Origin of the sequence: Paraburkholderia sp., from assembly GCF_026225065.1 — a bacterium.
In the GTDB taxonomy this organism is placed as follows: domain Bacteria; phylum Pseudomonadota; class Gammaproteobacteria; order Burkholderiales; family Burkholderiaceae; genus Paraburkholderia.
Genome location: NZ_JAMFSB010000384.1, coordinates 1 through 42,331, shown reverse-complemented (window position 1 = coordinate 42,331; position 42,331 = coordinate 1). Strand labels below are relative to the sequence as shown.

Below are 42,331 nucleotides of genomic sequence, written 5' to 3'. Positions count from 1 at the left end.
TGGTCGGCTTCGGCGACAAACCCGTTGACCTGATTCAGGAGGGCGTGGACTGCGTGATCCGCATTGGCACCCTGCAGGACTCGAGCCTCGTCGCACGGCGTATTGGGGTGTTTCAGCGGGTGACCGTGGCGAGCCCGCTTTATCTCGAACAACACGGTACGCCGCGGACGATCGAAGATCTGCAGGACCATGTCGCCGTGAACTATTTCCTCGGCCGCACAGGGCGCGTGATAGATCTGACCTTTGGCGTCGACGGGCAAACCGTCGATGTGAAGATGCGCGGCAACATCGCCGTGAACGACGCCGAAGCGTATGTCGCGAGCGGCCTGAAAGGGGTGGGTCTCCTGCAGGCGCCGCGCTTTATGGCGTTGCCTCATCTGCGTTCCGGCGAACTCGTCGAGGTGTTGGCGCAATGGCAACCGTCGCCGCTGCCGATCTCGGCGGTCTATCCGCATAACCGGCATCTGTCGCCTACGGTGCGCGTTTTCGTCGACTGGGTGGCGGAGCTGTTTGGCCGATGCCCGCTATTTTCGGGTCAGGAAGACGCTGAACAGCGTTGCCTGCCGACTGTCGCGGCGGAACCGGCCATCCGGCGTAGTGCCCCGGTTGAGGCTGCGGATGATCTGGAATTGGCGGTCTGAGCTGACGAGCACGGCTTGTCCAGCCGGGCCCAACTATGCGGTAATCTCCTGACGCTCATTTGAGCAAGTTGGCGGCGTGGGCCTGCGGACCCACGCCGCCAACTGCTATTCGTCGAGCCCACCACGAGGTGCCTTATGGATTATCTGGAGAGTCTGCGAGTCTTCCGCGCCGTCGTCGAATCCAGGAGCTTTACGCGCGCTGCGGACATGCTCGGCCTGACCACGCCGATCGTGTCGCGTTCCATTTCCGGACTCGAGCGCCGTCTCGGCAGCCGTCTGTTCAACCGGACCACGCGACAGGTTTCGCTGACCGAAGCAGCGGAACACTTCTACGAAGGTTGCGCGCGGATTCTCGACGATCTCGAAGCGCTCGAAGCCGACGCCTCGGCGCAGACTCGCGAACCGAGCGGCGTGCTGCGCCTCGTCGCGCATACCACCGCCACCGTGAACCGGCTGGTGCCGTTGATCTCCAGCTTCAAGCTCAAGCATCCCAAGGTAAGCCTTGACGTGACGCTCACGGAGCGGCCCATCGACCTGGTCGCAGACGGCTTCGACCTCGGCCTCGTGCTGCCGTTTATGCTGAACTCCGACACGGTCGTGACCCGCTTGCTTGAGCGCATGCCATTCGCCATCCTCGCGGCGCCGGACTATCTGAAGCAGCATTCGCGACCAACGCATCCGTCGGAGCTGACTGAGCACATGTTTATCGTGCTCTCGCCGGCGTTTCGCAAGCCCCAGTTGACCTTCCGGCTTGGCGCGGAGGATTTGTCGGTACCGCTCAGGTACGACATTGCCTCGAATAATGCGGTATTCAATCGTGAGATGGTGCTGCAAGGGCTTGGAATTGGCGTCTTGCCCGCAGCGTTGGCCCAGACTGAGCTGTCCAGCGGACGGCTCGTGGTCATTCTCGAAGAATTCGAGCTCATCGACGCCGTGGTCGATCTGCGGCTCGCGTACAACACGCGCACATTGTTGCCGGCCAAGGTCAAGGCGTTTGTCGAACACGCGGCGGAGTTCTTTGCCGATGTGTTGGCCGTCGAGGCAGCATCGGATCTGAACAGCAGGTCATAGGCCGGACGATTTGACCGTTGGCCGATCGGCCTGGCGCCGACGCGCCCAGCCAGCCCAAGCCGCTTGCTGACCGGATTCTTGTCGCAATCACAACAATCAGATGCGTCCAGGAGATTGCTCCGGCAAGGCCGTATCTCTAATCTGTGCACATGCACACATCACCCGAAAACGACGACTGCTTCGCGATCCGGCAAGCCGCCCGCCATATTTCCCAGCTTTACGAGCGGCATTTGTCTGAAGCAGAGGTCACCCCGACGCAGTTCAGCATCCTCACCGCGCTGCGAGACGGCGCGAACCTGACGATGCTCGAACTCGCGCAGGCGATGGTGATGGATCGAACCACGCTGGTGCGCGCGCTTAGGCCTTTGCTGCGAAACGGCCTGATCGCCAATGAACCGGATGGGCAGGGCGCGCGGCGTCTGCAACTGGTGCTGACCGCATGCGGTCACGCGAGGCTGGATGAAGCGATGGTGCATTGGCTGGCCGCTCAGAACGAGTTTGAGCGCAAGTTTGGACCGCAGCAGGCCGCCATGCTCCGACGCGAACTGTTCCGTCTGACCCGCGACGTTTCGAGGGCTTAAAGAAAGATTGGGCCGTTGGCCCAGACAGTAAAGGCAATTTTCCATTCAATTTAGTGCATATACACAGGTGAAATCATGTCGAGTCCTTCAACACCCGTTCCTGTTGTTCCTGCGGCGTCTGCGGAAGCTGTGAAGGGGAGGCGCATTCCATGGATGCGCCTCGCCTATGGTCTCGTGGCGGTGGTGCTAGCTGCGGCGGCGGGCTATTGGTTCTTTGTCCTGCGCTTCGAGCAATCTACTGACGATGCCTACGTCGGCGGCAACGTGACGGTGATGGCGCCGAAGGTCAACGGCTTCGTCACGGACATCCTCGTGCAGGACAACCAGCACGTCAGCGCGAATCAGGTGCTGATCCGACTGGACGCGCGAGACTACGACGCGAAGCTTGCGCAGGCCACAGCCGAAGTGGATAGCGCCCGTGCCGCAGTATCGGAACTGCAGGCGAAACGGGTCTTGCAGGCGGCGGTGATCAACCAGCACCAGGCGGACGCGCGGGCCTCTTCGGCTGAACTGACGCGCAGCGCCGAAGACCAGACGCGTTATCGCGAACTGGTCAAGGACGATGCCGTGTCCAACCAGATTGTCGAGCGTGCCGACGCCGATTTCTCCAAGGCGCAGGCCGCGGTGCAAAGCAGTGGAGCAGCGGTGCTTGCTGCTCAACGCGAACTGGATGTGCTGGGCGCGCAGATTGCCGACGCGCAGGCGCGCGTCAATACGGCGCTGGCTGCGCAACGGGTCGCACAACTGAACGTCGAATACACGACGATCCGCTCGCCTGTGGACGGTTATATCGGCAACCGCACCGCGCGGGTTGGCATGTTAGCCAATATCGGCGCACCTCTCCTGACGGTGGTGCCGTCCACCGACCTCTGGGTCGACGCGAACTTCAAGGAAGACCAGCTCAGGAAGATGCAGATCGGCGACAAGGCCGACGTCGCGCTCGACGCATCGAGCATCCCCGTGCACGGCTATGTCGAAAGCCTGGCGCCCGCTACTGGCGCCACCTTCAGCGTGCTGCCGCCCGAAAACGCAACCGGCAACTTCACCAAGATCGTGCAGCGCGTGCCGGTGCGGATTCGCCTGAACGTGCCGCGCGGCATGGATAACGTGTTGCGCCCCGGCCTGTCGGCAACGGTCGAAGTGCACCTTGCGGACGGTTCGCAAGCATCGAGCGCTCATTGAGCTGACAAGGCCAATATCATGACAAGCGCTCATCTCCTCGATCCGGCGTCCCAGCCGATGCGGCAACGTGTGTTTGCATTCGCGCTCATGTGTCTGGGATTTTTTATGGCAACCCTGGATATCCAGATCGTCGCGTCCTCGTTGAGGGACATCGGCGGCGGGCTTTCCGCGAGTCAGGATGAGTTGTCATGGGTCCAGACGGCTTATCTGATCGCGGAAATTCTCGTGATTCCGATGTCGGGCTGGCTCTCCAAAGTGTTTTCGACACGTTGGCTGTTCGTTGCTTCTGCGGTGGGTTTTACCGTTACCAGCATGCTGTGTGGCATCGCCTGGGACATCAACTCGATGATCCTGTTTCGCGGTTTGCAGGGCGCCATGGGCGCCGCGATGATCCCGACGGTATTCACCACGGCTTTCGTGCTGTTTCCGGGCAAGCAGCGCCTGGTTGCGTCCACCACGATCGGTGCTCTGGCTTCGCTTGCGCCGGCGATCGGCCCGGTGATCGGCGGCTGGATCACCGATCAGTGGTCGTGGCACTGGTTGTTCTATCTGAACGTCGTGCCGGGTGTGGCAGTGGCCGCGTTGGTGCCGAAGTATGTGAATGTCGATAAGCCCGATCTGTCGTTGCTGAAGAAGGGCGATTACCTGGGAATCCTGCTGATGAGCGGATTTCTCGGCTGCCTCGAGTATGTGCTGGAAGAAGGCCCGCGCAAGAACTGGTTCGGCGATCACATCATCATCGCATGTACGTGGATTTCGGCGATCTGCGGTTTTCTCTTTTTCGTCCATGCGCTGACCACCGACGACCCCATCGTCGATCTGCGCGCTCTGGTGGTGCGGAATTTCGGCATCGGCAGCTTGCTGTCGTTCATCACGGGGATCGGGATCTTTGTCGCGGTGTTTCTCACGCCTGAGTTTCTCGGCCAGGTCCGTGGCTTCAGTTCGCTGCAGATTGGTATCGCGTTGCTTTCGGTCGGCGTATTCCAGTTGCTTGCACTCGGGGTCTACGCGATGGTGGCCCGGTTTGTCGATATGCGCCTGTTGCTGCTGTTCGGGTTGATCTGCTTCGGCCTCGGTTGTTACCTGTATGTCCCGCTGACTCACGATTGGGGCTGGCAGCAACTGCTATTGCCACAGGCCTTGCGTGGCATCGGTCAGCAGTTCGCAGTGCCGCCGATTGTCACGATGGCACTCGGATCGCTGCCCCAGTCGCGGCTGAAGTCAGCCAGTGGATTGTTCAATCTGATGCGTAACCTGGGTGGTGCGATCGGCATTGCGGTCAGCGCGACCATGCTTAACGACCGTCTCAACTTCCACTATCTGCGGCTCAACGAAAGCGTCACGACTGGCAGTCCCGAAGTGGAATCTTTACTGACCCAGCAAACCGCGCATTGGTCGTCTGTGGCAGGCGACGTGCTCAATACGACCCAGTCCGGGCTCGCCAATCTTCACGCGCTGGTGTTGCGCGAAGCCTTGGTGCTGACGTACTCGGACACCTTCTATGTGCTGTCGCTGTGCTTCATCGTTGCGATAGCAAGTGTGCTGTTTTCCAAACCTTTCTCTAACAGTGCGCCGCCGCCTGACGCACATTGAGGCCAATCATGAAAAAGCTTCTGATAGAAATTCTGGCTTGTCTTTCGCTGGCCGCGTGTGCGGTTCAGCCGGCCACTCACGCGAATCTGCCGGCCACGGTAAAAACCGTCGCACCGGCTAGCTGGAGCGTAGAGGCCCCGAAGGATGCCGTCGACGCAAAGACCTGGTGGTCGCAATTCGGCGACCCGGTACTCGACGAACTGGTGGACTCGGTGCTGACCGGCAACCTGGATCTGCAGGGCGCCGCGGAGCGTGTCAAGCAGGCGCAAGCGATCACCACGCAGAAGCATGCGGTGCTGCTGCCGGAACTCGACGCTACCGCTACCGCTGCGGACACCCGCATCAACACGCCGCCGCCGCTCGGGTATGTGCGAGAAGGTGGCGCCGGCCTCGCGCTGAACTGGTCGCCCGATGTATTCGGTGGAGAACGGCTCGATCTGCTCGCAGCCCAGGCGCAACTGGTCGGGCAACAGCATGCCGAGGATGCATTGCGGCTCGCGCTCGCGGCCAACACCGCATCGGCCTATGTCGATCTGCGTTGGGCGCAATCTGAACTGCAGATTCTGCAGGATAACCAGGTAATCCGGCAGCATGCGTTGCAATTGACTCAGGAGCGTCTCAAGTACGGCTTGTCGACGCAACTCGACGTGGCCCGCGCCCAGAATCAACTGGATGAACTGCAGGCGCGGATACCGCGTGCTCAATCGACGATTGAACATGAACTGAGCCTGATTGCCGTGTATTCGGGCCGCACGCCGGAATCTGTGGACAAGCTGGTGCTGGCTACGCCTGGTCCGATCCCCAATCCGGAAGGCGCCGCGCCTACGACGTTGCCGTCCGAAGCATTGCTGCGCCGGCCCGATGTGCTGGTGGCCTATGCCACCGTCGAGCAGCGCGCGGCGGAAGTGGGGGTGTCGAGAGCGGAGCGTTACCCGAAATTCCAGCTGAATCTGAGCGATGGATTGCTGGCCGCTTCATACATTGGTTTGCCGACGTTGACCGATAACCTGTTTAGCGCGGCGGTGAACGCCAGCAGTCCGATTTTCAACGCGGGACGGATCACGGCGGACATCCAGCAGAGCGAAAGCAAAATGCGTGAATCGCAACTGAATCTGCAGCAGACGATGCTGCAGGCGCTCAGGGAAGTGGAGGATACCCGCAGCGATCTGGTCAGCACGACAGCCTCGACACAAAAACTGACCGATGCGCTGGGCGCGTCGGACCAGTCGCTCAAGCTGGCAAACCAGTTGTACAAAGGCGGCGCGACGGACTTCCTCGATGTACTGTCGGCGCAGCAGACGTATCTGCAGGATTCCGATTCGCTGAATCAGGCGAAGCGCGAGCATGCGTTGGCTGCGGTGGCGTTGTATCGCTCGCTTGGCGGCGGATGGAGTCAGGCTGCTGGAACTGCGCTCGCTTCCAGCGACCATGCCACTGGCGAATGAGAATGGCGCTGGAAAAACAACGGTTGTCGAACGCTTTGCGCTTTCGCTTTGCTAGCCGATGAATTAGATTGAACTAGGTCAGCGCGACGCATGCCGGTTCAATCGGCAATTTGTCAGCCGTTGCGGCGGACGAATGACGCTGGTCAACGATTGGCAAAGACAGGAGAAGAACATGAAGACAGTCGGAATCTTGAGCGCGTTATGTCTAACAGTAGCAATTGCGGTGCCCGTTGCCGCTTATGCGCAAGCTAGTGATGCGATGGCCGCACCAGACGCCAGTTCGGCGACGAGCTCCAAAAAAGCTGTCTCGAAGGCCGACCGCGCGCTTGCACGGGCTGTGCGCCGCGCGTTATCGAAGGCCCAGGGGTTTAACGTCTCGAATGTTTATGTTCGGGCGCGCAGCGGTGCAGTGACGCTGTCCGGTAGCGTCGATACCGGGGATCAGATTACTCAGGCTGAAACGGTCGCGAAGACGGTGTCTGGGGTGAATTCGGTGTCGAATAAGCTGACGCTGTTTCATGGGGGGAATGGTTAGGCATGGATTTCGAACCCGGTTGCATAGCTACTGGGTTCGCTACCGTCCCACACGCGGCCATCTATTAGCCGCTGCGAGACGCTCTCAGCCGGAATCGCAATACCCATTCTTTTCGCCGCATCGCGATACAACTTGGTCTGGTTAATCGCTACTGCGATCTCGCGATAGTCATCGCGGCGCGCGATCATCCCCCAGCGCTCATATTGGGTCAGAAACCATACACCGTCATCTGGTCGCGGATAGTTCACCGTGCCGTTTTCGAAAAACCGCACCGGTAAACGACCACGCGCCATCGATCCACTATCGCGCGCTAGCCTCTTTGCTATCAACGGTTCATCGATACCGATAAACTCCGGCCGCACCAGCCAGCGCGCAATCTCGTTGCGATGTCCGTCGCCGTCGAGCCAGCGGCACGCTTCGAGCATGGTCTGCACCAGCGCTCTGGCGGTATGGGGATGCTGGTCCACAAAATCGCGCCGGCAGGCGAGCACTTTCTCCGGATGGTCGGGCCAGATCTCGCTGCTATAGGCGATTGTGCGGCCGATGCCGCGCGCTTCGGCGGCGGCATTCCACGGTTCACCGACACACAATCCATCAAGCCTGTCTTCGGCCAGCGCAGAAACCATATCAGGCGGCGGAATCACAACGCTTTCGATATCGCGCAACGGATGTACGCCCTGCGACGCCAGCCAATAGTAGAGCCACATCGCATGCGTACCCGTCGGGAAAGTCTGCGCAAACACCGGTTTGCGGCCGAGCGTCGCCAATGCCCGCGGCAACGTTTGATATTCGGTCAACGCATCGGCGAGGCGGTTCGAAAGCGTAATGGCCTGGCCGTTACGGTTGAGCACCATCAGGACGGCCATATCCGTTTGCGGACCACCCAGGCCGAGCTGCACACCATACGCGAGACCGTACAGCGCATGAGCGGCATCCAGTTCGCCAGCCAGCAGTTTGTCGCGCAGCGCGGCCCATGACGGTTGACGCGATAACTCCAGGGTCAGGCCATGCGCATGCCCGAATTCGAGCAGCTTTGCCGCGACGAGCGGCGCCGCGTCCGCGAGCGAGACAAAGCCGAGCCGCAGATGCGTTTTCTCGAGCTGCATAGGTGCGGAGGGTTGGCTAATGGGAGCAGGTTGGTTCATGAGCCACGCTTTATTTGGGCAAGTCAGCGGCCGCGGCGATCTGGCGCGCGACCTCGACGAGCTTGACGCCCTGGTCCATGGCACGCTTGCGCAGGCTTGCATACGCGGCGTGTTCGGTCATTTTCTGCTGATCCATCAGCAGACGTTTGGCGCGGTCGATCAGCTTGCGCTCGGCCAGCTCGTTTTCGGCCTGAGCGAGCCGTTCGCGTAGCTGGCTTTCCTGGGCAAAGCGGGCGAGCGCTACTTCGAGGATCGGCGCGAGTTTTTCCGTCGCGAGACCCTCGACGAGATAGGCGGTGACGCCGGCGCCCACGGCGTCGCGAATCAGTTGCTGGTTGGTGTCGTTGCTGAACATTAGCACGGGGCGAGGTGCGGTCGCGTTCATCACTGCCAGCTGTTCGAGCGTGTCGCGTGACGGCGATTCGGTGTCGATGATGATCACATCTGGCCGTTCGTTTTCCACTCTCCTGTGCAGCGCCTGCGAGGCCGCCGTGCCGGCCAGCATGTCGTAGCCGAGCCGCGCGAGGGCTTCGCGCAGATCGCCAATCGGCTTGTCGGTGTCGGTTACGAGCAGTACACGCAGCATGGGTCGGCGGGGGCGGCGGCTTTGGGCGGGTGGCGAGAGGCTTTGTGGGTTCACGCAGCGGGTGCGATGGATGGTGAGTACTTTAAGCAGGTTTCATACCACCGGCGAACGTTGCCGATCTCAATGCTTTCGCCGGACCGCCAGCTTAAGGGGTGGTGAATGCACACCAGTGGTGCGGGGCGATGCGGCCCTGCACAGAACTGGCGCTGGGGATTCGACGCCGCGTTTGTCGATCGCTCTCGTGGGACTGCCTTGTCTGATAAGCATTTGCGGATGGTCGTGGCGAATCTGTTGGTCGATCTTTCAAAAACACGGACGTGGCATTACACACTCGGGAGACAGGGGGTCTCTGGCCTAGGATGACCTCGACAAACCCGGGGTAACCCCTATTCCCACCTCCCAATCCCGAGGACCACAATCCGCTTCATCAAATTATAGAACGTCGTTCTATTAGACAGAACGTCAACCAGAAACCCAGAAAAGGCTCGTGATGGTTTCCCTCCCGCTTTCCGGCATTCGCGTGCTGGATCTGTCCAACGTCCTCTCGGGACCGTTCTGCACCTACCAGCTTGCGCTGCTCGGCGCCGATGTCATGAAGATCGAGAATCCCGCCGGCGGCGATCTGGCGCGCCGTCTAGGCGCCGACCCGCAAGCCTCGGCACGCAATATGGGCGCGTCGTTCGTGGCCGTGAATGCCGGCAAGGAGTCGCTGACGCTCAATCTGAAGCACGAGGCGGGCAAAGAGATCCTGCGCAAGCTCGTGGCCGAGTCCGACGTGCTGGTCGAAAATTTTCGCCCGGGCGTAATGGACCGCCTGGGCGTGGGCGCGCAAACGCTGCTCGACGTGAACCCGCGGCTCGTCTACTGCGCGATCTCGGGTTTCGGCAATGACGGCCCGTTGGCGCATCGTCCCGCTTATGACCAGATCATCCAGGGCATGTCGGGCGCAATGAGCGTCACGGGCGATGCCGAAAGCGCACCGTTGCGCGTCGGTTACCCGGTGTCGGACACCGTCGGAGGCATGAGCGCAGCGCTGGCGATCTGCGCGGCTGTGGTGGCAGCTCAGCGCACCGGCGAGGGCAGGGTGATCGACGTCTCGATGTTAGAGGCGACACTCTCCAGCATGGGCTGGGTGGTCTCCAACTATCTGAATGCCGGTGTGACGCCCACGCCGATGGGCAATGAAAACTTCACGGCCGCACCGTCCGGGACCTTCGTCTGCGGCGAGGGCATGCTGAATATCGCCGCTAACGAGAACAAGCAGTTTATTGCGTTATGCGAACTGATTGGCCGGCCAGATCTGCCGCAAGACGAACGCTTTAACGAGCGCAATTCACGCAAGCAATATCGCGTCGAGCTAAAGCGCGAGATCGAAGCTGCGCTCGCCGTCGACACCGCCAGCAACTGGGAGCAACGCATGACCGCGGCTGGTGTGCCGGCAGGGCTCGTGCTGAGCGTGCCGGAAGCGATCGGCCAGCCGCAACTGGTCGAACGTTCTTTCGTCCACGAGTTACAGGACGGCGAGACCGTCCAGCGTGTGACGCGCGCGGGCTTTCGTTTTATCGACGCCAAAGGCGAAGTTTCGAGCGGCGCGCCCACCTCGCGCGCGCCGCATTTGTCCGAGCACACGGACGCGCATTTGCAGCGTCTGGGCTTCGACGCCAGCGCCATTGCGCAACTGCGAAAAGACGGCGTCATTTAAGCCCGGGTCCCAAAGAGACCTGAATGGGGAAATTCATGAGACAAGCATCAGACACGGTTGCCCGCAGCGCCTTCGCGGATGCCGTGGAGCACGGCGTCGATCAGGAGAGCCAGGCACGCGGCATTGTCGCGCGCCTCGACCGGTTGCCTGCCACGCGACATATCTGGACCATTGTGTTCCTGCTGTCGCTCGGCGGCTGCTTCGAGTTCTACGATCTGTTTATGACCGGCTATATCGCGCCGGGGCTGATTGTGAGTGGCCTGTTCGTCAAGACCTCGACATCGATCTTTGCGATGAACAGTATCGCTGCGTTTGTGGCGTCGACGTTTCTCGGGCTCTTTATTGGAACCATGGGACTCGGCTTTCTTGCGGACCGTTTCGGACGCCGACGTATCTTCGTGGTGGCATTGCTGGGCTATACGGCAGCGAGCCTCATGATGGCGTTTCAGCAAAGTGCCCTCGGCGTGAATATGTTTCGCCTGCTTGCGGGAATCGGACTCGGCGTCGAGATGGTGACCATCAATACCTACGTCGCGGAGTTGATACCGAAGAATCTGCGCGGCCGCGCCTTTGCGATCACACAAATCGTGCCGTACTGCGCGGTGCCCGTGGTCGCGTTGATGTCGTGGTGGCTCGTTCCGCAACAGCCATTCGGTCTCGACGGCTGGCGCTGGGTCGTGCTTGCGAGCGCCGTCGGCGCGGCGATCGTGTGGGTTATCCGGCTCGGTATTCCCGAAAGTCCTCGCTGGTTGGTGACGCGCGGCCGCCTCGATGAAGCGGCGCGCGTGACGCAGCAGATCGAGCGCGTCGTCGAGCGTCAGTACGGTCGCGCGTTGCCGACGGCGGTCCCGCATGCGCATAGCGTGCCGACCGTCGAGCGCCGCTTTCGCGACATCCTGAAAGCGCCGTACCTGAAGCGCACGATCATGATGTCGGTCTACAACGCGGTCTCGGTGATCGGCTTTTACGGCTTCAGCAACTGGATTCCTTCGCTCCTCACGAGCAAGGGCATCAATCTCGTGCATAGCCTGCAGTACTCCTTCCTGATGTCGATTGCGCTACCGCTCGGGCCGGCGCTGTTTTTCTACTTTGCCGACAGGGTTGAACGTAAGTGGAGTCTGGTCGGCTCATCGGGTGCGATAGCGGTGTTCGGGCTCGCTTTCGCGCATCAGACCGGGTCGATCGGGCTTATCGTGTTCGGCTTCTGCATGAACCTCGCGCTGACCATCATGACTTACTCGTTCCAGACCTATCAGTCCGAACTGTATCCGACCGAAATCCGTGCGCGGGCGATTGGCTTTGTCTACTCATGGAGCCGCCTGAGCGCGATCTTCTCCGGCTTTCTGGTGGCATTCTTTCTGCGCGATTTCGGCGCAAACGGCGTGTTCGTCATGATCAGCAGTTGCATGGTGTTTGTGATGCTGCTGATCGGCATCATGGGACCCGCCACGAAAGGCCTCGCACTCGAAGATATCAACCGCTGACATAACCGACTTAACCGACGCAACTGATATGACCCATACCCCGATCGACCCCGCCACGCTCGCTGCCGATTACTGGAGCACCTCGATCATCGATATTCACCCGGGCTCGATCCAGGTGCGCGGCTATCCGATTCAGGAGCTGATCGGGCAGATCAGCTTTCCGCAGATGATCTGGCTGATGCTGCGCGGCGATTTGCCGAGTGCAGGCGAAGCACGTCTGCTGGAAGCGGCGCTGGTGGCGTCCGTCGATCACGGTCCGCATGCGCCTTCCATTGCGATTTCGCGTATGGCGGTGAGCTGCGGATTGCCGCTGAACGGCGCTATGGCCTCAGCGCTGAATACGCTCGACGATGTGCACGGCGGCGCAGGGCAACAAGCCGTCGAGCTCTTCCATGCGATCGAACAGGCGCAGGTCGACGGGGCAACGCTGGCAGTCGCGGTCGAGACATGCATTGACGCCTTTATCGCGGAGCGCGGCAAGTATCTGCCGGGTTTCGGACACCGTTTCCACCCTGTCGATCCCCGCGCGGGCTGCCTGCTTGGCATGGTCGACGAAGCTGCGGCCCAGGGCGTCGTGTCCGGCAAGTACGCGACCATCGCGCGCGCCATCGAGGACCTGCTCAAGCAGCGCAAATCGAAGCCGATTCCGATGAATATCGACGGCGCCACCGCCGTCATTTACGCCGAGCTCGGCTTCGCCCCCGAACTGGCGCGCGGCGTCTTTTGCCTGTCACGCGCGGTCGGCATTCTGTCTCATGCGTGGGAGCAGCGCGGCCGCGGCGAGCGCAACAAGGGACCAATGCCGCGCCAGATGGCCTATCGCTATACAGGGCCCGCAACACGCCATCTCGAGCAGGAAGAGGAGGGGCAATGAACTGGTCTCCCGTGCCGCCCATCGTTGGAACCGCGATTCTGACGGCCATGCCGCCATCGATGCGCCGCCACGAAGTGACGGAGTGGTCGCGCGCCAACAAGGGCGGGGCCATGGTGGATTCGTTTATCGAAGGCCCTTGCTTCGATCCACATGGCAATCTGTATCTGGTCGATATTCCGCACGGCCGCATCCTGCGGATTTCACCGAAGCTCGAATGGAGCGTGGTGGCCGAATACGATGGCGAGCCGAACGGTCTGACATGGCATCCCGATGGCCGCCTGCTGATTGCAGACTACAAAAACGGCATCCTCGCACTCGATCCGGCAAACGGCACGGTCGGCCCGGTGATCGCACGACGCAATAGCGAGCGTTTCAAAGGGCCGAACGATCTGATCGTCGCGAACAATGGCGATATCTACTTTACCGATCAGGGCCAGACCGGCTTGCACGATCCGACGGGGCGCGTCTACCGGCTGCGTCCCGACGGCCGGCTCGACTGTCTGATTGCGAATGGCCCGAGCCCGAATGGACTGGTGCTAAGTCCCGACGAAAAAGTGCTGTTTGTGGCAATGACGCGCGACAACTCGGTGTGGCGCCTGCCGCTGCTCGACGACGGCAGCACCAGCAAGGTCGGACGTTTTGCGCAGTTCTATGGCGTGAGCGGCCCCGACGGCCTGACGATGGACCGCGACGGCAATCTGTTTGTCGCGCATGCATCGCTTGGCGCGGTGTTCGTGCTGAATCCGCACGGCGAGGGGATCGCCAAAATCGAATCGTGCGCGGGCCGCACGATCACCAATGTTACGTTTGGTGGTCCGCATCACAGCTCCGTATTTATCACTGATTCGAGCACCGGGTCGGTCTTGACGGCGCAGTGGAATACTCCCGGCCGCGGCGGGTAAGATGGCGTTCTGTCACGCATAACGCTGGTCAAATCCGGCGTTTCCCAGCTCTTTTCACCGCTTGCACACTTCCTATGGCCGCTTCCAGATCTTCCGGCGCTTCCGGTCCCTCTACCGCCGACGCCGAAGCTGCCTCGGGCCCCTCGCACGCACCCGACGGCGTCGCCGCGCTCGATCGCGCGTTCGCCATCCTGTTTGCGTTTCGCCCTGACGATAAAGGCGTATCGCTCGCTGAGCTTGCGGCCCGCACTGGCCTCTACAAAAGCACGATCCTGCGGTTGATCGCATCGCTTGCGCATCATCGGATGCTGCTGCGCTCGGACGACGGTCTCTACTATGTCGGTCCGGCGACGCTGCAACTGGGCGCGCTGTATCAGCGCAGTCTGCAACTAGGGGATGTGGTGTTGCCGTTGATGCGCCGCCTGCGCGACGCCAGCGGCGAAAGCGTCTCGTTCTACGTGCGGCAAAAAGATCTGCGCGTGTGTTTGCATCGCGTCGATTCGACCCATGCGATCCGCGATCACGTGCGCGAGGGCGACGTCTTGCCCATGGACAAAGGGTCAGGCGGACGCGTGCTAAGCGCGTTCGACGGCGGTCATGGAGAGCTGTTCGAGCGAATCCGCCGCGACGGCTATTACCTGTCGGTGGGAGAGCGGGATGCAGATACGGCGGGGATTTCGACGCCGGTGCTTTCGGCGGCACGGCCGCTTGCTGGCGTGTTCACGCTGGCTGGGCCACGTTCGCGGGTCGATGAGGCGCTGATGCTGCGGATGCGTCAGCCGATGCTGGAGGCGGCAATCGAAGCCAGCGAGCAGCTCGGCGGCGATGCGGCTCCGCTGCGCGCCGCTCTGGCACTATTCAAGCCGGAGAAGGCGCGCGAGAAGTTTCGCTAGCGGGTGGTTGCAATCAACACCAGGCCGCAAGACGACGGCAAACGTGCCGCCGTTTCAACTACGATTAGCGACGACGGAACTGCGTATTACGGGCGCCGCCGCCACCTGAGGCGCGTTCGTCCTTGTGACGGAAATTGATCCGTCCTTTGGTCAGGTCGTAGACCGACAGTTCGAGCGTCACGCGGTCGCCCGCGAGAATACGAATGTGATTCTTGCGCATGCGTCCGGACGCATAAGCGCCAACCACGACACCGTTGTCGAGCGTCACGCGGTAACGGCTATCCGGAAGTACTTCGTCGACGATACCGTCAAGTTCAAGCAGTTCTTCTTTCGCCATGTATTACTCCTGGTCGATGGGGTAAGGGTGCCTTGCTCAACGGCAAAGCTTGTAATGAGGCAGGGCGGGCGCCGTCACGGCGCACCCGCAGAGGATGGAGCGGCGCGGCGCGCGAGGCGCACCTTGCGTAGATGGGGGCAGTTGTGCGATTGCCAATCAAAGATCGGCCACCGACTGGCCGTCTACGCGGCCGTCGATCAATTGTTCAGCGTGCGCCATGCAAGCGATGCGGGCCTTGCCGGTGCCTTCGAACGGCCACAGATACGGCAGGCGGAACACCCGGCCGTCGGCTGCCGGATTGGCGCCAACGCGGCAGATGCGCACCGAGGCGTCGTAGCCTGCGTCCGGATTGCGGCTGATCGTGCCGTCAGCGGGACGGCGCGGATACACGAGCGGATGAATTTCGTAGCCCTTGTAGGTCTTTACAACTTGATTCATGAAGTCCTTGTCCTGTAATACGTGGCTGCCGTGTCAGGCGTGTTACGCCCGGCACAACAGGCCCGGCAGTGCAGCACCTTGGGGCGCGCCGCCATGGAAAAAGAGTGGCACAGGCCCGATGGCAGGGGGCTTGAGCGCAGCCGCGCAAAATCGCGGATTGGATGGAGAAGAAACACGCTAATGCCGCGTGGACATCAGGCGCATGAAAACTGCACAACTCGCGACGGCGAATGCATGCTGCGCACTGCCGGAGTGACGGGATCGCCGACAGGCGGCGGTCGAACAGTCGGGGGTACTGCGGAGATGCCGATTGGTGCTGCCGATACTGCAGGTGCCGAATACAGCTATTCCAATATGATGCACTAAATGGGCCAGCTTGGATAGCAAAACATGCCGAACGACCAGCGGCGGGCCGGAAAGCGGCATTGCAGGCGTTCTCGCGGACCCTGTTGCGGGCGGCGAGAGAGGGTGGTTGGGCGGATGCGTTGTGCGAGGACGCCAGCGCTTCCGGCCGGCGACTCTCTATGGCGATGGTGTCAGCGGGTGGTTTCCGCGATGCGTTTCTTCAGTTCGCGCGAGGCGGCGAGCGGAATGCGGGCGTCGTCCCAAACAGCCAGCCACTCGACTTCCTTCGACGTGAACACCTGGCCGTAGTTGCGCAGCGTGTATTGCAGCGAGTCAATGATGTGATTGCGGATGATTTCCGGCGTGCCTTCATCGTCAAGCACGGCGCGAAACGCTTCTAGCGTGGCCATCTGTTGCTCCGTGGAATAGGGATTACCCATAGGTGTTTCCCTTATCGCACGAAAAAATTCTGCCCGCTACGCGAACAAAAATGCACGTGTGTCTGCAGACCCACAGCCTGCCGGTCCGCAAACCGCGAATGGTACGATCTTGGCGCGTCCAGCTTCAGTCATTTTTCGAGCGGGCGGAATACGGAGGCGGCATTGCGCCGCGCTTCGCTCCAGTCGATTGGTCCGGTGCGCCGCTGCGAGTAAGGCGAGCCGGAAAGTCATAACATAAGGAAATCTGCATGCGCCTGCTGCTTGCCATCATCCTGCCGTGGTTCCAGTTTTTTACGATCGGCCGACCGTTCGCCGGCATCATCTGCCTGATTTTACAAATCACATTGATTGGCTGGATTCCAGCGGCGATCTGGTCGGTATATGCGCTGAGCCAGTACAAGACCGACCAGAAAATCGAGCGCGCGCTAGGTTCGCGCAGATGAGACGATTACGGCGGAAGCCGGCTGTCCCTTGATGCATGGAGCGCGGATTTCGTCGGCTGGGCGGGGGCTCGCGTGGGAAGGCACGCCGTTTGCTTGTTGAGGCTACCCGAAGCACATAACGAGAATCACCATGCGCCCTGACCACACCGCTGCCGACTACGCCTCATCCCGCACGGTACTACCGCTTGCGCCGCCCGAGGCGAACACCGAGGCTTCCCATTCACAACGGCATGGCGGCTCGCTGGCTCGCGTCACGCTCTGTTTCGCGTGGCTGTTCGGACTTGAAGCATTTCTGGCAGGTGGTGCGCCCGAGTCGACCGGCCTTGATATCGACGGCCGTCGCTAAGCCGGAGCGCTTGAAAAAATCGTCGGCCTCGTGCGCAGCTTTTACATTGGCCGACTTACTTTGAGGGTTTCAAGTGAGCGGCGGCGCCACTCGCCGGGGGTGAAGTGGCCGGTGAGCGGGTTGATATGGCGCGCGAACCCGATCAGCGCCCAAATGGCTAGCGGCGACAAGATAAAAAATGCGAGCAGCATGATGCATTCACGATGATGGAGTGCCGTGAGTGTAGTCCGTTGCCTGTTTTAGAAAATCCGCTGAAATGACAACACACTGTTCATTCCGCGCGAATTAACGGACGCAGCCGGTTTCCACTCGGGACGCCGTTGCCGGACAACGCCTCCACTTGCCAATGCCGGGGTGAAATTTTCGGTAAAGCGATTATTTTTTTCCAGCGACGGAAAGTCGGCGCGCAAACGTTAAAGTGAGATCGAAAATAATCTGGATGCGATTTCATGAACGCCAACATTGGATTGACGAGCGCCGAATTACCATCGGTTATCTGGATGACGGGGCTGCCAGGTGCGGGTAAGACTACTATCGCGCAGGCACTGAATATCGCGTTGCTGGAGCAGGGCACAAAAGTGGTGGTGCTCGATGGCGATACGCTTAGAGAGGGCTTGTGTTCCGACCTGGGATTTTCAGATCTGGACCGCCTCGAAAATGTTCGCCGCATTGCGCATGTCGCCAGGCTGTTTCAGCAGACGGGTCACATCGTGCTGGTCGCCACCATTTCGCCGCTCGCCGCGCAGCGCGAGTTGGCCCGGGGGATTATCGGCGCTGGCTTTCTGGAAACTTTCATTTCGGCGTCTGCCGAGCTTTGCTCGCAGCGCGATCCGAAGGGCATGTACGCGCAGGCGCGACTCGGCAAGATCGCGCAATTCACCGGCGTCTCGTCCGCTTACGAGGTTCCGGCCAACCCGGATCTCTTGATCGAGACGGCGCGTTGCCGGGTCGAAAGCGCGGTTGCCACCATCATTTTGCGTCTGGGCAAGCGTGTGCGAACGGAGAGCGTGAAGGGAACGGGACACCAAAGCCGCTAGATTAGCTCCACGGCGTCCGGCACCTCAATCACTACATCCGATTGCGCCACCGCGACGCAGGGCAGGATCAATCCTTCCGCCTTCTCTTCCCGGCTCAATCCCGGCCATTCGATGGTGTACGAAACCGTGCCGCTGACGAGCCGGCACATACACGTCCTGCACGTGCCATTGCGGCACGAGCGCGGCAAACGCAGATTGGCGAAGCCGGCGGCTTCGAGCACGGTCAGCGAGTCGGGGGCTTCGAACGTGCGGCCGAGCGGTTCGACCCGCACCGAGAACGGGGGCTTGGTTTCGGACATTGCTTCAAACGGCAACCATCTTGGATGGGATTGGAGTCAGTCCGTCACGATACCTCAGACTCGCCTGTCCGACTGCGAACGCCCGTGAAGTTGCGCCTAGTTGCGCTGCCCCGGTGTCTGCATTGATGCACCCGGCGTGCGGCGCAGATACCGGTAGACCGTATTGCGCGCGAGGCCGAGTTCGCGCGCCGCAGCGGAGACGTTGCCGCCGTGACGCGAGAGGGTTTGCGCGATCAGCGTGGCTTGCCACTCTTCCATCCGGGCTGGCGAGGCGGGCGAAGCCGGCGTGTGCTGGGGCGTGAGAACTGCGTCTGCGATGTGCAGCGTCGTCGCGGACGCCGCTTCCTTCGCATTCTCCTGCGCCCGTGCGTCGTCCGACGCATCGTTGCAATCCTGCAGGAAATCGTCCGGCAGATGTTCGATCTCGATCTGCGCTGCACCTTCGGCCATGATCCCGGCCGTGCGCAGGACGTTCGCCAGTTGCCGCAGATTGCCGGGCCAACGGCACCGTCTGAAACACGCGAGCACTTCATCCGAGACGCGCACCGGTATCCGTTCGCCGTCGCACTGCGCGGCGAGAATGTGCGAGATGAGCGCCGGCAGATCCGTGCGTTCGCTGAGTGCAGGCAAGCTCACGACCAGCCCGTTGATCCGGTAGTAAAGGTCTTCCCGGAAGGTGCCGTCTTCGATCATCGAGCGCACATTGCGGTGAGTCGCGCAGACGATCCGCAAATCGACCGGAATCGCCCGTGTGCTGCCGAGTGGCGTCACTGTGCGCTCCTGTAGCACACGCATCAGCCGCACCTGTTGCGCGAGCGGCATATCGCCGATCTCGTCGAGAAACAGCGTGCCGCCATCGGCCTGCACGATCTTGCCGACTCGGCCGCGTTTTTTTGCGCCGGTAAACGCGCCGTCTTCGTAGCCAAACAGTTCAGCCTCGATCAGCGTCTCGGGCAGCGACGCGCAATTGACCGCGATAAACGGCGCTGTGCTGCGCGGCGAATCGTGATGGATTGCGCGGGCCAGCCACTCCTTGCCGGTGCCCGTTTTGCCGAGCACGAGGATTGGAATATCGCGGCCTCGGACTTTCTCGACACGGCGCAGGATTGCCGCCACCTGTGTGTCGCCGGTATCGAGCGCGGCGAGCGTCACCGGCGTCACCGTACGGGCTGCGGGACGAATCACCGTGGCCACGCTCGATTGTTCGCCGAGGCCGCCGGCCTGCACGAACTGACGCGGCGCAGCAAATTCACCGCGCGCGATCACGCGAACGCCGCTCGGCAGCATCAGCGTCGTGCATTCGCCGGGCGCGCAGAGCGTTTGTTGCAACAGGGCCGGAAACGCGCTGCCGAACAGCGCTTCGAACGGTTGCCGCTGCAGCGCCGCAAGCGGCTGCCCCAATTGAAACAGCGCGCTGCGATTGGCCGACAGAAACGTGCCGTCTGGCGCAAACGCCGCGAGCCCTTCGTATAGCGTGCCGATAAACTCGGCGCGTGCATGAAAATGGATCCGCACGGCATCAGCGAACTGATTCGCAAACAGATGGTTTTCGATCATCTGCGCGGACATCCGCACAAGCGCCAAGGTGTGCTTATGAAAACCGCGCGTGTCGCCGCTCACGTCCAGCGCGCCAATGATGCGGCCATAGGGATCGGCAATCGGCGCGCATGAGCAGGTCAGGATGCGGTTCGCGTGGAGAAAGTGTTCGTCGGCATGTACGACCGCCGGTTGACGCTCGACTAGCGCCGTGCCGATCGCGTTGGTGCCGCGATCCGCTTCGGCCCACGACACGCCCGGACATAGCGCGACCCGGTTGGCTTTTTCGATAAAGTCGCTGTCGCCGAGACTATGCAGGATCACACCGTGATCGTCGGTGAGCAGCACCATGCTCTGGGTGTCGACGATTTGCGCGTGCAGCGTCTCCATGACCGGCAGAGCGTGCGCATACAGCGAGTGATTGCGTTCGACGAGCTCGCGTAGCGCCGGTTGACGCAACGGATGGAAATCAGGCGTTTCCGAAGCGCGCAGTCCCACTTCGAGAGAACGCGCATGGGACTGCGCAATGAGATCCAGATGGCCGGCCAGGGTGTGGCCAGCGGCAGGCGTCATAGAGGGCGCGCAAAGGCGATGGGTCACTGCTCGTCTCCGGTTGGAATTCGACACAGCGGGTACGTTGCCCGTCCGTTGCTATCCCGCAGCGCAGCATGCCGCGCCGCCGAAGTTTCAATCTTACAGGATCGAGCGTATACGCCGCACGCCAAACGCTGCGGGCTATCCCGTACTTGATTTCGCCCGCAGAGGTGCAATCATTTGAACTATGGGGCGCGTTCGCGCTGTGCCCCATTGAGGCCTTACCCGCCTCGCTAGCGCCAGTTTGGGAGTACGCCATGGTGCACACGGAACATACGGAAGTAGGGGTTGTCCTTGCCGTGCTTGCGACGTTTATCGCAGTCATTGGCATAGCGGTAGTGATTCACGGCATGTTGTTTGACGAGAATGGGGTGACCCTCTCGGGGGCCGCAACGATAGCACTAGGCGTTATCGCGTCTGCCGCTTTCCTGAATCTCTGGCCGGGAAATCGCTCGTAGACAGCTCGCCGACAGCCTGCGGGCTGTCCGATGAAAGAAGGTCGACGACGGATGCGTAAGTACACCCGCTGGCGGGCGCGGCTGTGTCCGCAGCGAGCGCAGTGCGAACGCAGCCGGCTTTGACCTGCACCAGAGTTGGGCCATCTGGAAGGAAAACTTGCGGCGCGCCGGAACTCGTCTACAGTAATGACATCACCCGCAGCGAGCGTGTTTTCGCACTTTTCTGCGGCTGGTGTAGCCCGCGCCTCGAGCACTGAGGGAGGCACTTAAAAAACAGGCGTGCGCGGCCTCGAGTGATCCACCCTGTCAAACCAAGGCGAATCCCATGCAGATCATTTTCCCTAACGAAACCCCCGAATATTCGGGGCGCGAACTTACCCTGGCGTTCCCGGCAATGGTCGATGGGGAAAGGGTGGAGTGCATGATCACCGCCGAGGCACTTGAAGACCACTACGGCGCGGCGTCGCCGCGTCTGGAAGACATGGTCGGCGCTTTCGCCGAGCATCGGGCGCATATCGAAGCGGCAACGCGCCGTCTGCTGTCGGAAACGCGTGCGCAATGCCTCGTTTTGCGCAGCGGCTACGTGCGCTTCTACGAAGCGAACTGGCGCAACTGACGCGGCCGCCGGGCACTACTCAGTAAGGCTAATCAAGGAAAGCCTGGCGCCGCCAGGCTTCGCTGGCTGCGCCTGCCCGGTGCCTGGCAATACTCAGTCGGCGCCCAGATAGAAATAGCGGAACAGAAAGATCGCCGCGATGATCCACACCACCAGCTTGACCTGACGCGCCTTGCCCGTCAGCAGCTTCAGTCCCGCGTACGAAATGAAGCCGAATGCCACACCGTTGGCAATCGAATAAGTGAACGGCATCAGCAGTGCCGTGAGCGCGGCGGGCACGACTTCGGTGGCGTCGTCCCACGGCAGGTCGACCATCTCGCGCAGCATCAGGCACGACACATACAGCAGGGCCGGCGCGGTCGCATAGCCAGGCACCACGCCCGCGAGCGGCGCAAAGAACAGCGCAAGCAGAAACAGCACCGCGACGGTAATTGCGGTGACGCCGGTGCGCCCGCCTGCCTGCACGCCCGATGCGCTTTCGATGTAAGCGGTGGTCGACGACGTGCCCAGCAAGGAGCCCGCGAGAATCGCGGTGCTATCGGCGAGCAACGCCTTGTTCAGGCGATTCATCTTGCCTTCGACCAGCAGGCCCGCGCGGTTGGCGACGCCCATCAGCGTGCCGGTTGCATCGAACAGCTCGACGAGGAAGAACACCATGATGACGTTGAGCACGCCACCCGACAGGGCCGCGCGAATGTCGAGGTGGAACAGCGTCGCATCGATCGACGGCGGCACCGAGACGATGCCGTGAAACTGGTTGCCGCCAAAGAAAAAGCTCAGCACGGTTACGCCGACGATGCCGATCAGAATCGCGCCGCGTACCCGCAGATAGTCGAGCGTGACGATGGCAAAAAAGCCGATCACCGCGAGAATTACATGCGGGTCGTGCAGATTGCCGAGCGTCACCAGCGTGGCCGGATTGCCGACCACCACACCGGCTGACTTCAGGGAAATAATCGCGAGAAAGAGGCCGATACCAGCGGTGATCGCGATGCGGATCGAATGGGGAATCCCGTTGACGATCACCTCGCGCACGCGGAACAGCGTGACGATCATAAACAGGCAACCGGAGATGAACACCGCGCCGAGCGCAGCTTGCCATGTGAAGCCCATGCCTTTGACGACCGTGTAGGCGAAATACGCGTTCAGGCCCATCCCGGGGGCACACGCAATCGGATAGTTGGCGTACAGACCCATGATCAGCGAGCCGAGCGCCGCAACGAGGCAGGTCGCGACGAAGACCGCGTCTTTGGGAATACCCGCGTCGCCGAGAATTGCCGGATTGACGAAGATGATGTACGCCATCGTCAGAAAGGTGGTCAAGCCTGCGAGCAGTTCGGTACGCAGATTGGTGCCAGCTTCGTCGAAGCCAAAGTATCGTTTTACGGAGTCCATTAGACGGGTCTCGGATCGTGATGAAGTTGCTTGTTGTGGTGATCGACAGGCGCCGACGCTTCTCACGACGGCCGACGCTCGCGAAGCGCTACGGGCGGATTGTAGTCACGATTGACGGTGATGTACCGGATCGGCGCGGCGGGCGTGGAGCCGATGCAACAGTCCCGGATGCCGGTCGGCTTGTGTGCTATCGAAGGGGCGAGATGATACCGTGTCCGCGCACCGGATGACGCGTCGCGACACCAGACAAGGCGCGGCAAGTGCGCTTGCCGCGGCAGGCGCGCTTACTGCACGCAGCCAGCCGGAATGCCCGCCATTGCGCGCCGCTGCGCGACGATGCGTCCGGCGTGCTGCGCATTGTAGGGATAGTCAATCCAGTCCTGCGGATCGTAGCCTGCTGCGCGCCACTGGATGTAATCCGCTTTCACGTCGGCGCGGGTTTTGGGCGCGTACGGGTCGCATGAACCCTGCGAAGTCTGGGCAAATGCGGTGCCTGCGCAGCAGGCCGCCAGCAGGGCGCCGAGGGTGATACGAGAGATGGTTTTCATCACAAGCTCCTTTGGAGCGATCAGTACAAACCCTGGACGTCAGGGTGCGGTTTTCCTGATTCGGCACTCACGCTGCCGACGACGGCTTGCCCAATCTGTCCAGCACGGCATTCAGCAAATCGATCGGCAGCGGAAACACGATGGTCGAGTTCTTGTCCGCGGCGATCGTCGTGAGCGTCTGCAGATAGCGCAGTTGCATCGCCTGCGGCTGCTGCGCCAGCGTCTGTGCCGCCTCCAGCAGATGCTGCGAGGCCTGCAACTCGCCTTCCGCATGGATCACCTTTGCGCGCCGCTCGCGTTCGGCTTCGGCCTGCCGGGCGATCGCGCGGATCATCGTTTCGTTGATATCCACATGCTTGATTTCGACGATCGCCACCTTGATGCCCCAGGCATCGGTTTGTGCGTCGAGTACCTTCTGGATGTCCGCGTTGAGTTGCTCGCGATCGGCTAGCAGCTCGTCGAGTTCGTGTTTGCCGAGCACTGCGCGCAGCGTGGTCTGTGACAACTGGCTGGTCGCCTCGAAGTATTTCGCCACCTGAATCACCGCGCGTTCCGGATCGACGACGCGGAAATACACCACCGCGTTGACCTTGACTGAGACGTTGTCGCGCGTAATCACGTCCTGTGGCGGCACGTCGAACACGACGGTGCGCAGGTCCATGCGCACCACCTGCTGGACGACCGGGATGATCAGCACGAGCCCAGGTCCCTTGACCTTCCAGAAGCGGCCGAGCATGAACACGACACCGCGTTCGTACTCGCGGAAAATTCGTACGGATGATGCAATCAGCACGGCCACCAGCACGATCAGAATGCTGCTGAAGCCGAATGTGAAACCAATCATGAGGGTTCTCCTTTGTCGACCAGAGTTGGCGCTTTAGCGTCTACTCTGGTCCCATGCAGCTTGCTGCGGAGTTCTTCCGCCGGCACCACCGTTAGCGTGAGGCCGTGCCGCGCCGTCACACGTACCGCACGGCCGGCCGCAAGCGGCGCCGCGCTACACACTTGCCAGCGTTCGCCATGCACGCGCGCCCAACCCACGCCAGCATCCCCGCTGCCGTGCGGCACAAGCCCTTCCTCGAGCACCACGCCGAGGCTGCCGATCAACGCTTCCGAACCGGTCACGACCGGTCGCCGGCGCGCGCGCAGCGCCACGCTCGATACCGTGAAGACAAACAGCGCGCTGAACGCGGTGACGGCCGCGATCACCGGCAACGGGATGCCGTAGCCAGGCACATCGGTATCGATCAACATCAGCGCGCCGACCACGAACGCGACAATGCCGCCAAAGCCCAGCGCGCCGAAGGTCGGAAGAAACGCTTCCGCGACCAGGAAGGCGAGGCCCAGCAAGATCAGGCACAGCCCTACGTAATTGATGGGCATCATCTGCATGGCGAACAGGCCGAGTAAGAGGCTGATCGCGCCCGCCACGCCGGGCAGCACGAAACCGGGATTGGCGAACTCGAAAAAGAGGCCGTACATGCCGATCATCAGCAGAATCAATGCCACGTTCGGGTCTGTGATAACCGCGAGGAAATGGCTGCGCCAGTCGGGTTCTAGCGTGACGACAGGGGCGTTGGCCGTGTGTAGAGACTGGTCGCCAGAAACGGTATTGACCGTGCGGCCGTCGAGTTTGCGCAGCAGATCGGGGACGTCGCGCGCGGTGAGATCGATTACGTGCTGGGCCAGCGCTTCGTTGGCCGACAGGCTCACGGCTTCGCGTACGGCATGCTCGGCCCAATCGGCATTGCGGCCACGCAGTTGCGCAAGACCGCGGATATAGGCGGCGGCATCGTGGACCTGTTTGCGCATTTCGGTCGATTGCGAGTCTAGCGGCAGCGTGCCAGGGGCGCTTGAGGTTGCCGCGGCGCCTGATGTTCCTGATACGGCTGTTGGTGCACTAGCGCCTCCCTGGCCGGCTGGGTTCGTCGCCGGCAAGCCGGGTGCGTTTTGTCCCGCTGGCTCCGCGCCGCCCAGACCGATTTGCACCGGCGTCGCCGCGCCGAGATTGGTGCCGGGAGACATTGCCGCGATATGGCTTGCGTAGACGATATACGTGCCCGCGCTCGCGGCCCTCGCACCGCTCGGCGCTACGAACGCGGCGACAGGCACAGGCGAACCCAGAATCGCCTTGATGATCTGCCGCATCGAGGTATCGAGGCCGCCTGGCGTATCGAGTTGCAGCACCGCGAGCGATGCCTGTTGCTGTGCCGCACGTTGCAGACTGCGCACGATAAAGTCGGCGCTCGCGGGTCCGATAGCGCCGCTGACGGGGATCACGATGACGCCTCCGGGCGCCGGCGCGGCCGCGATGCCAAGGGGGAGGGCGCCGGCGAACGCCAGCAGGAAGCCCAGCGCGGCGACGCCGCGTAGAAACCGGACCGCTAGACCACCGGGGATACGCCGGTGGTGCGGGCCGGACTGCCGGAACGGGAGAAACGGGTACGTTCTCATCGCGGACGGCCAGAGCGCCGTATCGGACCCGGCCGTCCCTGATGAGACAGAAGACAGGGCGGGTGTGATCGAGAGGCGCGGGCCGAAAAAAGGGCCTGCTGCTTACAGCTTAGTCCGATTCCGCCGGATGCGTGAGATCGGCCCGCTCGAGCCGGTAATCGGTCGGCCGCATGCCGGTCCATTTGCGAAACGCGCGATGGAACGCGCTTGGCTCGGCAAAGCCCACCCGCGTCGCAATTTCCGCGATGCTGCGCCGGCTGTCCTGCAGTTCCGCAATGGCAATATCGCGCCGCAGGTCGTCCTTGATGGACTGGTAGGTATAGCCTTCCTGCTTCAGATGCCGCCGCATGGTTGCTTCCGCAACATGCAGGCGTAATGCCATCTGATCGGCGGCGGGCCAGCCGGCCGCCGGCAGCGCGCGCAGCACCTTACGAACCCGCGCTGCCAGCGAACCTGGATTGCGATACTTGACGACAAAGTTGCCCGGCGCATCGCGCAGAAACGGCTTGAGCGACTGCGCGGTCTGAACCACGGGTAGTTCGAGAAACGCCGGCGCCAGGTCGACATACGATGCGTCCTCGCCGAACTGCATATCCTCGCAGAACATCAGGCGGTATTCCTGCGCGGCAGGCGGCTCGGCGCAGCGAAAGCGCGCCGCTAGCAACGGAATGCGCCGTCCGACCAGCCAGCACACCAGTCCGTAGACCAGGATGAAATACGTCGCGTAGGCGAACATGGTCGGCTGCGGTGTGCTGTCGCGATGGTTGAACGTAATCCGCACACGGCCCAGGTCTGTGCTGAGCTGCGCGCTCAGATCATCGAGCACGAGGCGCATGAAACTGAGTGCCCTGGCCAGCGCCTGGGCACCATTGCGTGCCGTCAAGGCTGCCTGCGTCATGGCGATAAAGCTGCCGCAACGCATCGGATGCGGGTCCTGGCCGAAAAACTCGTCGTCGAGTGCGTTTGCAATGGCGACCCACAGCGCGCCGTATTGCGCCGAGGAAACCCGGCTCTTCGGCGCGGCCAGCATCTGCGGCGCAATGCCGGCGGCTTCGACGAGCGGTTTCACGTCGAGACCGCGCGCTCGCGCGAGCGCCAGCGTTTCTTCGACGAGGCTCAGCGAGATTGTCCCTTTGTCGTTTTTCGGCGTCATTGAACTGGAATGGTTTGCATGGCACGGCCCCAGGCCCAGGCCTGAGGCCGCTGGGCCCGCGCTGGCAAACGCGCTCAGGTTTGCGCATGCCGGAGAACAGCGACCCCGTCAATCTACGTGTGGAAACGTTGCCGGATCACGCGAGCATGGCAAATGCGCTCACGCAGAATGATCGGGCAGAGCATCGAAGCTGTCCAGCGGCTTGCTACACTTGTTCAATCTGGACGGAGACACAGGCGTAAGCCATGGACAATTTCTACACCGACGAACAGCGGATGATCCGCGACGCAGCCCGCGATTTCGCGGTCGATTGCCTCGTGCCGCATGCGGGGCAATGGGACCGCGAGGCAAAACTGCCCGATCAGGTCGTCACACAGATGGGCGAACTGGGTTTTCTTGGCATGATCGTGCCGTCCGAATGGGGCGGCTCATACACCGACTACATCGCCTATGCGCTGGCGCTCGAAGAAATCGCCGCCGGTTGCGCGTCGTGCGCGACGCTGATGAGCGTGCATAACTCGGTCGGCTGCGGCCCGATTCTCAACTTCGGCACCGAGGCGCAGAAAAATGAGTACCTGCAGGATCTCGCTACCGGACGCCGGATCGGCGCATTCTGCCTGACCGAGCCGCAGGCCGGTTCCGAAGCCCATAACCTGCGCACACGTGCCGAGCTGCGCGACGGCAAATGGATAATCAACGGCAGTAAGCAGTTTGTGACCAACGGCGCGCGGGCGAACATCGCTATCGTGTTCGCCGTGACCGATCCCGAACTGGGCAAGCGAGGCATCTCGGCTTTTATCGTGCCCACCGATACGTCCGGTTTCAACGTCGGACGCCCCGAGCATAAGATGGGCATCCGCGCTTCGGATACTTGCCCGATCTCGTTCGAGGACTGCGCCATCCCCGAGGCGAATCTGCTCGGCCAGCGTGGCGAAGGGTTGCGCATCGCCTTGTCGAACCTCGAAGGCGGACGTATCGGCATTGCGGCGCAGGCGCTGGGCATCGCCCGCGCGGCCTTCGATGCGGCGCGTCTCTACGCTCGCGAGCGGATCCAGTTCGGCAAGCCGCTGACGGAACACCAGTCCATCGCCAATATGCTGGCCGATATGCTCACACGCCTGAACGCTGCCCGGCTGCTCGTGCATCACGCGGCGCGGCTGCGCAGCGCGGGCAAGCCGTGCCTGTCCGAGGCATCGCAGGCGAAGCTGTACGCGTCCGAGATGGCTGAGGAGGTTTGTTCGCACGCGATCCAGATTCACGGCGGCTACGGCTACCTGGAGGACTACGCGGTGGAGCGTCACTATCGCGACGCCCGCATCACGCAGATTTACGAGGGGACCAGCGAAGTACAAAGAATGGTGATCGCGCGGCACGTTTGAGTGCAGAATGAAACGCCAATAGAACGCATATGCGCCGGACGGCACGACAGCATCTGCATGAGACGGGAGTCAGCGCTAAAGCGCTAACTCCCGTCGACAAAGGAGACGACGATGACCGAGCGAACCATTCCGATTTCGACGAAGGCCTTCCTCGATGCGCGCGATCTCTTGTTGCGCCATCGCACGGACTACGAGCGCGCGTATAGCGAGTTCGCCTGGCCAGCGCTCGTTCAGTTCAACTGGGCGCTCGACTATTTCGATGTGATCGCGCACGACAACCACAACCCGGCGTTGTGGATCGTCGACGATCCCACTGGCTCGGGCACGAAGTTCACGTATGCGCAGATGTCCGAACGCTCGGCGCGGATGGCGAATTTCCTGCACGGTATCGGCGTGGGGCGCGGCGACCGTCTGCTGTTGATGCTGCCGAATCGCGTCGAACTCTGGGACGTGATGCTAGCGGCGATGAAGCTCGGCGCGATCGTGTTGCCCGCAACCACCCAGCTTTCCGCCGACGACGTGCGCGACCGCATCCAGATCGGCGAGGCGAAATTCGTCGTGGTGGATAGCGCGGAACTGGCGAAATTTGATGGCCTCGATATCCCGCTGACGCGTCTGTCGGTCGGCGCACCGCGTGACGGCTGGATCGATCTTTCCGCCGCTTACGATGCCACCGCGCAGTTCACGCCAGATGGTCCGACGCACGCGACCGATCCGCTGCTGCTGTACTTCACTTCGGGCACCACGTCGAAGCCCAAGCTCGTCGAGCATACGCATCAAAGCTATCCGGTGGGCCATTTGTCGACGATGTACTGGATCGGCCTGCAACCGGGCGATATCCACTGGAACATCAGTTCGCCCGGCTGGGCCAAGCATGCGTGGAGCTGCTTCTACGCGCCGTGGAATGCGCAGGCCTGCGTGTTTGTCTTCAACTACGCGCGCTTCGTGCCGAAGGAAACGCTCGATGTGCTGGTGCGCTGCAACGTCACGACGCTGTGTGCGCCGCCGACCGTCTGGCGCATGCTGGTGCAGGAGCCGATGGCCGACTATCCGGTCAGGCTGCGCGAGATCGTCGGCGCGGGCGAGCCTCTGAATCCGGAGGTGATCGAGCGTGTGCGGCATGCATGGAACGTGACGATCCGCGATGGCTTCGGTCAGACCGAGACCACCTGCCAGATCGGTAACTCGCCCGGTCAGCCGGTGGTGCCAGGCTCGATGGGCCGACCGTTGCCGGGCTACCGCATTGAACTGGTCGATGCCGACGATCAGGCCGTCAGCGAAGGCGAAATCGCCTTGCCGCTCGCGCACCGTCCGCTCGGCCTGATGACGGGCTACGCGAACAGCGCCAACGCGACCGTGCAGGCGATGCGCAACGGCTACTACCACACCTCCGACGTGGCGCTGCGGCGCGAGGATGGCTACTACGTGTACGTGGGCCGCTCCGATGACGTGTTCAAGTCGTCCGATTACCGGCTAAGTCCATTCGAACTGGAGAGCGTGCTGATCGAGCACGAGGCGATTGCTGAAGCGGCCGTGGTGCCGAGTGCCGACCCCGTGCGCTTGTCCGTGCCGAAAGCGTTCGTCACGGTTCGTCATGGCTATGAAGCCGGCCCTGAACTCGCACGCAGCGTGTTCCAGTTTTCGCGCGAAAAGCTGTCGCCGTACAAGCGGATTCGCCGTCTGCAGTTTAGTGAACTGCCCAAGACCATCTCCGGCAAGATCCGCCGCGTCGAACTGCGGCGCCGCGAACTCGAGCGGGCTGCCGAACCCGCACGTCTGCCTGGTGAATACTGGGAAGAGGACTTCGCGGATCTGTCGGGCGCGAATAGTAAATAGACCGAAGGCAGTGCAGTGCAGTGCAACGCGGTACTGTCTGCCTCTTTTTTCACACGCGATGAGCCGGCCGGTTACGCGCGGCGGCGATAGCACAGCAATTCCAGCCGGAGACGCATGATGATCGAACTCGACTACGCAAACGACGGCGCCGTCGCCGTGTTCACACTCAAACGCCCGCCCGCAAATGCTTTCACGCCGGACGGGCTCCTGCAACTGCAACAGACGGTCGAACGCCTGAACGGCGAGGCTCGTGTGCGGGCGATTGTTATTACCGGCGACGGCCCGAAGTTCTTCAGTGCGGGCGCCGATCTGAACACCTTCGCGGATGGCAATCGCGATGTCGCACGTACCGCCGCCGCGCGTTTCGGCGCTGCCTTCGAGACACTGCAAAACGCGCGCGCCGTGGTGATTGCCGCGATCAACGGTTATGCGATGGGCGGCGGCCTCGAATGTGCGCTGTCCTGCGATATCCGGATTGCCGAGCAACACGCGCAGCTTGCGTTGCCGGAAACGGCAGTGGGTCTGCTGCCTTGTGGATGCGGCACGCAGACGCTGCCGTGGCTGGTCGGCGAAGGCTGGGCGAAGCGGATGATTCTGACGGGCGAGCGCGTCGATGCCGCGACGGCATTGCGGATCGGCCTCGTCGAAGAAGTGGTGGAGAAGGGCGCCGCACGCGAGGCTGCGTTGACCATGGCGGCGCGCGTCACGACGCTCAGCCCGCAGGCGGTCTCTTTCAGCAAAACCCTGATTCATCAGGGCCGTCAAGGCGTGCCGCGTTCGGCGGCGCTCGCGGTTGAGCGCGAGCGCTTCGTCGATCTGTTCGATGGCCCGGATCAACGCGAAGGCGTCAACGCGTTCCTCGAGAAGCGGCCGCCGCAATGGCATGTGGCATAGGCTGCATCAAGTCTCGCCCAACGGCTCCGGACCGAGGTCGGCAGACGCAGACGGCGCCTTGTCGGCCGCTGCCTTCACCCGGCCGGCCCACAACACGGCAGCCAGCGTGATGCCCACCGCCGCCCAGCCGACCGTGCCATAGCCGGCAATCTGTCCGCTCGCGGTATTGGTCAGCATCAAGCCGCCGAGCCATGCACCGCAGCCCATCCCCACCGCTTGCAGCGCGCTGTTGGCGCTCAGAAACGCACCCCGGCGGGTAGGCTCGGGAACCGTCGTGAGCAGCGCCTGCATGGGGATCATGCGTCCTGACATGGCCACCATAAAGAATGGGAAGAACAGCACCACGACGACGAAAGGCAGATCGGGCAGGTGAGTCACGAACAGCACCGGCAGTATCGACAGCACGGCGGCAATGCGGAATACACGATGCTTGCCGTAGCGGTCGGCAAGGCGGCCAATCGCGCGCGACGTAAAGAATGTCGCGAAGCCGCCGCCCATATATATCCACGATAGATGTGCAGGTGGCACGCCGTGGTTGAGGACCAGCATCGGCGAGATAAACGGAATCACCAGCATATGCGACACCATGATCATAAAGGTAAGCGCAAACGCATTCAGATGGCGCGGATTGCTGAGCAGGCGTCCGAGGTCGGGCAGCACCTGGTTCAACGGCGGCGGCCGGCGGCTCAGATGCTCGGCGAGCGACGGCACGATCTGCATACCGCCGAACCAGATCAACACGGAGAGCACCACCAGCAGCACGAACGGCGCCGCCCAGTTGAAGTGCGCCCCTAACATGACGCCGGCCGGCACGCCGGCAATCGCAGCCAGCGAGAGCGAGGTCATGATGGTGCCGGTGGCCGCACCGCGGCGCTGCACCGGAATCACATCGCCGACGATCGCCATGATCACCGAGCCCAGCACGCCGCCTGTAATACCGGCAAAGGCGCGCGCTGCGAGCAGCAACGGAAAGCTGCTGGCGAGCGCGCAGCCCAGGTTAGATATCGCGAATAGCGCATACACCGTCAGCAACAGCTTGCGCCGGTCGAAGCGGTCGATGTAGGTCGCGGCGAACAGGCCCGAGAGCCCCGAACACCACGAGTAGGCCGACACCGCCGTCGCGAAGGCCGCCGGTGTGATGCTGAAGGTATGCATGATCTGCGGACCCAACGGCATCATGACCATAAAGTCCATGATGACGGTGAACTGCGTCAGCGCGAGCAGCCAGAGTAGACGCCGTTCGTGCTTTGTGCTGATGGAATACATCGGCAAGATCCTTGAAGAAGGTAAAGCCAGCCGCGGGGCTGGCGATGAGATTTGCGAGGTTTGCGCAGGCTCAGTCGTCGAGGTTTTCGTGCACCGCTGCGGCGCCCTGTTTCCAGTAGCTTGCCGCACGGATGCGCGATTTGTCGACGCCGCGCTCGGTGTATAGGTGATACCGCACCGCGCGCATCGTGGCGGATTCGCCGGCAGCCCAGACATAGCCTTCGCCATCCGGCAGATACGTCTCACGGACCGCTTGCAGCAATGCATCGCCGCGATACGGCGAATCGCTGCGGTAACGCCACACCGCATGCAGTTCGGCCTGCGTATCGAATTCGATGCGCGCCGACGGATCTGCGACTTCGAGCACGGCTGCTACGCGCGTGCTGGCAGGCAGCTCCTGCAGACGCCGGGCGATGGCCGGCAGCGCGGTCTCGTCGCCGATCAGCAGATGCCAGTCGAAACCGGTGGGAATCACCAGCGAGCCGCGCGGCCCACCGACGCCCAGATATTGCCCGACCTTGGCTTGCGCTGCCCACGTCGCGGCCGGACCGGCTTCGTGCATCGCGAACTCGATGTCCAGTTCGCGTGCGGCGCGGTCATAGCGACGCGGCGTGAAATCGCGCGCCACCGGTCGCGGCTGATCTTCCGGGAACACCGGACCGTTCGGGCCCGCCTCCGGCAGCACTGGCTTGTCGGCGCCCGGCGCCGGGAAGAAGACCTTGATGTGATCGTCGAACGAAGCCGATTCGAAGTCGTGCAGATCGTCACCGGTAAAGGTGACGCGAATCAGATGAGGCGTCAGCGGTTCAACCCGCGTGACTTGCAGCAAACGAAATTTCAGGGGATGACGTACGCGGGTAACCGCGAGATCGGACCTGGTCAGCATAGATGTTCTCTCCAATGATGTCGGGTAGCGCTCGGGATTCTGGCCACGTGGGCTCAGATATCTTCTGCGCCGGCGTCGGTGCCGGTGTTCGAGCCTGCGTCCGGCTTGCCTTCGATTTCAGCCGTGGCGCGCGTGAGGATCGCGGCGACCCGGCGTTGTTCGTCGGCTGGCACGTTGTCGTGGCGGAACAGCGCATGCTTGAGGGCGCGGCGGGCTTCGATCAGCTCGGGCAGCCAGCCGCCTTCGCTTGGATCCAGCGGTTCTTCGCCGGCGAACGCACGCCGCACGGAATCCATCTTGCGGGCAATATGGTTCAGTTTTGCGAGCATCAACTCGGCCCGCTCGCGGTTGTCCGCGAGATGCTGGCGGCCGGCGTCGGCCAGTTCGTAGCGCTTGCGATTGCCTTCGAGCTGGACGGTCACAAAACCGATTTCTTCGAGGTAGGTCAGCGCGGGGTAGACCATGCCGGGACTCGGACTATAGAAGCCGTTCGAGCGCGTTTCGAGCGCCTTGATAAGCTCGTAGCCGTGGCTCGGCTGGGCATCTAGCAGGGCCAGCAGCAGCAATTGCAGATCGTCCGAGCTGAATTTGCGGCCGCGCGGGAAACCGTCGCCGTCACCGCCGCCGAAACCGCCAGGGCCGCCGGGACCACCAAAGCGGCCGCTACGGTCACCACCGCGTTCGCCGCGATGGTGTTGATGGCGGCCGATGGCGTGCCACAGGGCGTGCAGCGCAAAGCGCTCGGGAAAAGCACCGCGGGCGGCGAAGAAGTCTTCGAAACCGCGTGGTGAGTGGGCGTCACCGGGGCTGCCACGGCGTTCACCGCGTTCACCGCGTTCTCCACGACCCTCGCGGCCTTCATAGCTTTCGCGATCACCGCGGCCTTCGCATTCACCGCGGTAATGGTCGCGGCTGAGGGCGTGCCACAGCGCGTGCAGCGAGGAACGGTCGGTGGAATACATGCCGTCGATGTCGTGATGACGGCGGGAATGATGTGAATGACGCATTCGCGTTCTCCAGATGTGTCTTAAGATGTGTCTTAAGATATATATCTAAAGATACTCTGTCAAAGAGAAAATACGGGGATGGATCAGTTTTTTGGATCGGCGCTTGGAGCGCGGGGCGTCGCTATCGAAGTGCCGCCGGCGCTATACGCGGCACGAAATTGCCGCGCACCCTCGAAAATCGACAGCCCCATTGGTGTCGACCGTTGCCGCGCCCGATCCTGGAGTAGCATTTGAGTTGCGAAACGCGGCGTTCGCAGATTCAGGAGCGGAAGGCAGCGTGGCCGATGCAGGAATGGAACGGGTGGAGGGGTTGTCGAGATGAAAAAAATCGCTTTGCTATTGAAGGTGGTCAAGAACGATCTGCGGGTACTCTGGTATGCACTGAGGCACCCCGACCGTCCTGTATGGCTGATGCCCGCATTCGCTCTCGTGGCGTTGTATGCGATCGATCCTTTCAATTTTGCTGTTCCCTTCGTCGGAATTGTGGACGATGGTGTGCTGGTCCCGATGGCATTGCATTTGATGGTCCGCTTTCTGCCAACCGAATTGCAACGTCTACGCCGACGCTGATGGAGGACTTTCTGATCGCCCACAAGCGCACGACGTCGTTCATCGAGAGGCCCGCCAGGAAGAGCCGGTCGATGCGAACAGCCGAATCGTCGGCAATCCACGCGGAAACATGATGAGTAACCGTTACAGCGCTCGCGCCCATTCATTGCCCGGGTGAAGAACGTCGAGGCAGTCTTTCAGCCACGCGCGTTCCATAAGCGGTAGTTTCGGTAACGCTCTCTCGAAATCTTGTTGGTCTTTCGGGCGCCTATCTCTGGCCTTGAACAGAAGTACGGCGGAGGGATTCAGATATGGGATGTCGTCGGCCGTTCGCATCACCATTTCGGCTCGGGGTCGTTTGAACGATGGATCTCTCTTGTAGGCCCACGATTCGTTAGTTCCCGGCTCGATCATCATATCGATCCGCCAACATTCAGCAGCGCGGTCAAACCCCCAAAATTGCATAACCTCAGATGGCGCGTTCTGATTTGCCGGCAGTCTTTCGACAACGTCGGCGTGGGCAGTGTAGAACTCCAAATCACTGAACGCTTGACGAAAGTCGCCGAAGTTTTCTCGCAAAATTGTGAATTCCAGATCGCTGTGTTCGCGAGTCTGGGCGCCGTGCCAAAGATCGAGCGCCCATCCACCGGCGACACACCAGGGCAAACCTATATCGCTCAACCGTCGAGCCAGTTCGGCCGGTTGCCATGCATTCCACGCCTCTTGGTCGGGTATGGCCATTTGAGTGTTCATCGTGTTGGAATGACCCGACACCTGGCGCAGTCCTAAGCGCGGTTTGGATCGTTGACTACCTTTCCGTAGCGAGCCGATTCGATGCGGTACTGCTCCTTGCCGGCATACATACGTTCGTCCGCGACGGCGTGTAACTGAATCTGGGTCAACCCGTCGCGCGGATAGACAGCCGCGCCGACGCTGGCGCTGGCATGGTACGGTCCCTCCTCGAGAATGATCGGGGTGCCGAGCGATTTCCGCAGCGCATCGCCGACCGCCTCGGCCTCGGGCAGGTTGCTGACACCCTCCAGTATCACGGTGAACTCGTCGCCGCCAGTGCGTGCAAGCGTGTCGATACCGCGCAAGACACTACGGAAGCGAACGCTGACCCCTCTCAGCACATCGTCGCCGGCCTGATGGCCTAGCGTGTCGTTCACCAGCTTGAAGCGGTTGAGGTCGATAACCAGAAAGCCGAATCCGGAACCGTCGCGGGCGGCTCGCGCCACTGCCTGATCGAAGCGGTCAGCATACAGGCGGCGGTTTGGCAAACCGGTAAGCTCGTCATGGGCGGCAAGATGGGTGGCCAGGACCACTCGCTCTTCCAATAGCACGAGAATCATGCTGGCGGCAGCGAGAAACTTCGGCAGATTCCAGACTTCCGCTTCGATGTGACTGGAAATCGTTGGGGCATGCAGGACGAGCAATGAGTAGACAGGGAAGACAAGACCCCAAAGGACGAAGCTGAGGGCGATGAACACGACGCCCATGGTCAGCTTCGGCGTTTGGCGCAGGAAGAAATACGCCACCGCGAGATAGGTCCAGCACATCAACCACTGGCTGGCCATGGCGAGCCCATAGGCATGCAGGGTCCACGCCTGGAGCGCGTACGCCGTTACCGCCAGCGCAATGGAGACCCGAGAATGCCAGGGGGCTCCCGCGCGGTCGGCTGACGCGAGCCAGATGGTGCAGACGGCTCCCAGCCCCGTCAGTAGATAGAACAGTCCCACTTGTTGGCCTGCCGGCTGTAGTTCGCCATAGGCGGTGCTCGCGACGGCAAAGATAAGGTTTAGCGCACCTGACAGACCCACCCGCAAGGTGAGCCGGACGGAGTTGATCGTCTCCAGCCCTTGATAATAGGCGGCAAGGACGAATACCTGCCCGGCCAGAGCGAGGGTTCCCCGGGCGAGCACGTCGAACGGGAAATTTTGCGGCAACAGCATGAAAATGCCGGCATGCAGAAGGATGAGAAGCCAACCGGCCAGCCAATATCGAAGCCGGATCTCCCGCTTTTGCCTGATCAGGACAAGAGAGATCCCCAGCAAGATGCTGTAAGAAACAAATTCTGGAAGCCCATAGAAGTTGAAATTCATGAGATCCATCCCCCGACAAGACTATTCTGTCGCGCCTTGATGCTCCATGTGAACGTCGCGTGGACCGCATGGCAGCGCAATGCAGTTACTGCGAATTTATACGACAAATGAAATAAAGTGTTGGAATTACCTGCGGACAGGAAGATTGAATTGCGACGCGACCGTCAAGCTATTCAGCGAACCGCGAATCAGCGCAGGATCGATACATGGATACATGACTACGAAACGCACAAAATCTCGGCTAGCTGGTGAACTCAGTCACTTCGTGCATCAGTACGTCCGCAAGGCTCAAGCCTCAGAGCCGAACGATCGGCAATATGATCGAAAGCTCGAAGAGAAAATGGGCAAACTCCTGGGTGCCTGTGTTGGGGTTCAAATGGCGCTCCTCTTCGAGTCGGTTGGCGAGAGCACGGGGAGGCGCTTCGATCTGCTGCTCGGCCGTCGTACCTACGATATGTGGTCGGCCTTCTGGCCAAAGGCACCTAGCAGTCCGATGGCGGAAGGCTTGAATGCGGCAACCAAATATGTCGCGACGCACCGTCCGGAAAGTCTTGAATGGGGCCCATGTGAGTGGCTTGGACCGGACATTGTCGCGGGCATTCGCCGCATCGAGATCAGATGACCACTGCTAACAACAAGAACGCGGACTGCTCAAGCGTTTCCAATATCAAGCCTCCGCCCGTCGTTTCGGCAATACGCAAGTGACCAGTTCGCCCTCACCATAGCAATCGGGAAGCGGTCGCGATAATCTCCAGCGTGCGCACCGGACGGACCGCAGCTGCCGAACAAGTTCATGAATATAACGGGGGGGGCGTCTCACGATGTCTGGCCAAAGGCGTAGTCAATCTGCATTGCGTCAAGTTTCAACGTCGAGGCTTCTCTTCGGCGCAACGATTGCGATGTTTCTCTCGGGTCTCGGCACATCAGCGGCTGCACCACAGATCGTTCTGTTCCTGGTGAAAGAACTCGGCGCCTCGCTGCCGCTGGCGGGACTCTATTACATGACCAGCCTTGCAGCTCCAGTCACGGGGTATCTCGTCGGCCGCTATTCCGATCGAACCGGGAATCGCCTCGGTCTTTTTCGCATGTGTGCTGTGGCGGGCTTTCTGGGCTGGGCGGGGTTGGCCCTCTCTACTTCGGTCTGGATGCCCTTCATCATCGCCATCGCCCTGCTGGCCGTTTCCGGCGCCACGGCCTCGCAAATTTTTGCGGCTGTCCACGATGAACTCAGCGATAAACCCGGCGACGCAAATGAAAGTGTCGTTGCCATCGTCCGTATGGCGCTTACCGGCGGATGGATCGTCGGGCCTGTCCTGGGATCGTGGCTGGCCGCTGCCTATGGCCTGCGCCCCATGCTTTGGATGACCGCCATCTGCACGCTTTTACAGATCGCACCTCTAGGAGCGCTGAATCCAGCCGTCAAGCTCAAACCGGAGCCGTCGGGTGAGCTCGCGCGTCACTCCAGCCTGCGTGCCATGCTTCCACTGCTGAGGTTCACAGGACTCTTCGTCCTGGTCTACGCAGGGGAGCCGGTGAAGTACGGATTCCTGCTGATCTACATGGAAGAGCACCTCAAGCTGAATCCGGCAGTACGGGGAGCGGTCATCGGAATACAGCCGTTCATCGAGCTGCTTATCATGCCCTTCAGCATCGGCCTGGGCCGCAAGCTTGGCAACGTGTGGTTGATGTGTATCGCAGCCGCCATGGGGGTGTTTGCCAATCTTTGCTTTGCGCTCTGGTCGTCCATAGCGGGCATGTTCGCCGGCCAGATCCTCATGGGTGGTGTCTGGGGCATATTTATGGTTCTGGGCATCATCGTCGCTCAACGCCTGCTTCCCAGCGCGGTAGCGACGGCGTCAGCAATCTTCATGAGTTCGACGGCTCTCGCCTCGGCGTTAGGAGGCGTCGCGGGCGGTTTCGGAGTGGCATTCCTGGGTATTCCTAATGTCTTCCTGCTGCCCGCGCTCTTCGCCGGTATTGCCGTTATCGGACTGGTATTGATGGCACGCACTGAAAGCTTCAAGGTGTATTGATTTCGACGAGTCTCTTCGCGCGCTTTTCCCTGGTCGGAGAAGCCACTGAATCTGAAAGGCAACATGAAACGACTGTTCCTCGCTGCGCTCGCAGCCGCCTGTTTCGCGACTTGCGTGCATGCGCAAAGCAACGCGTCCGGTCCGCTCGTTACGCCCTCAGGCGAACTGCAATTTGAGCGCGTCGATCGCGGTTTCGCAGCAACGGTCGACAAGGAAATTTTCGATCGCTTCGGCGCGAACACGCTCGCGCATTTCGATGACATCGGCAACGCAAATGACACCGTTACGCGAATGCTTGTGCAGACCGATTCCGGGCCGGTGCTGTACGACTTTCGCCACCATCCTCCACTGGTGGAGCGCTTGAACACGCGCATGATGGTTAAGCGCGTGTTCTGGCAAGGTGATGAAGTCGTGATGCAAGGCCCACAGGGTTGGTTTCGATTCAAGCAAGGCGTGCTGACGAAGCTGCAATCTTCGACGACGACATACCACTGACTACGCACACAGATCGAATGACCGGTTCACGAGAAGCTGAAGGTCCACTGTGGGCGGAGCCGTGTCACGACCGCTTTGGCGATGCGCGCCCGTCGTCGTGATACTGCCGGATGTCCTGCGGCGCGAGGCCGTAAGCACGCCGGAACGCTCGCGTGAAGTCCGACGCGCTCCGAAAGCCGTGAGCATAGGCGATGTCCTGCACCGGAACGCCGGGCCATGCGACGAGCTCGTCGGCGGCGGCGCGCAAACGCACACGCCGGATATAGGCGCCCAGCCCGCCTTCGTGCTCAAAGAGGCGATAGGCCGCGCGTCGTGAAAGACCCAGCGACTCCACGACGCCATCGGGCGAAAGATCGCCGTTGTGCAGATTCCGATGCACGTAGCGGCGCGCCTGATCGAATGCCATTGCCCGGGCGAGCGCGGGCTTACCGCCCCTCAGCCCCGCCTGCTCGCCGAACGCATCCGCGATCAGCAGCACGATCTCGCGCAGGATCCGGTGGGCATCCCAAGGCGCCATGTAGCGGACGCGAGCAGCAAACGACAGGACGCGGTCCGTGAGATAACGCACTGCGGGCAAGTGCGGCGAGAGCGTGCGTCCATGCAGGACTGACGGGTCCGGAAACACTTTGCCCAGCAACGCGCCCGGCAGAAAAATCGTGACGTGCCGGCAGGGCGCGCGCTTGAACTGCACGGGCTGGTTGAGATCGACGGCGAAGATGCCGCCCTCGAGCGCCGTGCCTGTGCGTTTGCCCGGGTAGATGAGCTCGTTGCCGGGCGCAGTGTCGAAAAACACGTGGAAGACGATGCTGCGCGCGTTGTCCTGGGAGATCCGCGCGATCGTCCGGTCTTGCGTGATGCGGTCGGTGTGGCAGTCGGCGAACAGGAATTCGCCGACTGCGTAGCGGTCGATCCAGCCGCGAAACGGCTGCCCGCGTTCGTCGCGCCTCGTCAGGAGGTTGACCACTCCGATCATGCGGTCGCACCACGCCAGGAGTTGCTGCTGGATCGGCAACACGCAAACGTCGAAATGCTGGTGCGCGATTTCGAGCCGTTGGGCCGGGTCCAGGATGATGGGCAGATCCTGAAAGTGTGTCTGGACGGCAGGCATGGTGAGGATTCGGTGGATCGGGGGTAGGGGAGGTTCTGCGGTGAACCGGCCGAACGCCACCTTGACGCGGCGCCCCTTGGCACGGACCACTGGCGAGTCTCCCGGACTTCCAGGCAATTTTACCAACCCGTATGCTGAATCCACCCCGGCAGGTTTTCCCTCCTCAAAAGCCACCGAAAGATAGATCGCCCGGCGGCCTTGATTGCGACATTCGACTTCTTCGGTCTTATGGTCGAGAATCCTGCGCAGAAAATGGTGCGCCGGTCATTTAGCAATAGTGCCGATCGGCAAACTTTGTGTTCTTTCTGATTGGTCGGAACTTCCATCGGATGCCGTTGTTGCTAGGTTTCGTGCTTATTGCCACGTTCATCTGGCTGGCAGAAAACATCGGCACGTTCAGTCACGCCTGGTTGTATCCAGGCCAGATGCACGGGTGGGCGATGGTGTCCGTGGGAAAACTGGGTTCATGGTTCATGCTGACCATCATGAGCTACGTGATGGTGACATTGATTAATCGCCCCCGGAAGCTGTGACGGAGTTGGATTTGCTGGTGCGAAAGATCATGACAAGATTCAACGAACAGAAGGCGATATCTCCTCCCTGGAAAAAAACAAGGCTGACAAATAGGTTTATTATTTTTTTAATGGGTATGGAAAACAATCCATGTACTGTGCGTCGCAGAGTGCCAGTAATCAACGGTTGGGCTTCGCCGCCGACAAAGACGAGTTCTACACCCAATTCGTTGACAAGGTATTTTACTTTTCCGCTTCCAATAGTCGCTATATGGGTCATATCGCTATTCTGATTAAACAATCCGAACGGTGAATCTCCATTTGGAAATCGGGCTATGAAAGTTCCATCGTCTTTCAATATTCTCTTTGCTTCTCTGAGAAAGGTCAGAAGATTTTCCTGACTAATGTGCTCCAGAACATCAAAAGCTACCACCAGATCGAACGCATCGTCCGGAAATGCGCTCAAGTCGGCTGCACAGATGCAATCAAAATTAAGATGCCTGGCGGCTTCGACCAGGTCCTTGTTGATTTCCGTGCCGACGATATCCCAGTGCTTTTTTCTGGCGTAGGTCAGAAAGCTTCCGTTGCCAAAGCCAATCTCCAGCACACGCATCTTTCTATCGGTTTTAATATTCGCCTTTTTTATTTCCGCATCGAAATAGCAGTTTTCTGATTTCCCCAATTCGCCGAAATTGCTGACTTCCCAATTTTTCCATTCGCGGTATGATTTTCCATACTCCGTACCGGGTTTTCCACTGGATGAGGGAAGTGCATTATCGGGCATAACTCTTCTCCTGTGCGATGTCCCCGAGTTGCAAGCGTTTATGCTTTGTTCGGCGACTGTCGATGCTTTCGGATTTTCGAGCGAATCGGAGCATCTGTGGGAGAGATGCCTGTTTGCCGCCTGAGCCAGCTGGAGAAAATGGGCGATTTCGTATTATAGTTGCGGCGACTCTGTCCGCTGCGGACAGAGTCGCGCTCTTTTACGCCGTCAGAATTATCCGCCCCGGCGCTATTAAAAGATCGACTGTCCGGTAAGTGTGGTTAGCCATTCCAGTGACTTCACCCCCGCCAGCGAATTCCCATTGCTATCCAGCCCCGGCGACCAGACGCAAACCGCCATTTCCCCCGGCAGCACCGCGACAATTCCACCACCCACACCGCTCTTGGCCGGCAATCCGACGCGATAGA

46 protein-coding genes are annotated in these 42,331 nt (G+C 61.2%); 25 read left to right on the top strand and 21 right to left on the bottom strand.

Annotated elements, in window-relative coordinates:
* The 7 genes from M0954_RS26990 to M0954_RS26960 form a co-directional block, all read left to right on the top strand.
* Positions 1 to 641: LysR substrate-binding domain-containing protein (locus M0954_RS26990; protein WP_367279538.1), on the top strand; the 641-nt coding region annotated here is incomplete at its 5' end.
* A gap of 135 nt (positions 642 to 776) precedes the next feature.
* Positions 777 to 1,712, top strand: a complete 936-nt coding sequence (locus M0954_RS26985; protein ID WP_122158927.1) for a LysR family transcriptional regulator — start codon at positions 777 to 779, stop codon at positions 1,710 to 1,712.
* Positions 1,713 to 1,861: 149 nt separating this feature from the next.
* Entirely contained in the window at positions 1,862 to 2,293 is a 432-nt protein-coding gene (locus M0954_RS26980; RefSeq protein WP_297356514.1) for a MarR family winged helix-turn-helix transcriptional regulator, read from the top strand.
* Between the two features lie 75 nt (positions 2,294 to 2,368).
* On the top strand, positions 2,369 to 3,475 hold the full coding sequence (locus tag M0954_RS26975) for an HlyD family secretion protein (protein ID WP_297356512.1): 1,107 nt from the start codon (positions 2,369 to 2,371) through the stop codon (positions 3,473 to 3,475).
* Between the two features lie 18 nt (positions 3,476 to 3,493).
* Entirely contained in the window at positions 3,494 to 5,068 is a 1,575-nt protein-coding gene (locus M0954_RS26970; protein WP_122158931.1) for a DHA2 family efflux MFS transporter permease subunit, read from the top strand.
* 8 nt (positions 5,069 to 5,076) lie between these two features.
* Positions 5,077 to 6,513 (top strand): efflux transporter outer membrane subunit, encoded by a 1,437-nt coding sequence (locus M0954_RS26965; protein ID WP_297356510.1) that lies wholly within the window; start codon positions 5,077 to 5,079, stop codon positions 6,511 to 6,513.
* Positions 6,514 to 6,685: 172 nt separating this feature from the next.
* Complete coding sequence (locus M0954_RS26960) at positions 6,686 to 7,048, top strand: BON domain-containing protein (protein WP_122159629.1); 363 nt, start codon at positions 6,686 to 6,688, stop codon at positions 7,046 to 7,048.
* On the opposite strand, the gene M0954_RS26955 is transcribed toward M0954_RS26960, so the two are convergent.
* Together M0954_RS26955 and M0954_RS26950 are read right to left on the bottom strand one after the other, a co-directional pair.
* Complete coding sequence (locus tag M0954_RS26955) at positions 7,045 to 8,193, bottom strand: CmpA/NrtA family ABC transporter substrate-binding protein (protein WP_297356508.1); 1,149 nt, start codon at positions 8,191 to 8,193, stop codon at positions 7,045 to 7,047. The genes M0954_RS26960 and M0954_RS26955 overlap by 4 nt on opposite strands.
* Before the next feature lie 10 nt (positions 8,194 to 8,203).
* Entirely contained in the window at positions 8,204 to 8,779 is a 576-nt protein-coding gene (locus M0954_RS26950; RefSeq protein ID WP_122158937.1) for an ANTAR domain-containing response regulator, read from the bottom strand.
* Between the two features lie 490 nt (positions 8,780 to 9,269).
* On the opposite strand from M0954_RS26950, the gene M0954_RS26945 reads away from it, so the two are divergent.
* The 5 genes from M0954_RS26945 to M0954_RS26925 all read left to right on the top strand — a co-directional run bounded on the left by M0954_RS26945 (position 9,270) and on the right by M0954_RS26925 (position 14,634).
* The gene (locus M0954_RS26945; RefSeq protein ID WP_297356519.1) at positions 9,270 to 10,481 is read left to right on the top strand and encodes a CaiB/BaiF CoA-transferase family protein; all 1,212 of its coding nucleotides are present in this window, start codon (positions 9,270 to 9,272) and stop codon (positions 10,479 to 10,481) included.
* Positions 10,482 to 10,516: 35 nt separating this feature from the next.
* Complete coding sequence (locus tag M0954_RS26940; RefSeq protein ID WP_297356506.1) at positions 10,517 to 11,965, top strand: MFS transporter; 1,449 nt, start codon at positions 10,517 to 10,519, stop codon at positions 11,963 to 11,965.
* Between the two features lie 28 nt (positions 11,966 to 11,993).
* Positions 11,994 to 12,839 carry a citryl-CoA lyase gene (locus tag M0954_RS26935; RefSeq protein ID WP_297356504.1) on the top strand — a complete coding sequence of 282 codons (846 nt, stop codon included), beginning with the start codon at positions 11,994 to 11,996 and terminating at the stop codon, positions 12,837 to 12,839.
* Entirely contained in the window at positions 12,836 to 13,741 is a 906-nt protein-coding gene (locus M0954_RS26930; RefSeq protein WP_297356502.1) for an SMP-30/gluconolactonase/LRE family protein, read from the top strand. The genes M0954_RS26935 and M0954_RS26930 overlap by 4 nt, the downstream gene beginning before the upstream one ends.
* Before the next feature lie 74 nt (positions 13,742 to 13,815).
* Positions 13,816 to 14,634: an IclR family transcriptional regulator gene (locus tag M0954_RS26925; RefSeq protein ID WP_122158945.1), complete on the top strand. Its 819-nt coding sequence runs from the start codon at positions 13,816 to 13,818 to the stop codon at positions 14,632 to 14,634.
* 64 nt (positions 14,635 to 14,698) lie between these two features.
* On the opposite strand, the gene infA is transcribed toward M0954_RS26925, so the two are convergent.
* The 3 genes from infA to M0954_RS26910 form a co-directional block, all read right to left on the bottom strand.
* Positions 14,699 to 14,971 carry a translation initiation factor IF-1 gene (gene infA / locus M0954_RS26920; RefSeq protein WP_042325066.1) on the bottom strand — a complete coding sequence of 91 codons (273 nt, stop codon included), beginning with the start codon at positions 14,969 to 14,971 and terminating at the stop codon, positions 14,699 to 14,701.
* A 156-nt stretch (positions 14,972 to 15,127) separates the two neighbouring features.
* Positions 15,128 to 15,409, bottom strand: coding sequence for a hypothetical protein (locus M0954_RS26915; RefSeq protein ID WP_122158947.1), 282 nt, complete (start codon positions 15,407 to 15,409; stop codon positions 15,128 to 15,130).
* Positions 15,410 to 15,945: 536 nt separating this feature from the next.
* A complete protein-coding gene (locus M0954_RS26910; RefSeq protein ID WP_122158951.1) occupies positions 15,946 to 16,164 on the bottom strand; it encodes a hypothetical protein in 219 nt (72 codons plus the stop codon).
* Between the two features lie 278 nt (positions 16,165 to 16,442).
* Here M0954_RS26910 and M0954_RS26905 point away from each other — a divergent pair, with 278 nt between their 5' ends.
* Together M0954_RS26905 and M0954_RS26900 are read left to right on the top strand one after the other, a co-directional pair.
* Complete coding sequence (locus tag M0954_RS26905) at positions 16,443 to 16,637, top strand: YqaE/Pmp3 family membrane protein (RefSeq protein ID WP_122158953.1); 195 nt, start codon at positions 16,443 to 16,445, stop codon at positions 16,635 to 16,637.
* A gap of 130 nt (positions 16,638 to 16,767) precedes the next feature.
* The gene (locus M0954_RS26900) at positions 16,768 to 16,983 is read left to right on the top strand and encodes a hypothetical protein (protein WP_122158955.1); all 216 of its coding nucleotides are present in this window, start codon (positions 16,768 to 16,770) and stop codon (positions 16,981 to 16,983) included.
* A gap of 41 nt (positions 16,984 to 17,024) precedes the next feature.
* Here M0954_RS26900 and M0954_RS26895 read toward each other — a convergent pair whose 3' ends face one another.
* Positions 17,025 to 17,174: a hypothetical protein gene (locus M0954_RS26895; RefSeq protein ID WP_166660946.1), complete on the bottom strand. Its 150-nt coding sequence runs from the start codon at positions 17,172 to 17,174 to the stop codon at positions 17,025 to 17,027.
* Positions 17,175 to 17,432: 258 nt separating this feature from the next.
* Here M0954_RS26895 and cysC point away from each other — a divergent pair, with 258 nt between their 5' ends.
* Positions 17,433 to 18,020 (top strand): adenylyl-sulfate kinase, encoded by a 588-nt coding sequence (cysC, locus tag M0954_RS26890; RefSeq protein WP_122158957.1) that lies wholly within the window; start codon positions 17,433 to 17,435, stop codon positions 18,018 to 18,020.
* Here the strand turns inward: cysC and M0954_RS26885 are convergent.
* Both M0954_RS26885 and M0954_RS26880 read right to left on the bottom strand, forming a co-directional pair.
* On the bottom strand, positions 18,017 to 18,319 hold the full coding sequence (locus M0954_RS26885) for a 2Fe-2S iron-sulfur cluster-binding protein (RefSeq protein WP_122158959.1): 303 nt from the start codon (positions 18,317 to 18,319) through the stop codon (positions 18,017 to 18,019). The two genes, cysC and M0954_RS26885, sit on opposite strands and share 4 nt — an antisense overlap.
* A 96-nt stretch (positions 18,320 to 18,415) precedes the next feature.
* Positions 18,416 to 20,428: a sigma-54-dependent Fis family transcriptional regulator gene (locus M0954_RS26880; RefSeq protein WP_297356517.1), complete on the bottom strand. Its 2,013-nt coding sequence runs from the start codon at positions 20,426 to 20,428 to the stop codon at positions 18,416 to 18,418.
* A 278-nt stretch (positions 20,429 to 20,706) separates the two neighbouring features.
* Between M0954_RS26880 and M0954_RS26875 the strand changes: the two genes are divergently transcribed.
* Complete coding sequence (locus tag M0954_RS26875; protein WP_122159631.1) at positions 20,707 to 20,907, top strand: DUF2964 family protein; 201 nt, start codon at positions 20,707 to 20,709, stop codon at positions 20,905 to 20,907.
* A gap of 325 nt (positions 20,908 to 21,232) precedes the next feature.
* Positions 21,233 to 21,523, top strand: a complete 291-nt coding sequence (locus tag M0954_RS26870) for a DUF1488 domain-containing protein (protein ID WP_122158963.1) — start codon at positions 21,233 to 21,235, stop codon at positions 21,521 to 21,523.
* A gap of 93 nt (positions 21,524 to 21,616) precedes the next feature.
* On the opposite strand, the gene M0954_RS26865 is transcribed toward M0954_RS26870, so the two are convergent.
* From M0954_RS26865 to M0954_RS26845, 5 genes are all read right to left on the bottom strand, one after another.
* Positions 21,617 to 22,918 (bottom strand): NCS2 family permease, encoded by a 1,302-nt coding sequence (locus M0954_RS26865; protein ID WP_297356500.1) that lies wholly within the window; start codon positions 22,916 to 22,918, stop codon positions 21,617 to 21,619.
* Positions 22,919 to 23,202: 284 nt separating this feature from the next.
* On the bottom strand, positions 23,203 to 23,466 hold the full coding sequence (locus tag M0954_RS26860; RefSeq protein WP_122158967.1) for a DUF4148 domain-containing protein: 264 nt from the start codon (positions 23,464 to 23,466) through the stop codon (positions 23,203 to 23,205).
* 67 nt (positions 23,467 to 23,533) lie between these two features.
* Complete coding sequence (locus M0954_RS26855) at positions 23,534 to 24,310, bottom strand: slipin family protein (protein ID WP_122158969.1); 777 nt, start codon at positions 24,308 to 24,310, stop codon at positions 23,534 to 23,536.
* Positions 24,307 to 25,920, bottom strand: a complete 1,614-nt coding sequence (locus tag M0954_RS26850) for a nodulation protein NfeD (protein WP_297356498.1) — start codon at positions 25,918 to 25,920, stop codon at positions 24,307 to 24,309. The genes M0954_RS26855 and M0954_RS26850 overlap by 4 nt, the downstream gene beginning before the upstream one ends.
* A 109-nt stretch (positions 25,921 to 26,029) precedes the next feature.
* A complete protein-coding gene (locus M0954_RS26845; protein WP_297356496.1) occupies positions 26,030 to 27,073 on the bottom strand; it encodes an AraC family transcriptional regulator in 1,044 nt (347 codons plus the stop codon).
* A 245-nt stretch (positions 27,074 to 27,318) separates the two neighbouring features.
* On the opposite strand from M0954_RS26845, the gene M0954_RS26840 reads away from it, so the two are divergent.
* The 3 genes from M0954_RS26840 (at position 27,319) to M0954_RS26830 (ending at position 31,182) form a co-directional block, all read left to right on the top strand.
* Positions 27,319 to 28,452, top strand: a complete 1,134-nt coding sequence (locus M0954_RS26840; RefSeq protein ID WP_133894904.1) for an acyl-CoA dehydrogenase — start codon at positions 27,319 to 27,321, stop codon at positions 28,450 to 28,452.
* Between the two features lie 111 nt (positions 28,453 to 28,563).
* Positions 28,564 to 30,288, top strand: a complete 1,725-nt coding sequence (locus M0954_RS26835) for an AMP-binding protein (protein WP_297356494.1) — start codon at positions 28,564 to 28,566, stop codon at positions 30,286 to 30,288.
* 117 nt (positions 30,289 to 30,405) lie between these two features.
* Positions 30,406 to 31,182 carry an enoyl-CoA hydratase gene (locus tag M0954_RS26830; RefSeq protein WP_133895100.1) on the top strand — a complete coding sequence of 259 codons (777 nt, stop codon included), beginning with the start codon at positions 30,406 to 30,408 and terminating at the stop codon, positions 31,180 to 31,182.
* A gap of 6 nt (positions 31,183 to 31,188) precedes the next feature.
* Here M0954_RS26830 and M0954_RS26825 read toward each other — a convergent pair whose 3' ends face one another.
* From M0954_RS26825 to M0954_RS26815, 3 genes are all read right to left on the bottom strand, one after another.
* Complete coding sequence (locus tag M0954_RS26825) at positions 31,189 to 32,448, bottom strand: MFS transporter (protein WP_297356492.1); 1,260 nt, start codon at positions 32,446 to 32,448, stop codon at positions 31,189 to 31,191.
* Between the two features lie 70 nt (positions 32,449 to 32,518).
* The gene (locus tag M0954_RS26820) at positions 32,519 to 33,334 is read right to left on the bottom strand and encodes a siderophore-interacting protein (protein ID WP_297356490.1); all 816 of its coding nucleotides are present in this window, start codon (positions 33,332 to 33,334) and stop codon (positions 32,519 to 32,521) included.
* Between the two features lie 53 nt (positions 33,335 to 33,387).
* The gene (locus M0954_RS26815) at positions 33,388 to 34,341 is read right to left on the bottom strand and encodes a PadR family transcriptional regulator (protein WP_297356488.1); all 954 of its coding nucleotides are present in this window, start codon (positions 34,339 to 34,341) and stop codon (positions 33,388 to 33,390) included.
* 318 nt (positions 34,342 to 34,659) lie between these two features.
* Here M0954_RS26815 and M0954_RS26810 point away from each other — a divergent pair, with 318 nt between their 5' ends.
* Positions 34,660 to 34,911 carry a YkvA family protein gene (locus tag M0954_RS26810; RefSeq protein ID WP_122158983.1) on the top strand — a complete coding sequence of 84 codons (252 nt, stop codon included), beginning with the start codon at positions 34,660 to 34,662 and terminating at the stop codon, positions 34,909 to 34,911.
* A 123-nt stretch (positions 34,912 to 35,034) separates the two neighbouring features.
* Here the strand turns inward: M0954_RS26810 and M0954_RS26805 are convergent, their stop codons facing one another.
* Positions 35,035 to 35,631, bottom strand: coding sequence for a hypothetical protein (locus tag M0954_RS26805; protein ID WP_208297263.1), 597 nt, complete (start codon positions 35,629 to 35,631; stop codon positions 35,035 to 35,037).
* Positions 35,632 to 35,675: 44 nt separating this feature from the next.
* A complete protein-coding gene (locus M0954_RS26800) occupies positions 35,676 to 36,992 on the bottom strand; it encodes a GGDEF domain-containing protein (RefSeq protein ID WP_297356486.1) in 1,317 nt (438 codons plus the stop codon).
* Positions 36,993 to 37,206: 214 nt separating this feature from the next.
* On the opposite strand from M0954_RS26800, the gene M0954_RS26795 reads away from it, so the two are divergent.
* From M0954_RS26795 to M0954_RS26785, 3 genes are all read left to right on the top strand, one after another.
* Positions 37,207 to 37,614 carry a hypothetical protein gene (locus tag M0954_RS26795; RefSeq protein ID WP_297356483.1) on the top strand — a complete coding sequence of 136 codons (408 nt, stop codon included), beginning with the start codon at positions 37,207 to 37,209 and terminating at the stop codon, positions 37,612 to 37,614.
* A gap of 277 nt (positions 37,615 to 37,891) precedes the next feature.
* Positions 37,892 to 39,025, top strand: a complete 1,134-nt coding sequence (locus M0954_RS26790) for an MFS transporter (protein WP_221182740.1) — start codon at positions 37,892 to 37,894, stop codon at positions 39,023 to 39,025.
* 63 nt (positions 39,026 to 39,088) lie between these two features.
* The gene (locus tag M0954_RS26785; protein ID WP_122158991.1) at positions 39,089 to 39,520 is read left to right on the top strand and encodes a hypothetical protein; all 432 of its coding nucleotides are present in this window, start codon (positions 39,089 to 39,091) and stop codon (positions 39,518 to 39,520) included.
* A 64-nt stretch (positions 39,521 to 39,584) separates the two neighbouring features.
* Here M0954_RS26785 and M0954_RS26780 read toward each other — a convergent pair whose 3' ends face one another.
* Entirely contained in the window at positions 39,585 to 40,628 is a 1,044-nt protein-coding gene (locus tag M0954_RS26780; protein WP_297356481.1) for an AraC family transcriptional regulator, read from the bottom strand.
* A gap of 296 nt (positions 40,629 to 40,924) precedes the next feature.
* Here M0954_RS26780 and M0954_RS26775 point away from each other — a divergent pair, with 296 nt between their 5' ends.
* Entirely contained in the window at positions 40,925 to 41,161 is a 237-nt protein-coding gene (locus tag M0954_RS26775) for a DUF817 family protein (RefSeq protein ID WP_297356479.1), read from the top strand.
* On the opposite strand, the gene M0954_RS26770 is transcribed toward M0954_RS26775, so the two are convergent.
* Together M0954_RS26770 and M0954_RS26765 are read right to left on the bottom strand one after the other, a co-directional pair.
* Positions 41,139 to 41,924: a bifunctional 2-polyprenyl-6-hydroxyphenol methylase/3-demethylubiquinol 3-O-methyltransferase UbiG gene (locus M0954_RS26770; protein ID WP_122158997.1), complete on the bottom strand. Its 786-nt coding sequence runs from the start codon at positions 41,922 to 41,924 to the stop codon at positions 41,139 to 41,141. The two genes, M0954_RS26775 and M0954_RS26770, sit on opposite strands and share 23 nt — an antisense overlap.
* A 231-nt stretch (positions 41,925 to 42,155) precedes the next feature.
* Positions 42,156 to 42,331: glutaminase (locus M0954_RS26765; RefSeq protein WP_297356516.1), on the bottom strand; the 176-nt coding region annotated here is incomplete at its 5' end.

What these genes read in the sequence shown, in the direction of transcription:
- M0954_RS26965 (WP_297356510.1), top strand. Translation starts at nt 5,077, where the DNA reads ATGAAAAAGCTTCTGATAGAAATTCTGGCTTGTCTTTCGCTGGCCGCG.
- M0954_RS26895 (WP_166660946.1), bottom strand. Translation starts at nt 17,174, where the DNA reads ATGCTGCTCGCATTTTTTATCTTGTCGCCGCTAGCCATTTGGGCGCTG.
- M0954_RS26865 (WP_297356500.1), bottom strand. Translation starts at nt 22,918, where the DNA reads ATGGACTCCGTAAAACGATACTTTGGCTTCGACGAAGCTGGCACCAAT.
- M0954_RS26870 (WP_122158963.1), top strand. Translation starts at nt 21,233, where the DNA reads ATGCAGATCATTTTCCCTAACGAAACCCCCGAATATTCGGGGCGCGAA.
- M0954_RS26945 (WP_297356519.1), top strand. Translation starts at nt 9,270, where the DNA reads ATGGTTTCCCTCCCGCTTTCCGGCATTCGCGTGCTGGATCTGTCCAAC.
- M0954_RS26830 (WP_133895100.1), top strand. Translation starts at nt 30,406, where the DNA reads ATGATCGAACTCGACTACGCAAACGACGGCGCCGTCGCCGTGTTCACA.
- M0954_RS26970 (WP_122158931.1), top strand. Translation starts at nt 3,494, where the DNA reads ATGACAAGCGCTCATCTCCTCGATCCGGCGTCCCAGCCGATGCGGCAA.
- M0954_RS26950 (WP_122158937.1), bottom strand. Translation starts at nt 8,779, where the DNA reads ATGCTGCGTGTACTGCTCGTAACCGACACCGACAAGCCGATTGGCGAT.
- M0954_RS26935 (WP_297356504.1), top strand. Translation starts at nt 11,994, where the DNA reads ATGACCCATACCCCGATCGACCCCGCCACGCTCGCTGCCGATTACTGG.
- M0954_RS26785 (WP_122158991.1), top strand. Translation starts at nt 39,089, where the DNA reads ATGAAACGACTGTTCCTCGCTGCGCTCGCAGCCGCCTGTTTCGCGACT.
- M0954_RS26885 (WP_122158959.1), bottom strand. Translation starts at nt 18,319, where the DNA reads ATGTCCGAAACCAAGCCCCCGTTCTCGGTGCGGGTCGAACCGCTCGGC.
- M0954_RS26985 (WP_122158927.1), top strand. Translation starts at nt 777, where the DNA reads ATGGATTATCTGGAGAGTCTGCGAGTCTTCCGCGCCGTCGTCGAATCC.
- M0954_RS26820 (WP_297356490.1), bottom strand. Translation starts at nt 33,334, where the DNA reads ATGCTGACCAGGTCCGATCTCGCGGTTACCCGCGTACGTCATCCCCTG.
- M0954_RS26960 (WP_122159629.1), top strand. Translation starts at nt 6,686, where the DNA reads ATGAAGACAGTCGGAATCTTGAGCGCGTTATGTCTAACAGTAGCAATT.
- M0954_RS26925 (WP_122158945.1), top strand. Translation starts at nt 13,816, where the DNA reads ATGGCCGCTTCCAGATCTTCCGGCGCTTCCGGTCCCTCTACCGCCGAC.
- cysC (WP_122158957.1), top strand. Translation starts at nt 17,433, where the DNA reads ATGAACGCCAACATTGGATTGACGAGCGCCGAATTACCATCGGTTATC.
- M0954_RS26845 (WP_297356496.1), bottom strand. Translation starts at nt 27,073, where the DNA reads ATGACGCCGAAAAACGACAAAGGGACAATCTCGCTGAGCCTCGTCGAA.
- M0954_RS26915 (WP_122158947.1), bottom strand. Translation starts at nt 15,409, where the DNA reads ATGAATCAAGTTGTAAAGACCTACAAGGGCTACGAAATTCATCCGCTC.
- M0954_RS26910 (WP_122158951.1), bottom strand. Translation starts at nt 16,164, where the DNA reads ATGGCCACGCTAGAAGCGTTTCGCGCCGTGCTTGACGATGAAGGCACG.
- M0954_RS26790 (WP_221182740.1), top strand. Translation starts at nt 37,892, where the DNA reads ATGTTTCTCTCGGGTCTCGGCACATCAGCGGCTGCACCACAGATCGTT.
- M0954_RS26955 (WP_297356508.1), bottom strand. Translation starts at nt 8,193, where the DNA reads ATGAACCAACCTGCTCCCATTAGCCAACCCTCCGCACCTATGCAGCTC.
- M0954_RS26805 (WP_208297263.1), bottom strand. Translation starts at nt 35,631, where the DNA reads ATGGCCATACCCGACCAAGAGGCGTGGAATGCATGGCAACCGGCCGAA.
- infA (WP_042325066.1), bottom strand. Translation starts at nt 14,971, where the DNA reads ATGGCGAAAGAAGAACTGCTTGAACTTGACGGTATCGTCGACGAAGTA.
- M0954_RS26905 (WP_122158953.1), top strand. Translation starts at nt 16,443, where the DNA reads ATGCGCCTGCTGCTTGCCATCATCCTGCCGTGGTTCCAGTTTTTTACG.
- M0954_RS26850 (WP_297356498.1), bottom strand. Translation starts at nt 25,920, where the DNA reads ATGAGAACGTACCCGTTTCTCCCGTTCCGGCAGTCCGGCCCGCACCAC.
- M0954_RS26810 (WP_122158983.1), top strand. Translation starts at nt 34,660, where the DNA reads ATGAAAAAAATCGCTTTGCTATTGAAGGTGGTCAAGAACGATCTGCGG.
- M0954_RS26975 (WP_297356512.1), top strand. Translation starts at nt 2,369, where the DNA reads ATGTCGAGTCCTTCAACACCCGTTCCTGTTGTTCCTGCGGCGTCTGCG.
- M0954_RS26860 (WP_122158967.1), bottom strand. Translation starts at nt 23,466, where the DNA reads ATGAAAACCATCTCTCGTATCACCCTCGGCGCCCTGCTGGCGGCCTGC.
- M0954_RS26940 (WP_297356506.1), top strand. Translation starts at nt 10,517, where the DNA reads ATGAGACAAGCATCAGACACGGTTGCCCGCAGCGCCTTCGCGGATGCC.
- M0954_RS26815 (WP_297356488.1), bottom strand. Translation starts at nt 34,341, where the DNA reads ATGCGTCATTCACATCATTCCCGCCGTCATCACGACATCGACGGCATG.
- M0954_RS26875 (WP_122159631.1), top strand. Translation starts at nt 20,707, where the DNA reads ATGGTGCACACGGAACATACGGAAGTAGGGGTTGTCCTTGCCGTGCTT.
- M0954_RS26880 (WP_297356517.1), bottom strand. Translation starts at nt 20,428, where the DNA reads ATGACGCCTGCCGCTGGCCACACCCTGGCCGGCCATCTGGATCTCATT.
- M0954_RS26800 (WP_297356486.1), bottom strand. Translation starts at nt 36,992, where the DNA reads ATGAATTTCAACTTCTATGGGCTTCCAGAATTTGTTTCTTACAGCATC.
- M0954_RS26780 (WP_297356481.1), bottom strand. Translation starts at nt 40,628, where the DNA reads ATGCCTGCCGTCCAGACACACTTTCAGGATCTGCCCATCATCCTGGAC.
- M0954_RS26855 (WP_122158969.1), bottom strand. Translation starts at nt 24,310, where the DNA reads ATGATTGGTTTCACATTCGGCTTCAGCAGCATTCTGATCGTGCTGGTG.
- M0954_RS26835 (WP_297356494.1), top strand. Translation starts at nt 28,564, where the DNA reads ATGACCGAGCGAACCATTCCGATTTCGACGAAGGCCTTCCTCGATGCG.
- M0954_RS26840 (WP_133894904.1), top strand. Translation starts at nt 27,319, where the DNA reads ATGGACAATTTCTACACCGACGAACAGCGGATGATCCGCGACGCAGCC.
- M0954_RS26900 (WP_122158955.1), top strand. Translation starts at nt 16,768, where the DNA reads ATGCGCCCTGACCACACCGCTGCCGACTACGCCTCATCCCGCACGGTA.
- M0954_RS26980 (WP_297356514.1), top strand. Translation starts at nt 1,862, where the DNA reads ATGCACACATCACCCGAAAACGACGACTGCTTCGCGATCCGGCAAGCC.
- M0954_RS26770 (WP_122158997.1), bottom strand. Translation starts at nt 41,924, where the DNA reads ATGCCCGATAATGCACTTCCCTCATCCAGTGGAAAACCCGGTACGGAG.
- M0954_RS26795 (WP_297356483.1), top strand. Translation starts at nt 37,207, where the DNA reads ATGACTACGAAACGCACAAAATCTCGGCTAGCTGGTGAACTCAGTCAC.
- M0954_RS26825 (WP_297356492.1), bottom strand. Translation starts at nt 32,448, where the DNA reads ATGTATTCCATCAGCACAAAGCACGAACGGCGTCTACTCTGGCTGCTC.
- M0954_RS26930 (WP_297356502.1), top strand. Translation starts at nt 12,836, where the DNA reads ATGAACTGGTCTCCCGTGCCGCCCATCGTTGGAACCGCGATTCTGACG.